The organism is Mongoliimonas terrestris (assembly GCF_001927285.1).
Lineage (GTDB): Bacteria > Pseudomonadota > Alphaproteobacteria > Rhizobiales > Pleomorphomonadaceae > Chthonobacter > Chthonobacter terrestris.
In genome coordinates, this window is sequence record NZ_MSIG01000001.1 from 173,014 (window position 1) to 227,759 (window position 54,746).

Here is a 54,746-nt window from a genome sequence, read left to right on the forward strand (position 1 = left end):
ATCTCCACCAGCATCTCCGGCTCCGCGAGGGCCGCCTGGACGGTGGTGCGGGCGGGCGGCTTGTCCGGGAAGAACTCGGCGAACACCGCGTTCATGGCGTCGAAGGTGCGGATGTCGGCGAGGTAGACGTTGCACTTCAGCACGTCGTCGAGGGTCGCGCCCGCCTCGGCCAGGATGGAGCGGATGTTGGAGAGCACCTGCCGCGTCTGGGCCGCCACGTCGCCGCCGCCGACGAGCCGCCCCTCGTGGTCCCAGGCCACCTGCCCGGCCGTGTAGACGAAGCCGGCCGCCGCCGCGCCGGGCGAATAGGGATAGGACGGCCGCGGCTGGAAGGAGAGGTTCGGCGGCACGAGTGTGGTCTTGGGCATGGACGGGCTCCTGAAGCGGCTCTGCCCCCGGCGTGTGCAAGCGCCATGCCGGCGCAGGCCGTGCAAGTCGTTTGCTTCAGAAGCATGTCCTCCGCCATCCGCCGCGGTGGACCGCGGACGCCGATGCCGCGGGACCTGCCTGCATCGAAGGCAGACCCATCAAAAAAGATGCATCGAACCTTAACACCCGAGCCGCCCTCCGACCCTCAACCCGGGATCCGCCCGCCCGCTCATCTGGCCTGCAACTTGCTTGCATGGTACGCAAGTCATTCATCGAACCGGCTGCGCTCCAGGCCGGCGGACGGAGGGTTGAGCGGATGCGGCTGTCGATCGACGTGGGCGGAACCTTCACGGATCTGGTGATGGACCGGAACGGCGTGCTCTCCATGCACAAGGCCACCACCACCTATCCGGACCCGGTGGACGGCATCCTGGACGCGGTGGCCGTGGCCGCCGGCGAGATGGGCACCAGCGTCGCCGCGCTTCTCGCCGAGACCGACCTCCTGTTCCACTCCACCACCCGGGCGATCAACGCCGTCGTCACCGGCCGCACCGCCCGCACCGCGCTCCTGGTGTCGAAGGGCCATCCGGACATCCTGGTGATCCGCGAGGGCGGCCGCACCGACCCGTTCAACTACCAGATCCCCTACCCGGCGCCCTACATCCCCCGCTCGCTCACCTACGAGGTCCCCGGCCGCATCTGGGCGGACGGCCGCGAGATGGCGCCGTTCGAGGAGGCGGAGGTCGTGGCGCACATCGCCGCCATGAAGGCGGCGGGCGTGGAGGCGGTCGCCGTCTCGCTGATCTGGTCGATCGTCAATCCCGCCCACGAGCAGGCGGTCGCGCGCCTCCTCGACGCCCACATGCCGGGCGTGCCCTACACCCTCGCCCACCAGCTGAACCCGACCGTGCGCGAATACCGGCGCACCTCCTCCACCGCCATCGACGCGTCGCTGAAGCCCATCATGCAGGGCTACATGCACACGCTGAAGACCCGCCTGACCGACGCGGGGCTGAAGGGCCGGATCTTCGCCGTCACCTCCCAGGGCGGGCTCGTCGACGTCGACGACCTCGCCGAGCGGCCGATCCTGGCGCTCAACTCCGGCCCGTCCATGGCCCCGGTCGCCGGCCGCTACTTCGCCGCCGAGGAAGGCTGGAGCGCCGCCATCGTCACCGACGCCGGCGGCACCACCTACGACGTCAGCCTCGTCAAGGACGGCGTGATCCCCTGGACGAGGGACACCTGGCTCGGCCCCATCTACCGCGGCCATCTCACCGGCTTTCCGTCCGTCGACGTGAAGAGCATCGGCGCCGGCGGCGGCTCCATCGCGCGGGTCGACGCCTCGGGCCTCCTCCACGTCGGACCGGAGAGCGCCGGCTCCACGCCGGGTCCGGTCTGCTACGGGCGCGGCGGCGTGAAGCCCACGGTCACCGACGCCGCGGTGGTGCTCGGCTACATCGATCCGGCCTTCTTCCTCGGCGGCCGGATGGAGCTTGCGATCGACGCGGCGCGCGCGGCCCTCAGCCGCGACGTGGCGGAGCCGCTCGGCCTCTCGCTCGCCGACGCCGCGCTGGCGGTGATCGATCTTGCCACCGAGCAGATGGTCAACGCCATCGAGGACATCACGGTCAAGCAGGGCATCGACCCGACCGGCACCGTTATCGTCGGCGGCGGCGGGGCGGCCGGCATCAACACGGTGCTGATCGCGAGGCGCCTGCGCTGCGACACGGTGATCGTCCCGGACGTCTGCGCGGCCCTCAGCGCCGCCGGCGCCATGATGTCGGAGCTCACCCGCGACTTCGCCCTGACGGCCTTCATGCCCACCCGCGCCTTCGACCGGGCGCGGGCGAAGGCCATCCTGGCAGAGCTTGCCGAAAAGGCCGAGGCCTTCTTCGCCGCCGCCGGCCCGGAGGCGTTCGACAAGCGCATCGATCTTTCCATCGAGGGCCGCTATCCGAGCCAGGTGTGGGAGATCGAGGTGCCGATCGCCGCCGCCGATCTCGACGCGCCCGACGTGGTGGCCCGGCTGGTCGCCGCCTTCCACGCCCGCCACCAGGACCTCTTCTCCTTCCGCGACGACGGCGACGACGTGGAGATCATGACCTGGCGCGCCGTCGCCCGCTGCCGGGTGGCGGAGGAGAGCCGCGCCCATCTGGCGCCCCGCCCCGGCCACGGCCCGGGCGTCACCCGCCGGACCATGACCTTCCGCGAGACCGGCCCGGTGGACGCCCACGCCCACCGCTGGGACGACCTGGCGCCGGGCGAGGCCGTCGCCGGCCCGGCGGTGATCGAATCCAGCTTCACGTCCGTCGTCATCAATCCCGGCGCGACGGCGGTCCGGACGCCGTCCGGCCAGCTCGTCATTTCGCTCTGAGACCCGTCAGCCGCGAGGAAATCCTGCCATGACCGACCTTTCGTCCCGCGCCCGGCCCGACGGCGTCCGCCTCGCCATCACGCAGAAGCGCTTCGAGGGCGTGACGCGCAAGATGGCCAACACGCTCCTGCGCACCGCCCGTTCCGGCGTGATCAACACCGCGCGCGACTTCTCCTGCGCGCTCGTCACCGCCGACTGCGAACTGCTGACCGCCGCGGACAGCTACCCCATCCACGTGATCGGCGGCGCCGACCTGATGGCCAGGGCCATGCTGGACATGCACCCGGACCTGAAGCCCGGCGACGCCTTCCTGCACAACTCGCCCTACCACGGCAACAGCCACGCCGCCGACCACACCATCCTGGTGCCGGTGTTCGACGACGACGGCCGGCACCGCTTCACGGTGCTGGCCAAGGCCCACCAGGCCGACTGCGGCAACTCGCTGCCGACCACCTACATGGGCAACGCCCGGGACGTCTACGAAGAGGGCGCGCTGATCTTCCCCGCCGTGAAGGTCCAGACCGGCTACAAGGACGTCCAGGACATCATCAACATGTGCCTGATGCGCATCCGCGTGCCGAACCAGTGGCGCGGCGACTATCTCGCCACCGTGGGCGCGGCCCGCATCGGCGAGCAGGAGATCGTCCGCATGGGCCGCGAGCTCGGCTGGGACGCCCTCAGCCAGCACGCGCTCGACTGGTTCGACCTCTGCGAACAGCAGATGATCGATTGCATCCGCACCATCAAGGCCGGCCGGGCGCGGGCGACCTCCATGCACGATCCCCTGCCCCGCACCCCGCCGGAGGGCATTCCGGCGACGGCCGACGTGACGGTGGACCCGCGGGCCGCCATCATCACGGTCGACATGACGGACAACATCGACTGCCTGCCGGTCGGCGTGAACCTCTCCCACGCCTGCGCCCGCACGGCGGCGCTCGTCGGCGTCTTCAACAGCCTGCCGACGCCCATGCAGCCGAACGCCGGCAGCCTCCGACGGATCGTCGTGCACCTGCGCGAGAACTGCGTCGTCGGCATCCCGCGCCATCCGACCTCCACATCGGTCGCCACCACCAACCTCGGCGACCGGGTGACCAACGCGGTGCAATGCGCCCTCGCGGCCATCGACCCGACCATCGGCATGGCCGAGGGCGGCGCCGCCATCCCGCCCTCCGCGGGCGTGATCTCCGGCGTCGACCCGCGCAACGGCCACGCCTTCGTCAACGAGGTGATCCTCGCCGGTGCCGGCGGCGCGGGCACGCCCACCCAGGACGGCTGGCTGTCGCTCTTCTCCATGGGCAACGCCGGCATGCCCTTCTACGACAGCGTCGAGGTGGACGAGATGCTGCACCCGATGATGATCGCCACTAGGCGCCTGGTGCCGGACGGCGAGGGCGCCGGCATGCATCGCGGCGCGCCCGGCATCCTCACCGAGTACCGGCCGGTCGACTGCGACTTCGAGCTCGGCTTCTGCAGCGACGGCACGGTGAACGCCGCCAAGGGCACCCGCGGCGGCCACGACGCCAAGCCCGCCCGGCAGTGGCTCGTCGCCGACGACGGCGCCATCACGCCGCTCGGCACCTCCGAGCAGGTGCTGGTGCGCCGCGACCAGACGGTCGTCTCCTACTCCACCGCCGGCGGCGGCTACGGCGATCCGGCGACCCGCGATCCGGAGCGGGTGGCCGGCGACGTGCGCGAGAAGTGGATCACGGCCGGCCGGGCGCGCGACGTCTACAAGGTGGCGGTCACGCCGGCCGGCGCCGTGGACTGGGCCGAGACGAACCGGCTCCGCGCCGCCGGCTGAACCGCCCTTTCCCTCTCACGCCCGCCACCGAGGCTTCCATGCTGGACCATCCGTCGACCGTGCCGGCCAACTCCGACAGCGCCCGCGACCGGGCCGCCCTGATCCACCCGATGACCGACCTGCAGCGCCACGACCGGGAAGGCCCGCTGCTGATCACCCGGGGCGACGGCGTCCATGTCATCGACGAGGACGGCAAGTCCTACATCGAGGGGGTGTCCGGCCTCTGGTCCGTCTCCCTCGGCTTCGGCCAGACGCGGCTGGCCGCGGTGGCCCACAGGCAGATGCTTGAGCTGCCGAGCTACCACCTCTTCCGCCACAAGAGCCATCCGAACGCGATCCGGCTCGCCGAGCGGCTGCTCGCCATGGCGCCGGTGCCCATGTCCAAGGTCTTCTTCGCCAATTCCGGCTCGGAGGCGAACGACACGGCCATCAAGCTCGCCTGGTACTACAACAACGCCCTCGGCCGGCCGGAGAAGAAGAAGATCATCGGCCGGATCGGCGGCTACCACGGCATCACCGTCGCCTCCGGCAGCCTCACCGGGCTTGCCCGCAACCACGCCGACTTCGACCTGCCGCTGCCGCGCTTCCTCCACACCGACTGCCCGAGCCACTGGAAATACGGCCTGCCCGGCGAGAGCGAGGCGGCCTTCGCGGCCCGGCTCGCCGCCAACCTGGAAGCCCTGATCCTGACCGAAGGCCCGGAGACCATCGCGGCCTTCTTCGCCGAACCGGTGATCGGATCCGGCGGCGTGATCGTGCCGCCGGCGGGCTATTTCGACCTGATCCAGCCGATCCTGAGGAAGTACGACATCCTCTTCGTCGTCGACGAGGTGATCTGCGGCTTCGGCCGGCTCGGCGAGATGTTCGGCGGGGAGGTCTATGGCCTGAAGCCCGACATGATCGCCATGGCCAAGGGCCTCTCGTCCGGCTACCTGCCCATCTCCGCCCTGATGATGAACGAGGCGATCTGGGAGGCCTGCTACGCCCAGTCCGGCAAGCTCGGCGTGTTCGGCCACGGCTTCACCTATTCGGGCCACCCGGTGGCGGCCGCCGTCGCCCTGGAGACGCTGGACCTCTACGAGGAATACGCCATCCTCGACCACGTGCGCGGCCTGGCGCCCCTTCTCCAGGCCGGCGTCCAGCGGTTCGCCGACCATCCCCTCGTCGGCGAGGCGCGCGGCATCGGCTTTCTCGGCGCCTGGGAGCTCGTCGCCGACAAGGCCGCGAAGACGCCCTTCGCCCCGCCCGGCCACGTGGGCCTTCTGGTCGAACGGCACTGCCAGGAGCGCGGCGTGATCCTCCGCGCGCTCGGCGACGTGCTGTCGACCGCCCCGCCGCTCGTCTCCACCGCCGCCGACATCGAGCGGATCATCGACGTGGTCGGCGAGGCCCTCGACGCGACGCTGGAGGACCTCTCAGGCTCAGCCCACAAGGTCTGAAAGACCCCGTCCCCCCGTCTCGAAAACCGATCCTCGCCCCGCCCCGCGACCGGAGACGGCCCTAGGGGCGGGCCGCGAGGAGGGACGCCGCCAGGGCGAGCATGACCACCCCGACCAGGCGGTCGAGCCATCGCCAAGCGGCCGGCCGGGCGAACAGCGGCCGGACGAGGCGCGCGCCGAAGCCGAGCGCCGCGAACCAGGAGACGCTCGCCGCGACGGCGCCGACGACGAAGATCGGGCGGACCGGAGCCGGCTGCGACGATCCGGCCGCCCCCATGAGGAGCACCGTGTCCAGGTAGACGTGCGGGTTGAGGAAGGTGAAGGCCGCCGCCGTCGCCAGGGCCCGGGGCAGCCCCACCGGGTCCGCGTCGCCGGCAAGCACGATCGTCGCGGGCGTCATCGACCGGCGCAGCGCCGCGAGGCCGTAGCAGCCGAGGAAGGCGGCCCCGCCGCAGGTGAGCCAGAGGGTCAGCTGCGGCGCGGCGGACAGGAGGGCGCCGAGGCCGCCGACCCCGGCGATGATCAGCACGGCGTCGGCCGCCCCGCAGAAGAGCACGACCGGGCCCACGTGTTCGCGCCGAAGCCCCTGGCGGAGCACGAAGAGGTTCTGGGCGCCGATCGCCATGATCAGCGCCGCCGAAAGGGCGAAGCCGGACAGGAAGGCGGAGAGGACGGCCGAAAGGTCGGGGCCGGGCGGGATGGGGGCGAACGGGCTCGTCATCCGCCGCTCTTGCCGCGTTCGTCGCTTTAAGGGAAACTCGTTTTTCTGTTCCAGATGAAGCCAGGCTTAATCGATGCTGGACTATCCGGCCCTCGGCGCGGTGGCGGCCATCGTCCGCGAGGGCAGTTTCGAACGGGCCGCCGGCGCCCTCGGCATCACGCCGTCCGCGATCTCGCAGCGGGTGCGCGGCCTGGAGGAGCGCCTCGGCGCGATCCTGATCATCCGCACCCAGCCCTGCCAGCCGACGGACCTCGGCCGGACGCTGCTCGCCCATCTGGACAAGGTTCGTCTGCTGGAAGCCGATCTCGCGCCGGCCCTCGGCATCGGTCCCGCGGGCGGCATGCCGACGCTGCGCATGGCCGTGAACGCCGACAGCCTCGCCACCTGGTTTCCGGCCGCCGCCGCGGGCTTCGGCCGTGACGGCGGCGTCTCGCTCGATCTCATCCTCGACGACGAGGGCCATACCGCCGACCGGCTGCGGAGCGGCGAGGTGCTGGCGGCCGTCACCGCCGACCCGGGTCCGGTGCCGGGCTGCCGGACGCTCCCGCTCGGCGCGCTCCGCTATGCGGCCTGCGCCAGCCCTGCCTTCGTCGCCCGCCATTTCCCGCACGGGATGGATGCCGCCGCGCTGGCGCTCGCACCCGTCCTTCGCTTCAATCATCAGGACCGGCTGCAGGCCCGCTTTGCCGCCATGGTCTGCGGGTCCGAGGCGCTCGGTCCCGTCCACGCGGTGCCGTCGACCCACGCCTTCCTGGATCTGGCGATCGCCGGCCTCGCCTGGGGCCTGCAGCCGGTCGACCTCGCCGCCCCGCATCTCGCCGCCGGACGGCTCGCCGAGATCGAACCAGGCCGTCTCCTCGACGTGGACCTCTTCTGGACCGTCTCGCGGCTTCCCTCCGCCGCCCTCACGGGCCTGACGAAACACGTGCGGGCCGCCGCGCGGGAACGCCTTCGCTAGGTCGAAAGCCCCCGAAGCGACCGAAGCACCCCCGCCCCGGCTCGGTGCGACCGCCCGCCCACCGCCCTCTCGCCCTAGCGGTCACCCGCCGTGATCGCCTTTGTACCAGTCGAGGATCTCCGACCCGGTCCAGTGCACCACGCCCTCGTGGCCGAGGATGTGGTCGTAGAGCATCTCCAGATACTTGATCCGGTGGGGCGCGCCGGTGAGGTAGGGGTGGATGGAGATCGCCATCACGCGCGGTTGCGTGGCGCCGTCGAGAAAGAGCCGGTCGAACTGGTCGACGCCGCGCCGATAGATCTCGTCCGACCGGTGCCCCTGGACGGCGGTCATCACCACGTCGTTGATCTCCACCGTGTAGGGCACCGAGACGATCGGCCCGGACGTGGTGGAAAGGGTCACCGGCTGGTCGTCCAGGCACCAGTCGCACACATATTCGATGCCGGCCTCCGCCAGATGGTCGAGCGTGTCCATCGTCTCGGTGAGCCCCGGCGACTCCCAGCCGCGCGGCGCCTTGCCGGTGAGCGCGCGGATCGCCTCGATGGTGTCGCGGATGGCGCCCGGCTGGTCCTCCACCCGGTGCATCGGCCGCTGCACGAAGCCGTGCCCGATGAAGTCCCAGCCCGCCGCGTGGGCGGCCTCGCAGGCCTCCGCGTACACCCGGCAGGCCGAGCCGTTGACGGCGAAGCTCGCCTTCAGGCCGCGGGCGCCGAGCACCTCCAGGAAGCGCCAGAAGCCCACCCGCATGCCGTACTCGTGCCAGGCCCAGTTCGGGATGTCCGGCAGGAGCGGCTGGCCCATGGGCGGCGGCAACACGGCCCGGGGCATCGGGCCGGCGGGCGACCAGGTCTCCACGTTGACGATGGTCCAGACCGCCACGCGGGCGTCGTTCGGCAGGCGGAGCGGCGGCCGCCGTGTGATCGGCACGAAGGGAAGGCGCCCCCGGATCCGCTCCGGGTCGATGTCGCTGTCCGCCATGGTCATTGCCTCTTCGGTGTCATGCCCGGCGCGTGACGCGCGGGCTTGCCTCAGCTGTACGCCGCGAACGCGTCCGCCACCGCCCGCCGGTCCGCGCCGCCGGCGAGAAGCACGGCGAGGAGCAGCCGCGCCTTGTGGGCGGAGAGGAGCCCGGCCGGAACCAGCCCCTTGGCGATCAGGTCCCTCTCCGACCCCGGGAAGCCGTAGGTGGTCCGGAACACGGGCCCGCCCGGCACGCGCGTCGCCAGCACCACCGGCATGCGCACGCTCAACGCCTCCAGCGGTTCGGCGAGCGCGGCCGGCACGTGGCCGGCGCCCATGGCCTCCAGCACGAGCCCCCGGTAGCCGAGGTCCGCCACCGCCCGGATCAGGCGGCCGTCGTCGCCGAGCGTCGCCTTGGCGATCGCCACGGGGGGCAGGTCCTTGGCGCCCGGCGCCGCCGGAAGAACCGGCGGCCGCCTCAGGGCGAAGGGGAGACGGGCCCTGCCCTCCATCACGTGGCCGAGCGGGCCGAAGCCCGGCGCGGCGAAGGCGGAGGCAAGGCCGGTGTGGGTCTTCTCCACCAGCCGCGCCGCATGGATCTCGTCGTTGAGCACCACCAGCACGCCCTGCCCGCGCGCTTCGGGCGCGGCGGCGACGATCGTCGCGGCGAGAAGGTTGGCGTGCCCGTCCGCCCCGGGGGCGGCGGCGCCGCGCATGGCGCCGGTCACCACCAGCGGCGCGTCGGCGGTCCAGCCGAGGTCGAGGAGGAAGCTCGTCTCGTCGATGGTGTCGGTGCCCTGCACCACGACGACGCCCGCCGCGCCCGCCTCCACCGCCGCGGCGGCGAGCGCCCGCACGTCGGCGATCTGCGCGAAGGTCAGCGAGGCGCCGGGAACCAGGAAGGGCGTCGCGACCACGATGGCGGCCACGTCGGCGAGCGCCGGCACGGCCGCCACCAGGTCGGCCCCGGTCAGCGACGGCGCGATCCCGCCGGCCGCCTGGGGCGCCATGGTGATCGTGCCGCCGAGAACGAGGATGTGGACGGTCGGTTGCATGCGGATCCCGCTCAGGTTCTGGACGGAGGGCGCGCCCGGCCGGTGCCGGCGCGGGGCGCGTCGGGTCAGCGGTTGTCGTCGGAGCGCCAGAAGATCAGCTTGCGGTCCAGCCATTCCAGGAGGAAGTAGCCGCCGGCGCCGATGAAGGCGAGCACCACCACGACGGCGAAGACGCGGTCGATGCGGAGCTGGTGATTGTAGAGCTCCACCAGATAGCCGAGGCCTTCGGACGCGCCCACGAACTCGCCGACGATCGCGCCGATCACCGCGAAGGTGAGCGCGGCCTTCACGCCGGCGAAGATGACCGGCAGGGCGTGCGGCAGCGACACCTTGCGGAAGGTCTGCATCGGCGTCGCCTTCAGCGAGCGCATCAGCTTGCGGGCGTCGTCCGGCACGCTTTCCAGGCCCACCATGGTGTTGATGAGGACCGGGAAGAAGGAGATGACCACCGCCATCACCACCTTGGAGCTCTGGCCGAACCCGAACCAGGCGATGAAGAGCGGCGCGAACACGATCTTGGGGATCGCCTGGAAGCCGACCACGAACGGATAGGCGATGCGCTTGGCGGTCGGCCACACGGCGAGCGCGATGCCGAGCATCAGGCCGATGGCGGTGCCGAGGACGAAGCCGACGAGGATTTCCGTCAGCGTCACGCTGAAGTGGCGCAGGAAGAAGTCCGTCTGCACCAGCGACCAGAGCGCGGCGGCCACCTGCGAAAAGGCCGGCAGGATGATGGGCGACACCAGCCCGGCCCGCGGCGCGATCTCCCAGGCGGCGAGGATGACGGCGACGATCGCCAGCGAATAGAGCCGGTAGCGCAGCCGCTCGGCCTGCTCCGGGTCCCGCACGGCCGCAGCGGGCGGGGCTTGATCAGTGATCGCCATGGGTGTTTCCCAGAATGCCACGGACCTTGAAGATGAGGTCCGAGAAGGATTGCTTCTGCATGGTGCCGATCGTGCGCGGACGCTCCAGGTCGATGTCCACGATGCCGGAGACCTTGCCGGGGCGCGGCGTCATCACGACCACCCGGTCCGACATGAAGACCGCCTCGGTGATGTTGTGCGTCACGAACAGCACCGTGATGCCGGCCGCCTGGGTGATGCGCATCAGCTCCAGGTTCATGGCCTCCCGAGTGAACTCGTCGAGCGCGCCGAACGGCTCGTCCATCAGGAGCACGTCCGGCTCGTAGGTCAGCACGCGGGCGAGCGCCACGCGCTGCTGCATGCCGCCGGAGAGCTGGCGCGGGTAGGCGTCCACGAAGGCGCCGAGGCCGACAGCCTCGATCACCGCGCGCGCCTTGTCGCGGATGTCGGCCTGCTTCAGGCCGAACACCTCCGCCGGCATCAGCACGTTCTTCTCCACGGTCCGCCACGGCAGGAGAACCGGCGTCTGGAACATGAAGCCGACCTGCCGCGAGGGCTCGGTCACCGGCTGGCCGTTCACGTGGGCCACGCCGCCCGTGGCCGGCAGGAGGCCGGCCACCATGTTGAGGAAGGTGGACTTGCCGCAGCCGCTCGGCCCCACGAAGGCGATGAACTCGCCCTTGCGGATCTCAAGGTCCACGTCCCTGAGGGCGACCACGTCGCCGCCCCCGAGCTTGAACGTCTTCGACAGGCCCTTCGCGGTGACGATGGGCGCGCCGAGACCGGCCGGCCGGGGCGACGCGCCCCGGTCTTCTCTCGGAACGGGAGCCGCCATGATCATTCGGCCACCACGGCGGCCTTGTCGAACCCGTTGGCCTTCTCGATCAGCGAGGAGTCGAGCGCCGCGCCGAGGTCGACGTCGGCCGCAAGGCCGCCCTCCTCCTCGGTACCCTGGCGCAGAAAGTCGTGGTAGGCCTGGAAACCGGCGGTGTAGTGGGTGCCGAGCGGCTGGTCGGCCAGCGCCTGCGGCGGCGTCTTCAGGATGTGCGCGGCCTCCCAGTTGGCCTTGGCGAGCGCCTCGTCCTCGAACTCCTCCGGCCGGATGGTCTTGGCCATCTCGAACGCCTTCTCGTCATGGGCGGCCGCATAGGCGACGCCCTTGGCGACGGCGCGGAGGAACCCCTCGTACTTGGCCGGGTCGGCCTGAAGCGCCTCGGCGGTCACCACCACGCCGTTGGCGGGGAAGTCCTGCGCCTGCTGGGGCAGGATGGTGGTCATCTCGATGCCGCGGGCCTGGATGGCCGCCAGGTCGAAGAGGCTCGACGAATAGGCGTCCACCTGGCCGGTCTGGAGCGCGTCCACCGTGAGAGCCGAGCCGTCGCCGACCGGCAGCAGCTGCACGTCCGAGCCCTCGGCGAGGCCGGCCTCGGCCAGCACCGCGCGCACCAGCGGCACCTCGCCGCCGGAGAGATCCGACACGCCCACCTTCTTGCCCTTGAGGTCGGCGATCGTCTTGATGCCGGACGAGCCGGTCGCCGCCAGGGTGAAGATGTTGGCGTACTGGTAGGAGTAGATCCACTTCAGCGCGTAGCCCTGGGCCACGGCGTTGAGGAAGGCGCTCGGCGCCGGCAGGGCCGCGTCGGCGTTGCCGGCGATCACCTGCTGGACGGCGGCGCTCGACCCGCCCGCGTCCTGGAACTCCACGTCCAGGCCTTCCGCCTCGAAATATCCGAGCTCATCGGCGATGTAGAACGGGTGATACTGGTTGACGCTCTCCACCGGGAACATGAACCGGAACGGCTTCAGCTCCTGGGCGAAGGCCATGCCCGACAGGAGCACCGAGGCGGTCGCCGCGGCGATGCCGATGGACCGCGAAAAGGCCTGAATTCGCTTCGTCATCTGTCTGTTCCCATCTCGTCTGGTGTGGCTGCCGGACCGCTTCTCCTCGGGATCGAGGGGCGCCGATCAATCTCGTTGTGCCTCCAGGACTAATATATTAGATTCTAGATATCAAGACGGGTTGGCGCGAATGTATGCGCGACCCATTCATGAGCAGATGGCACGGACGGCTCGCCGGGACAGGGGTCGGGCAGGGGCCGAAGCCGCGCGCAAGAGGCGGAGGGGAAGACGGCAATGGATCTGACGGAAGCGGAACGTTCGGCTGTCCGGTCGGTCAGCCGCAAGGACGCGGTCCTCGCGGTGCTGCGGGCGGGGATCATCGACGGCCGCCTTGGGCCGGGCGCGCGTCTCGACCAGAACGAGATCGCCCAGTCGCTCGGCGTCAGCCGCATGCCGGTGCGCGAGGCCCTGAAGCAGCTGGAGACCGAAGGCCTCGTGGTGGTCTACCCCTATCGGGGGGTGGAGGTCGCCCGGCTGGACCCGGAAGCCATCACGGAGCTTTTCGGCATCCGCATCGCGCTCGAACGGCTGGCCGTCTCCCGCGCGGCCGCCAACCTGACGGCGCCGCACCTGAAGGCCATGCAGGCGATCCTGAAGAAGATGGACCGCAGCGTGACCCTCGGCGGGGTCGACGATCCCTGGATGCGCCAGAACCGGGAGTTCCACACCATCATCAATGAGGCGAGCGACTGGCCGCGTCTCGTCGAGACCATCGACCAGTTCCGCAGCAACGTGGAGCGGTATGTGCGCTACTACCTGCGCACCCGCGGCCGCGAGCAGTCCCAGCTTGAGCACTGGCAGCTCTACGAGGCCTGCGCCAAGCGCGATCCTGCCGCCGCCGCCACCATCATCGAGCAGCACCTCCAGAACACCGCGGACGCGCTGATCGAAGCCATCCGCGCCGGCGAGGCCGCCCCCGCCCCCCGCGCCGGCGAAGCCGCGCCCGCCTCAAAGCCTCCGGCGGCAACGGACTGACCCGTCCGGCCGCCTCCCGTCCCCCCCTCAGCCAAAGGCCTGTCGTGACCTTCCAAGCAGCCGCTTCCCGCCCGCGCGCCCGTCGGATCGACATTCACGCCCACTATTATCCCGAGCGCTTCATCGATCTCATGGAAACGGAGGGCTGCCGCTGCGGCGCCTGCGTGCGCCGCGACGCCCGAGGCCCGGTGATCGACGCCGGGCCGCTGCACGCCGGCCCGCTCGCCCGCCGCTTCATCGACCTCGACCTCAGGATCGCCGACATGGACGCCCAGGGCGTCGACATGCAGGCGCTCTCGCTCACCCAGCCCATGGTCTACTGGGCCGACGCCCCCCTCGCCCGGCGCCTGTCGGCGGTGTTCAACGACGAACTCGTCGCCGCCCACGCGCGCCACCCGACCCGCCTCGTCGGCCTTGCCATGCTGCCCGTCCACCATGCCGACGAGGCCCTCGCCGAGCTGGAGCGCGTGCGGCAGGCGCCGGGCATCCGCGGCATCTACATGGGCACCGCGATCGGCGACATGGACCTTTCTGACGAGCGGCTCTTCCCGGTCTTCGCCGCCATCGAGGACAGCGGCCTGCCGATCTTCCTGCACCCCCTGAAGGTGCTCGGCATGGAGGACCGGCTGAAGCCCTATTTCCTGGCGAATCTCCTCGGCAATCCGTTCGACACCGCGGTCGCGGCCGCCAAACTGATGGCCGGGGGCGTGCTCGACCGGTTCCCCCGACTCTCCTTCGTGCTGCCCCACGGCGGCGGCGCCCTCCCCTTCCTGATCGGGCGCCTGCAGCACGGCTGGCGCGTCCGCCCGGAGCTCGCCCACATGGCGTCCGGGCCGGAGAGCTACCTGAAGCGCTTCTTCTACGACACCATCACCCACTCCGACGCGGCGCTCGCCTACCTGATCGACCTGGTCGGTCCGGACCGCGTGCTCCTCGGCAGCGACTACTGCTTCGACATGGGCCTGGAGCGCCCGGTCGAGGCGGTCGGCCGTCAGGAGACGCTGGCGCCCGACCAGCAGGAGCAGATCCTCGGCGGCAACGCGGCGGCGCTCCTCAGCCTGCCGGACTGAGCGGGACGGCGGGCCCTCGGGGCTCGTCGCCGACAGGCCGGCTACAGGCGGCTACAGGCGGGCTACAGGCCGCGACAAAGGCGGCTACAGGCCGGCTACAAGCCGGGCGACGTTGCCGCGACCAAGCGGCTTCATCCGCGTTGTAGTCGCCCCCTTGGCCGCAAAGCGGGGAGCCGGACCGGCCCGCCGCACGCCCTTGAAACGGCGCTTCTCCGCTTCGATGCGCTGGTATTTCCGGCCCGTTTTGCCCGTTGGCCTTGAGATCAACTCAAATGAAGCTATATAGGAGGTGTCGATCTTTGCAGATGGTGCTCGGATTTCGCGCAGATTTCATTCCGCGCAATAAAATCGAGCTCCCTGGAAAAATCGCGAGCCGCGTTCGCGACGCGTGGTGCGGCGCTCGGTTCTATTTTCTAAAGGTTCAAAATGACTACCGGAACAGTGAAGTGGTTTGATTCCACAAAGGGCTTCGGCTTCATCCAGCCGAACGACGGCGGCCCCGACGCCTTCGTGCACATCTCCGCCGTCGAACGGGCGGGCCTCGGCACCATCTCCGAGGGCCAGAAGGTCAACTACGACCTGGAGCGGGACGGCAAGTCCGGCAAGATGGCGGCCTGCAATCTCCAGGTGGTCTGACCGCCAGGTCCTTGCTGCCAAACGATTTTTCAACCGTGGCCTGACTCGGGACGTTCCCGGGTCGAGGCGCCGGACGAGCGGACCAGGGGCGACCTGGCAAGGGGCTGCCGGGCGATCTCGCCAGCCCCTTGCCGGGCGCCCCGCGCCTGCTCCTGCCGCCGGACAAGGCCACGACAAGGAGAAGGACAACGCCCATGACGATCGAGACCGAACCGTTCAGGGTAGGCCAGTCCGTCCGCATCCTGCCGGGTTTTCACCAGCGCAAGGCCGTATCCGATGTGTATCGGGTCGTTCGGTGCAATGAGCTCGACAGCAAGAACCCCAGCTATGTTCTTGTGAACGACGTAAACCACAGTCAGCGCCGCGAGTACCACGACCGGCTGGTCCCGATCACGGTGGGCGAAAACCTGACTACCGATGTATTCACGGTCAGGAGCGCCTGATGACACTTCGCGAAATGATCCCCGGCCTCAACGCCGAAGAGCTGAAGACCATTCGCATCAACGCGACCCGCATGAACACCTCCGGTACGCCGAAGCAGAAGGAACAGGCGCGAGACGCTCTGGTCCTCCTCGACGAGGAAGAGGCGCGCCGCCGCGAAGCCGCCCCGCCGCCGGCCCCGAAGGCATCGTCCAAGGCGAAGAGCGCCGATCCGTCCAAGAAGCCCCGGAAGGCGAAGGCGCCCGCCGCCGCATCCTGAAGCGGTCCTTGCGACAGGCGACGGACCCAATCTTTTCAACGTCTTGACGAACGCAAGGCGGGTCGATGGCCCGCCTTTTTGGTCGTGGCGGACCTGGCGACCGCCACCGCCAAGACGCAGCCGGACCGCCCGGCGCGCCGCTCAAAAAAACACCCAAGCTTGAACATGGACTCCGTAACGGCGGGGGCCGCTGGCGAGACTAACGGATGAACCGTCGCCGGCCGGGCACGGATCAGTCCTTCGATATGCGGCAAGGCCCCCGCCCGCCTGCCGCAGTTCGCCAGCTTGGAGCCTGTCCATGCCCACGCCCGTCATCGTCACCGGCGCCGCCGGCAATCTCGGCAGCGCCGTCGCGGCGCTCCTCGCCGCCCGCGGCCACCCGCTCGCGCTGGTCGATCGCGCCCGCGAGGGCCTGGAAGCGACCGCCGCGACGCTGCCCGCCGGCGCCGACCCGCTGCTCCTGCCGGAGGTGGATCTCACCGACGCCGCGGCCGCCAAGGCCATGGCGGAGGCGGTCTTTTCGCGCTTCGGGGCGATCGGCGGCCTCGTCAACACGGTCGGTGGCTTCCGCACCGGCCCGGTGATCGACGGCGCCCTGGAGCAGTGGAGCCTGATGATGCTCCTCAACGCCACCGTGCCGCTCAACACCAGCGTCGCCGTGCTGCCGGCCATGAAGGCGGCCGGCTTCGGGCGGATCGTCCACATCGCCGCCGCACCGGGCCTCAAGGCCGGCGCCAACCAGGCCGCCTACGCGGCCTCCAAGGCGGCCGTTCTTCGCCTCGTGGAAAGCATCGCGGAAGAGCACCGCAAGGACGGCATCACCGCCAACTGCATCCTACCGGGCACCATCGACACGCCGCAGAACCGGGCCGCCATGCCGAACGCCAAAACCGACGGCTGGGTGCAGCCGGCCGCCATCGCCCGGCTGATCGCCTTCCTGGTGTCGGACGAGGCGGGTGTCGTCACCGGCGGCGCCATCCCGGCCACCGGGCGCGGGTGACCGCGATGCTCCTCGACCTCTCCGATCCGGTGGCCGTCGGCCTCGCCCTCTGGGGCGGGATCGGCCTTCTGGTGGCGGCCGTCTTCCTCACCGTCGGCATCGACCGGGTGGAGCCGGCCGCCCGCGGCGCCTATGCGGTGCGGCCGCTCCTCGTGCCGGGGATCGTGCTCCTCTGGCCCGTGGTGCTCCTGCGCTGGCGGGCGCTGGAAAAGGCCGACCGGCCATGATGCGCCCGCACCGCCGCGCCCACGCGGCTCTCTGGACCGCCCTCGCGCTCCTCCTGCCGCTCGCCGTCCTGGCGAGCCTTCTCGCCGAACCGCGCCTTTCGGCGGACGCCCCGCCGGTCCGCCTCGATCCGCCCGCCGGGGGAGGCGCCGGATGAGCGTCGCCCTGAAGCCGGTCGGCTGGAACCGCAACAAGCTCGTCTACGATGCCGTGCTGATCATCGGCGCGGCGGTCTACATCCTGGCGTTTTTAAACCTCGCCCCCATGCTGTCGGAGGGCGCCGCGAAGGTGGACGCGCCGATCCAGCGCATGCGGGCGTTCGGCTCGCTCGCCTTCCTGATGCTCACGCTGGTGCTCGCCATCGGGCCGCTCGCCCGGCTCGACACGCGCTTCCTGCCGCTCCTCTACAATCGGCGCCATTTCGGCGTGATCACCGCCCTGGTGGCGACGACCCACGCGGTGGCGGTGCTCGACTGGTACTACGCCTTCTCGCCGACGCCGCAGCTCCTCGCCCTCTTCACCGCGAACACCAGCTTCGACCGGATCGCCGGCTTTCCGTTCGAGATCCTGGGCGTCGCCGCACTCCTTGTGCTCGCCGTGCTGGCGGCGACGAGCCACGACTTCTGGCTCTCCTTCCTGACGCCGCCGGTCTGGAAGGCGCTGCACATGAGCGTCTACGGCGCCTACGGGGCGGTGGTGCTCCACGTGGCGCTCGGGCCGATGGCCGGCGGGCGCGACCCGGTGCTCTCGGCTCTGGTCGCGGCGAGCGTCGCCACGCTGGCGACGCTCCATCTGGTGACGGGTCGGCGCGAACGGGCCGCGGACGCGGCGGCCAGCCCGCCGGCGGCCGAGGACGGCTGGATCGACGTCGGCGACGTCTCCGAGATCGCCGAGGCGCGCGCCATCGTGGGCGCCGCGCCGGGCGGCGAGCGGATCGCGGTGTTCCGCACCAAGGACCGGCTGGTGGCCATCTCCAACGTCTGCTCGCACCAGAACGGGCCGATCGGCGAGGGCAAGGTGGTGCGCGGCTTCATCACCTGCCCCTGGCACGGCTACCAGTATCGGCCGGAGGACGGCTGCTCGCCGCCGCCCTTCCGCGAACGCATCCATCGCTACCCGCTCCGCCTCAACGGCAGCCGGGTGGAGGTGGCGACAACGCCCGTTCCGCTCGGCACCCGCCTGGAGTCCTTCCGCATCCCCGGCGCAACCGCGCCCGCATCGCCCGTGCCGAGGACAGACCCGCCCGGCCCCAGGGCCGCGGCGCCGGGTCCCGCAGACGACAAGGTGGCGTCATGAGCCTCAAGCCCGCCGATCCCGGCTTTTTCGTCGGCTATTTCAAAAAGGTGCCGCCGGCCGTCCGGACCTTTTCGCTCGCACTCGCGGCCGCGCTGGTGGCGGCGCTCGGCGGCGCGGCCCTCGCGCTCGCCGTCTCGCCGGAGCATCCAGGATCCGGCGCCTATGTGAACGACCTCGGCGACGGGTCCCTCACCGGCATCCTGGAAACGTCGCCCTATCCGCTGCTGCGCGTGCCGGCGGCGGACGGGCGCCCGGCCCGGGCCGTGATGCTCGCGGGGCCGAGCAAGATCGGCGTCGGGCAGGCGGCCGCGGGCCTCGACGGCGCCACGGTGGACGCAGGCGGCGTCTTCGTCCGGCGCGGCGACCTCGACATGCTGCTGGTCGGCGGCCCGGTCGGCCTCCGCGCCAGCACGGCCGGGATGTCGCTACCGGCGCCCGCGGGGCCGGAACCACTCGGCCGCTGGCGGATCACCGGCGAGATCTGCGACGGCAAGTGCGCGGCCGGCGCCATGAAGCCCGGCACCGGCCTTGCCCACAAGGCCTGCGCCAACCTCTGCATCACCGGCGGGGTGCCGCCCGTGTTCGTCACCACCGCCCCGGTGGAGGGCGCCGGCTTCCTGCTGCTGGCGGACGCGGACGGTGGCCCGCTGCCCGCGCGGCACCTTCACCGCACCGGCGAGCGCATCGCCGTGGAGGGGGTGGTGGAGCGGCGCGACGACCTCCTGATCCTGAAGGTGGAGGTGGTCTTGCCATGACGGACGGGCATGCGCCGCACACTTTGTCGCGGAGAGCCCACGCCGGCGGTCTCGTCCTGGCCGCTCTCACGGCGCTCGCGGCCTGGACCGTATGGGTCGAAATGCCCGGCTGGATCGGCCGTCTGGGCTACGGCGACCTCCTGGTGCTGGCCCGCCTGGCGGGGCTTGCGGCGGTGTTCGCGCTGGCGACGGTTCTGGAAGGGCTGCTCGCGCGCATCGGGTCGGAGAAGTCCTGAGCGACCGCCGTCCGGTTGGATCCCAACCCGGAACGGCGGTCGGCCGCAAACCCGCGTGGAAGCATGAACGCGCCGGCTGGTGCCCTTTCGTCAGGCGGCTCTCACGGAGGCCAGGAAGCTCCCGACCTCGACCTTCAGGACCTCGGCCTGCCGCGACAGGGCCTCGGAAGACGACAGCACGCCGCGCGAGGCATCCGCGGTCGAGGATGTCGACCGGGAGACACCCCCGATGTTGCCCGACACCTCGGCGGTGCCGGCGGATGCCTGGCTGACGTTTTCGGCGATCTCCCGGGTCGCGGCGCCCTGCTGCTCGACGGCCGTGGCGATCGCGGTGGAGATGCCGTTCAGGTGACCGATCACGCCGCTGATCTCGGCGACCGAGGAGACCGCCTGGTCGGTCGCGCTCTGGATGCCGCCGATCTGCTCGGAGATCGTCCGGGTCGCCTTGGCCGTCTGGTCGGCCAACTGCTTGACTTCCGCGGCCACCACGGCGAAGCCGCGGCCCGCGTCTCCGGCGCGCGCGGCCTCGATGGTGGCGTTCAGCGCCAGAAGGTTGGTCTGGGCGGCGATGGTGTTGATGAGATCGACAACCTCGCCGATCCTCTGGGCGGATGCGGACAGGTCGCGGATCTGAACGGCCGTGCGGTCCGCATCGCCGACGGCGCGCTGGGCGACGTTCGACGCCTCGTGCACCTGCCGGGCGATCTCGGCGATCGAGGACGTGAGTTCCTCGGCGGCCGAGGCCACCGTCTGGACGTTGGCCGAGGCCTGCTCGGAGGCGGCCGCCACCGCCGACGACTGGGCGAGGGCAAGATCCGAACTGGTGGAAAGGGACTTGGCCGCGGACCGCAGGTCCCCCGACGCGCGCCCGACCTCCTCCACGACACCGCCCACGGCCTTCTCGAAGCCCGCCGCGATCCCCTCGAGCAGCCGTCCGCGTTCCATCTCCGAGGCGATCGCGTAGGCCTCCATGAGCACCTCGATGTCGAACCAGGCGGCCTTTCGAAGGGCGTCGAGGGTCGCACCGTGTGCCCGCACCGCCTTGCCCCCCAGACCGAAGCGCGACCGGGGCCGATGCGCGTCGAGCCTTCCGGTCGCCACGTCGAGCACCGCGTGGTGGCAAAGAACGACCGCATGGGCCGGGATCTTGCGCTCCACGAAGGAGGCGGCGAACCGGAGGGCGCTGTCGGCGAAATCGGCTCCGAAGTCGCCGGTGGCCGCCATCATCCAATGTCCGAAGCGGGCCTTGTGCATCGACGGATCGGCGAGCGCGCGCTCGATGTCCGGCCAGGCCGCGAAGTGGCTGCGGCTTTCCACCAGAATGGCGTCCAGCGCGTCCTGAAGGACAGGCCTCAGCGCGCGCAACGACGCAAGGTCCGCCGCCGAGAGTCCGAAGGCGTGGAGTTGGCGAGACACATCGAGCTTCTGCATATCAATCCTCTCAGCTGACATCGCCCCCGGACGATCCATCGCGCGGCCGATCCGCCATCGCACGGACCACAGCCGGGTCCGGCCACCGATGGACAGCGCCGATTTAGGTCTCGGATGCTTGATGTGCAGTTAACATACGAAGGAAAGCGGCAGTTCTCGCGCAAGTTTTGTCAGATATTTAACGAAGGGCGGCGGCGACATCCGCAACTGCCAACAGTGTTGGCTTTGTGCTAACTATGAAGCACGCACAACCCGTGCCCGGTATCCTTCCAAGGCTCGTACCTGAATGGCCTATCCCGTTCCATCGGACGAATATGAGCGCTTGGACGTCCTCGCGGCACTCGATCTGCTGGTGGGCGCTGCACCGGACCTGTGGAATCGGATCACGCGCATCGCGCAGCGCCGGTTCGCGGTTCCCTTCGCGGCCGTGACGCTCATGGCCCGCGACGAGCAGCACATCCGGTCGGCCTGCGGGTTCGCGCCCGGGCGCACGCCGAGGGACCAGTCGTTCTGCAGCTGGACCATCCTGCACGACGCCGTGTTCGTGGTTCCAGATGCCACGCGGCACGGCGACCTCTGCGGGAACCCGTTCGTGGTGGGCGAACCCGGCATCCGCTTCTATGCGGGCGCCCCGCTCGTGCTCGCCACCGGGGTCCGGCTCGGGGCTCTCTGCGTCATCGACACCCGGCCCCGCGCGTTTTCGCCGGCCGACGCGGCTGTCCTCCGGCACCTGGCGCGGATCGCGGCGGACGAGATCTGGCTCTCCAGCCTGGAGGGCGGCTTCGCCTTCGATCCGGATGGAAACGCGGCGCCGGCGCCTCTTTCCATGCGGCTTACCCCGACCCAGATCCGCGGAGGGCGGGGCATGCTGGGCTGGTCGGTGGAGGCGCTTGCATCGGCCGCGGGTGTATCGCCGGCGACCGTCAAGCGTGCCGAGACGGCGGACCGGCATTCCGGGGTCGGCGATCCCTATGTCCACGTGATGCGCCACGCCATGGAGGACGCCGGCCTGGAGTTCACCTTCACCCTCGGGGCGGCACCGGGCGTGCGTCCGCGGGTCGCCGCATCGACTCCGTCCGCCTAACGGATCCTCGCGGCGACGGCCGCTGCGCCGGGCCGGTCAACTGTCGAGGACGATGACCGCGTGCGAGGAGAAGGACACGTGGGTGGTGCTGCCGACGTCCGGCGGCGGGGCATCGGCGCGGTTGAAGATATCGAGCGACAGGGAAACGCCGGCGGCGGCCACCTTCAGCCGGATCACGGAGCCGAGGAAATAGACCTCCTGCACCTTCGCCTCGAGCACCACGTCGCCGCTCCGGGTGCCCATCGACACCGCTTCCGGGCGGAGCGCCAGCACGATCGGGTCGCCGGCCTTCCGGCCCGCCACCGCCCGCGGTTCCAGCGTGACCACGTCGCTCTCCACCCGCACGGTCCCGGCATCCGGATCGACGACGATCGCCGGGATGTTGTTGAGCTTGCCGACGAAGCCGGCGACGAACCGGGTGGTCGGCCGGTTGTAGATCTCGTGCGGCGTGTCGCACTGCTCGGCGATGCCGCCGTTCATGACGACGACCCGGTCGGAGATGGTCAGGGCCTCCTCCTGGTCGTGGGTCACGAAGATGGTGGTGATGTTCAACTCGCGCTGGATGGCGCGGATGTCGTCGCGCAGGCTGACGCGGATCTTGGCGTCGAGCGCGGACAACGGCTCATCGAGGAGGAGAACCTGCGGGCGCGCCGCGAGCGCCCGGGCGAGCGCGACCCGCTGCTGCTGGCCGCCCGAGAGCTGGTAGGGATAGCGGTCCGCCAGATGCCCGAGCTGGATCAGGTCGAGCATCTCCTTGACGCGGCTTGCGATCTCCGGCTTGGACGCGCCCGCGATCTTGAGGCCGAAGGCGACGTTGCCGAACACGCTCATGTTGGGAAAGAGCGCATAGGACTGGAACACCATGCCGATCTGGCGCTGGTTCGCCGGCAGATGGGTCACGTCGCGGCCGCCGATCTCGATGGCGCCGGAGGTCGGTCGCTCGAAGCCCGACACCATCCGGAGCACCGTCGTCTTGCCGCATCCCGACGGGCCCAGGAAGGAGACGAATTCGCCCTTGCGAACCGACAGGTCGAAACTCTTGACGACCACGTTGGCGCCGAACGCCTTGCTGACGGCGGACAGTTTCAGGAAGCTCATCGGGCTTCGTTCCTTGAGAGCGCCAAGGTGAGGCGAGGGAAGACGCGCTGGCCCGGCTTGCGCGTGGCGAAATACTGCATCAGCCCCATGCAGGCCCAGGTGAGCGCGAAGGTCATCACGGCGAGCGCGGCCGGCTCGTAGGCCCGGTCCTGGCCGATCTGGACCAGGTAGGGCCCGAAGGCCGGCCGGTTAAGGAGGCTCGCCAGCACGAACTCCCCGAGCGATATGGAGAAGGTCAGGAACGCGCCGGAGATGATGGACGACCGGACGTTCGGCAGGATGACCTCCATGATGGTGCGCGCCCTGGAGGCGCCGAGGCTCTCCGCCGCTTCCGTCAGCGTCACGATGTCGATCGACGCCATGCCGTTGTCGACGGCGCGATACATGTAGGGCAACGACAGGACGACGTAGCCGGACACGAGGAGAAAATTGGTCCCGCCGTCGGTGGTCGTCAGCGGCAGGATGGAACTCGACCCGAACATTCGGATGTGGCCGAAGACGAGGACCACCGGCGGAATGATGAGCGGGAGAAGGCTGACGAACTCGACCACCGGCCGGAGCTTCGGGAGCCGCAGCCGGACCCAGTAGGCCGTGGGCGCGACGAGGGCGGCGCCGACCACGATAGCCGCCAGGGAGGCGACGGCCGAATAGGCGAGCGTCGACAGGAAGACGTCGCTGGAGAACACCGACTCGTAGGCGGCAAGGCTCCACTCGCCGCGCTTCATTTGGAGCGAGAACTGGAAGGTGGCGTAGAGCGGCACCAGGAAGTAGAGCGCCGCCAGCACCACGATCAGCGTGGAGAGCCAGGGAAAGGGCTTCTTCATTTGTGCCACCGCTCGGCGCGCATGCGCAGGATCATGTAGAGCACGTTCGACACGACCATGATGGCGACCATGCCGAGGGCGAGGGCGTAGCCGAGGTTCGGGTTGTAGAGCACGTTGCCGCGGATCTGCTGGAAGAGGACGATCGGCACGACGGAGTAGTTCGATCCGGTCAGCGCATAGACCGTCGCGAGGGTGCCGAAGGCGTTGGCGAAGAGAAGAAGGAAGCAGCCGAGGACGGACGGGGTGATCAACGGCAGGGCGACCATGGTCCAGTACTGGCGCCTCGTGGCGCCGAGACTTTCGGCCGCCTCGCGCCACTCGCGCCGGATGCCGTCCATGGCCGGCGTGATCACCAGCAGCATCAAGGGCATCTGGAAATAGAGGTAGGTGAGCGCCAGGCCCCAGAAGGAGAAGAGATTGAAGCCGGTGGCGTAGAGGTTGAAGCCGAAGACCTCCCGCAGCACGATCGTCACGAGGCCGAGGCGGCCGAGGGTGGCGATGAAGGCGAAGGCGAGCGGCACCCCGGCGAAGTTGGACGCGACGCCGGAAAAGGTCAGGAACACGGGCCGGACCCAGGCGGGAAGCCCGCCGAGGATGATCGCATAGGCGAGAAGCAGGCCCGTGACCGTGCCGAGGGCGGCGGAGACGAGGCTGAGGCGGATCGACAGCGAGTAGGAGGCGACGATGTTCGGCGACGACAAGGCCAGGATGTTGTCGAGCGTGTAGCCGCCGTCGGCCGCTCTGAAAGCCCCGTCCGTCAGGGTGACGATGGGGGCGAGGAGAAAGAGCGCACAGAAGAGGAAGAAGGGCAGGACGCCCAGCCATTTCCAAAAGCCGGAGAAGCGGGCCAGTGGACGGCCGATGCCAGGATCCGACCGGCCGACCGGCGCCGAAGCCGTGTCCAGTGCGCTCATCTGCGAAGGTCTCGCTCGTTCATCATGCCCGAAGCCGTCGCCGGCCGGCGACGGCTTCGAAGGATCGGCGGGTGGGAAGGGCCGGCCGGCCGCGGACGGCCGGCCTTGGATCCGACCTTACTCGGCGCCCATCTCCGTCGCCCAGGTCTCGGCGACCACGGCCTTGGCGGCCGACTGCTCGTCAAGGGTCGGGAAGACGGCCTTGGCGTAGGCTTCCGGCGACGGCATCTTGTCGAGGAGATCCTGCGGGATCACGCCGCGGGCGGCGAGATCGTTGAAGCGGATCGGGTGGCAGTAGCCCTTCAGCCAGCCGAGCTGACCTTCGTCGGAGTAGAGGTATTCCATCCACAGCTTGGCGGCGTTCGGATGGGGCGCGTAGGCCGAGATCGCCTGCACGTAGACGCCCGCGATCACCGCGTCGGACGGGATGATGACCTCGACCGGCGGGTTGCCGGCGAGCTTGTCGCGCATCGCGAGCACGTTGTAGTCCCAGTCCATGAGGACCGGCGTCGCGCCCTGGGCCATGTTCTGGGCCGAGCCGTTCACCGCGACGAGGTTGCCGCTCGCCTTCAGGTCCTTGAAGAAGGCGGTGCCGGCGGTCGCCGCGTCGGCGCCGCCCTTGCCGACGGCCGCAAGGCCGGCCGCATAGACGGTCATCATCGACGAGTTGCCGGTGCGCGGGTCGCCCGGCATGGCGACGGCGTTCACATAGGCCGGCTTGGCGAGGTCGGCGAAGGTCGCCGGCATCTCGGTCACCAGGTCCTTGTTCACGCCGATGGCGAGCACGCCGTAGTAGTCGCCGTACCAGTAGCCGTCCGCGTCCTTGGCGTCCGCCGGGATGCTGTCCCAGGTCGAAACCTTGTAGGGCTGGATCAGGCCTTCGGCCTTGGCGGCCGGGCCGAACGACAGGCCGACGTCGATCACGTCCGGCGCCTGCGGGCCGGTGTTGCCCTTGTTGGCCTTGATGGCCTCCAGCTCGTCCGCCGAGCCGGCGTTCGGGTCGAGTTCGTTGACGGTGATCTCAGGATACTTCGCCTTGAAGCCCGCGATCACGTCGCCATAGGCGCACCAGTCGTGCGGCAGGGCGATCGTGGTGAGCATGCCCTCGGCCTTGGCGGCCGCCACCAGTTCGGCGCTCGGCTCCGCCTTGGCGGCCGGCGCGATCAGGTTGGCGAGAATGGTGGTGGTGACGAGCACCGTCTTAAGCTTCGACATTGGGAACCCCCGAGTTGCAGCGGGGGGTGTAGGTGGCCAAGATCACAGCCTCGTGAAGCTTTCACGACCGATCGGCAACGCCCCGGACCCGCCGGCGTCCCGGTCAAGGGCGACCGGGGCTGGATCCGACGAAGCCGGAACGAATACTTAGCCGACCGGCAAACTATCTCTTGCCACCGCGTCGTGGTGCTGATAGTTAGAGTTATGGCTAAGCATGACGCCGATCTTTCCCTGCTCTTCCACGCCCTGGCGGACCCGACCCGGCGGTCCATCCTCACGCGGCTCGCCAAGGGACCCGCGCCGGTGACGGAACTGGCAGGCCCGACGGGCCTGCGCCTACCGACGGTGATGCGGCACCTGTCGGTGCTGGAGGAGGCCGGGCTGATCGCCACGTCGAAGGATGGCCGGGTGCGCACCTGCGCCCTCGTGCCCGAGGCGCTGACCGCGCCTCGCACCTGGCTCGACGAGCAGCGGGCCCTCTGGGAAGCCCGGCTCGACCGCCTGGACGACTATGTGATGACCTTGATGAAGGAACGCGAGACATGATGCCCGACCTCGATCCGGACACGGACCTCAGCTTCACCCGCACGCTGGCCGCGCCGCGCCGGCTGATCTGGGAGTGCTGGACCCAGCCGAAGCACATCCCGCACTTCTTCATTCCGGCGCCGCACAAGGTGACGGCGGTGGATCTCGACGTGAGGGTCGGCGGCCGGTTCAACACCGTCTTCGAGGTGGAGGGAGCCCTGATGGACAACAAGGGCGTCTACTTGGAGGTCGTCCCGGAGCACAAGCTCGTCTTCACCGACGCCTACACCGAGGGGTGGAAGCCGGCGCCGGAGCCCTTCATGACGGCCATCCTGCTCCTTGCCGACGCCCCCGGAGGCGGCACCACCTACACGGCGATCGCCCGCCACCGGAGCCCCGACAGCCGGAAGGCCCACGAGGCCATGGGCTTCATGGAGGGCTGGGGAACGGTCGCCACCCAACTGGAGCGCTATGCGCAAGGCCTGGCCCCATGAGCGACCGGTACGCGACATTGACCTTCGAGCGGACCGTGGCGGCGCCGGTCCGGGCGCTGTGGCAGGCCTGGACGGCGCCGGCCGCCCGCGCGGTCTGGGCAGCACCCTCCCCGGCGGTGACGGTCGACTTCGTGGAGGCCGACACAAGGGTGGGCGGCCGCGAAGTGTCGCTCTGCAAAGTGGCCGGAGAGCCGGACGTCCGCTGCGAGGTCGCCTGGCTGGTGCTGCAGCCGGAGACCTGCAGCGTGAATGCCGAGGTGATCTCCATCGGCGGCGAAACGCAGTCCGCGGCCCTGATCACCGCCGCCTTCCATGCTCACGACGGGGGGAGCCGCGTGGTCGCGACCGTGCAGCTGTCGTCCCTGGCGAACGACATGGCGGCGGGCTATCGCGAGGGCTTCGGCGCCGGCATGGACAATCTGGCAGACGTGGCCGGACGGACCATGGTGCTCCAACGGGTCATCCGGGCGCCGCGTGCCATGGTCTGGCAGGCCTGGCTCGATCCGGAAACGCTGCCGCGGTGGTGGGGACCGGACGGGTTCTCCTGCCGGACAAAGCGGATCGACCTTCGGACCGGCGGCGACTGGGTCTTCGACATGATCGGCCCCGATGGCACGGTCTACCCGAACCATCACCGCTATGCGGAGGTGCGGCCGACGGACCGGATCGCCTACACCCTGCTCTGGGGCGAGGACGGGCCGAAGCACGCCGACGCCTGGGCCTCCTTCGTGGAGGAGGAAGGGGCCACCGTGGTGACGCTCGGCATGGTCTTCAGCACCGCCGCGGAGTTCCAGACGGCCATCGGCTTCGGCGCGGAGGCGCTGGGGCTGCAGACGCTGGGCAAGCTGGCGCGCGCCGTCGGGGCGGACTGATCCCAAGCTCATTCAGTCCCGACCTGTCGGGACTGAATGAGCGCAGGCAAGCCCGAACGGGCGGCGGCCTGCCAGGCCGCAACACTCATGGCCGCAACACTCGTGAAGGTCGGACGAGGCCGACCTTCAGAAGCCGGGCATGATCCCTCAGACCGCCGAGTAGCCGCCGTCGACCACGATGGTCTGGCCGGTCACATAGGCCGCCTCGGGACCGGCCAGGAAGAGGACGGCCCCGGCGACGTCCTCCGGTACGCCCTGGCGGCGGAGCGGGATGGAGGCCTCCAGGTCGTGGCGCGCCGCTTCCGGATCGGCCTGGTGCTGCCAGAACGCATCGTTGAACGGCGTCTCGATCCAGCCGGGGGCGACCGCGTTGACGGTGGTGCCGTCCGGGCCGAGCTCGTCCGCAAGCGCGCGGACAAGGTTGAGGAGACCCGCCTTGGAGGCGTGGTAGGCCGGCATGCCGGCGTGTCCGCGCAGGCCTCCCGTAGACGAGGTGACGATGATCCGGCCGCGGCCGGACCGGGCGAGGTGCGGCGCGGCCGCCTGGGCGAGCAGGAAAGGCGCGCGCAGGTTGACCGCCAGGGTCAAGTCGAAATCCTGAGGGGTCCAGTCCGCGAGCCGGCGGGCGAGCAGCACCCCGGCGTTGGCGAAGACCACGTCGAGGCCGCCGAACAGGCGGGCCGCGGTGTCCACGACGGCGCGCGGCGCTGCCGCGTCGGAGAGGTCGGCGGTGACGGTCTCCAGCCGGCCGGGGCCGCCCTCGGCGCGGAGCGCCGCGAGGCCGGCTTCGTTGCGGTCCGCGATGAGGACGGCGTCGCCGCGGGCGCGGAAGGCCCGCGCGGTGGCGGCGCCGATGCCGGTGGCGCCTCCCGCGATCAGCACGCGCAGCATGGACGGCCTCAGGGTCGGAGGTTGGACGGGGGCGCGCTGGCGTCGCCGACGGCCGTGGCGGGACCGCGCCGGCGGGACGCGGTCGGCAGCCTCCAGCCGCCGAAGCGCCGCGCCGCCCAGAGCTTCCAGGCATAGGCGGTGGCGTTGTCCGGCCACTGGGTGACGATCTTGCCGGACGCGGTCTTGAAGTAGTTGCGGCCCTCCACGAAGGCGGTCCCGGTCATCTGGGCCTGAAGCCAGGCGTTGTAGCGGGCCGAGGCCTCCGCGCTCACCTCCACGGTCCGTTCGCCGCGTCGGGCGAGCCGGCGGAGTTCGCCCGCGGCGAAGCGGGCCTGGCGCTCCAGGTTCGACACGATGAAGCCGCCGTTGGTGTTGGGGCCATAGAGCATGAAGAAGTTCGGAAAGCCCGGGACCATCACGCCGAGGAAGGCCTCCGGTTCGCCCTTCCAGACATCCGAGAGGCTGCGGCCATGCCGGCCGACCGTGGGCAGGGACACCAGATAGTCGGTCACCGCGTAGCCGGTGGCGAGCACGATGGCGTCGAACCGGCGATGGACGCCGTCCACGTCCACCAGCCCGTCCGCCTCGGCCCGGGCGACCGCCTTCGGCACGAGGGTGACGTTCGCCCGCTTGAGGGCCGGGTAGAAGTCGCTGGACATGACCGCGCGCTTGCCGGCGAACGGGTAGTCGGGCGTCACCGCGGCCTTCAGGTCCGCCCGATCGGCGAACACGGCGTCGATATAGGCGAGCGCGGCGTCGCGCGCCTCGCTGTTCGGCCGGGCGCCCGGGCGGAAGAAGGCGCCGCGCCACTCGCGCACCTCCTGGGCCGTGTAGAGCTTCAGGCGGAGGAGCTTGCGACGCAGCCAGCTTCTGGAGAGCAGTGCCCGCTCCGCGGTGCTGAAGTCGCGATCGCGCTTGGGCAGCAGCCAGCCGGGCTGGCGCTGGAAAAGCGTCAGGTGGGAGACCGCCGGCGCGATGGCGGGCACCACCTGGGCGGCGCTGGAGCCCGTGCCGACGACGGCCACGTGCTTTCCCGAAAGGTCGACGGCGGGATCCCAGGCGGCCGTGTGGAGAACGGGCCCTTGGAAATCGTCGAGTCCCGGCCAGTCCGGATATTTCGGGCGGGTGAACATGCCGACGGCGGAGACGACGGCGTTGTAGAGTTCCGCCTCGCCCTTGTCGGTGGTGACGAGCCAGCGCTCCACGTCCGGCTGCCAGACGGCCGAAGTGACGGCCGTCTTGAGCCGCAGGTTCGGGCGTAGCCCGAACCGGTCGACCACCGCCTCCAGATAGCCCTGGAGTTCGCGCCAGCCTACGTGGGTGCGCGACCAGTCGTGCGGCGCGAACGAGTAGCTGTAGATGTGCGAGGCCGCGTCCGTGGCGGCGCCCGGGTAGCGGTTGGACCACCAGGTGCCGCCGACGCCCTCCGCCGCGTCGAAGATGCGGATATCGGAAAAGCCGGCGCGCTTCAGGAAGAAGGCCGCGGCGATGCCGCCGAAGCCGGCTCCGATCACGGCGATCCGGAAAGGCGTCTTGGATGGGTTCATGGCTGGTCCTTGTCGCTGGGAGGCGTCTGCGCACGGGAGCGGCCGAAGGCGGCGCGGGCCGCGGCGGCGGTCGTCAAGGCATCCGGAAGGGGTGGAACGCCCGCCGGAACATACGGCCGGATGGGGACACGCATGACGGCGGTGCCGGGCGATCGGGCCGTCACGTCACCCCCTCCTCGACCAGATGGCTGAGGAAGCGGCGGGTCCGCTCCTCCTTCGGGTTGCCGAACACATCCTCCGGCGGGCCCTCCTCCACGACCCGGCCGTCCGCCATGAAGACGACGCGGTCGGCGACCTCGCGGGCGAAGCGGACCTCGTGGGTCACCACGATCATGGTCATGCCGTCGTTGGCCAGGTGCCGCATCACTTGGAGCACCTCGCCCACCAGTTCCGGATCGAGCGCCGAGGTGGGCTCGTCGAAGAGCATCAGCGTCGGGTCGATGGCGAGCGCGCGGGCGATGGCGACCCGCTGCTGCTGGCCGCCGGAGAGGTTGTGCGGCATGTGATGCACATGGCTCGCCAGCCCGACGGACTCCAGGAGCGCCTCGGCCCGGGCGCGGGCGTCGGCGGCCCGCACCTTGAACACGTGCTCCGGGGCGATCGACACATTGTCGAGGACGGGAAGGTGCTCGAAGAGGTTGAAGTGCTGGAACACCATCCCGATGCGGGCGTCGGCGCGCGCCCTGGCGAGGTCCCGCACGGGCTTCAGCACGCCGTCGACCTTGCGATAGCCCACATAGGCGCCGTCGACCGTGATCTCGCCGCCGTCGATCGGCTCCAGATGGTTGACGAGGCGCAAGAGCGTGCTCTTGCCGGAGCCGCTCGGCCCCATGAGCACCACGACCTCGCCCTTGCGGACTTCAAGGTCGACGCTCTTCAGCACCTCCCGGTCGCCGTAGCATTTGCGCACGCCCTTGATGGTGACGAAGGCACCGTCCCCCGCCGGCACGCGCACACGGGGCGCGGCGCGCCTGGCAGGAAGGGGCGCCGGCGGGGCAACGGGCGGGTGTACCACCGGCGTACCGCCGCCGCCGCGGACGGGCAGGAAGCGGCGCCAGGCCGACGGCGGGCGCGGCGCGCGATGGTCCGTCTGGAACTTCGCCTCGAGCCGGCTCTGGCCGTAGGCCATCAAGGTCGTGACGGCGAGGTAGAGCGCGCCGGCGGCGCAGAACACCTCGAAGAAGAGGAAGTTCTGGGCGACGATCATCTGGCTGCGCAGCATCAACTCGTCGACCGCGATGACCGAGGCGAGCGAGGTGAACTTCAGCATCGAAATGGTGTTGTTGCCAAGCGACGGCAGGATGGCGCGGAGCGCCTGGGGCAGCACGATCCGCCGCAGGGTCAGGAGGCTGCCCATGCCGAGCGACTGGGCGGCAACGACCTGGCTCCGGTTCACCGAGCGGATGCCGCCGCGGATGATCTCTCCGGAGAAGGCCGCCTCGTTGATCGTGAAGCCGATGATGGCGGTCGCCACCGGACCGATGGTGATGCCGATCGCCGGCAGGGCCGTGTAGAGGAAGACCAACTGCAGAAGGAGAGGCGTTCCGCGGATGAACCAGATGTAGAGGGTCGCCGGCGTCCGCACCATCAGGGACTGGCTTTCCCGCATGAGGGCGAGCGCCAGTCCGAAGGCGAGCGCGAGCACCATGGCCACCGCCGTGATCTGCAGGGAGACGGCCATGCCCTGCAAGAGGTAGGGCATGGTGAGGTAGGTGAAGAAGTCCGCCATGGGAAAAGGCCTTTCTGTCCCGCCCTCACCCGGGGCGGGAGTCCGCCCGGAGCGAGGGCGGATGTCCGCCCCCGACGCCAAGCGGGATTGGGCGCTTGCGGGGCGACCCGTCGCGGGCCGCCGTCACTCGGTCTTGATCGCGGGCTCGATCAGCTGGGACGGGTCGAAGCCCCACGTCTCCAGGGCCGCCGGAATCGCGCCGGAGCGATGCTGCCGGGCAAGGCTCGCGTGCAGTCCGTCGCGCAGCTCCGTGTCGGACTTGGCGATGCCGAAGCCGAACACGAAATCCGTCGCGAGGCCGAAACCGACCTGCACCTTGTCGGGCGTCTGGGCGGCCAGGTAGGACGCCACACCCGCGTCGGTGAGGACGACGTCGGCCCGCTTCTGGGCAAGGGCCGCGTAGGCGCGATCGATGCTCTGGAAGACCAGCGCCTCGATCGGCGCCTTGCCCTCCGCCTCGCAGGCGGCGCTCTGCTTGGCGAGCATCTCGTTCTCCACCGTCCCGATCACCTGCGCGGAGATCGTGCCGCAGAGATCCTCCATGCGGGTAAGGCCCTTCGGGTTGCCCGCCTGGACGATGGAGGCTTCGCCCGCCTTCATGTATTCGACGAAGTCCACCTGCTTGGCGCGCTCCGACGACGAGTACATGCCCGCCGCGATGATGTGGATGCGCCCCGATTGCAGCGCCGGGATCAGCCCGGCGAAGTCGAGCTTCGAATAGCTGAAGGTGAAGCCCAGGCATTCACCCGCGGCTTTCAGCAGATCGGGCTCGATCCCGATGATGTTGGCCGGGTCGTTCGGATCCGTCGCGCTGTAGTTCGCCGGAGCCGGAGAAATGCCGACGACAATTTCGCGTCCGTTCAGGCCCGGATAGGTTTCCTGGAGCGCTGCGCAATCCTTCGCTGCCGTTCCATCCTGTGCGAAGGCCGGAAAAACAGGCGTTCCGGCAAGGACAGAGAGAATCAACGATGCGGCCACGGGGCGGCTTTTGCGGTTATTCATGGGAGTCCCCTCTGGATAGGGTCTGCGGGGCGCTTTGTTCTCGCCTCTGATGGATCGATGTGACCACCAGCGCCCCCGAGGGTCAAGTTGACGCCCCCCGGCCCGGCAGAGGGTCCTGCCGGTCGTTTCCACCGTGTCTCCGCGCCGCCGCGACAGGCCGTCTCAGAGGTCGATCGGAACCGCCAGTCCGACCTTCACGCGGTCCATCACGACGAACGTGTGGAACCGCCGCACGTTCGGGTTCTCAAAGAAGAAGCGTCGGGTGAAGGCTTCATACTCCCGCATCGACTTCGCCGTCACGATGACGATGAAGTCCGTATCGCCGGTCACGTAGAAACACATCATGACTTCCGGCGTCGATTTCATCTGTCGCTTGAATTCATCCATGAGTTCCGGCCGTTCACGCTCGAGCGTGATCTCGACGATCATTGTCAGCGGCCGACCCACCGCGTCCGGCGATACTGTCGAGACCTCACTCTCGATGACGCCGGTATCGCGCAGCCGCTTCAACCGGCGAAGGCAGGCGGAGGGAGACAGACCGACCCGTTCGGCAAGCGCTTCGGCACTTATGCGGTTGTCGGTCTGGACGGCGCGCAGCAGCTTGGCATCGAAGGCATCGAGCGACATGGCGATCTCTCCTCGATCGAATCCGGCATGAACCCCCCTCACAAAGCAGGATTCCTGCATCGGAAGGCTGAAGATAGCTGAGATTTGGTGCGCTCCACGGCTTACCGTCCAAGTGGCCGGCGGAAGAGCCCATCCGTCGCATCTCATCGCACGACGCATGGTCGGGGTTCCGATGCCCTCACGGACCTCGGGCGTGACCAATCCTCCAGCTGACGGCGCCGATGCCCTCGCGGATCTCGACGCCGACCGGGTCACACATGATGAAGCTGCCGTCCATTGAAGCCCTGCATGTCCACAACCGGAGCGCCACCCGCGACCGGCCCTATGGGGACGCCGAACGCAGCGTCCTCTCCCTGGCCGGGTTCCGGACGGCCCGCGCGGAGATCGCGTCCTGGCCGGGCTATCGGCCGACGCCCCTCCTGCCCCTGCCGAGCCTTGCCCGCGCGCTCGACGTGGGCGCCATCCTCTACAAGGACGAAGCGCATCGCCTCGGCATGGAGAGCTTCAAGGCGCTCGGCGGTGCCTATGCGGTGCTCGCCGTGATCAAGCGGCGCCTCGCGGCCGGCGGGACGGAACCCACCACCTGCAGCCTTCTCGACGGCAGCCGGCACGGGCAGGCGGCCTCGGTGACCGTCGCGGCCGCCACGGACGGCAACCACGGGCGGTCCGTCGCCTGGGGCGCGCAGATGTTCGGCGCCACGGCCGTCATCTACCTGCATCAGAACGTCAGTCCGGATCGGGAGCGGGCGATCGCGCGGTACGGCGCCCGGATCGTGCGGGTGGAGGGCGGCTACGACGCCTCGGTGCGCCAGTGCGCCGCCGACGCGGAAGCCAACGGCTGGGAGCTCGTTGCCGACACCTCGGCCGATCCTGCGGCCGCCATCCCGGCCCTCGTCATGCAGGGCTACACCCTGATCGCCGAGGAGATCATCGACAGCGCCGCCCGACCGACGCACGTGTTCGTGCAGGCCGGCGTCGGCGGCCTCGCCGCCGCCATGGCGGCCCATTTCTGGGAGCGCCTCGGCCCCGACCGTCCCCGCATCGTCGTGGTGGAGCCGATCAAGGCGGATTGCGTGTTCCGCACGGTCGCCGCCGGACGGCCGGATCCGGTACCGGGCGACACGGACACCTTCATGGCCTGCCTTGCCGCCGGCGAGATCTCGGCTCCGGCCTGGGTCATCCTGCGCCACGCCGCCGACGACGTGCTGGCGCTTCCCGAGGAAGCGGCCCCGGCCGCCATGCGCCTGCTCGCCGAGGGCCGCGGCGGCGATCCGGTGGTGGTGTCGGGCGAATCCGGCTGCGCGGCCATCGCCGGCCTCCTCGCCGCCTGCCAGTCGGCGGACCTTCGGACGCACCTCGGGCTCGACGCGAACGCCGTCGTGGTGGCCATCGGCAGCGAAGGCGCCACCGACCCGGCCACCTACGAACGGGTCGTCGGCCGACCCGCCCACCTCGTCGCGGGAGCAGCGGAATGACATCAGGACTGCTTGAGGGCCGACGGGCCCTGGTCACCGGCGCGGCCCAAGGCATCGGGCTGGCGGTCGCCCGCGCGTTCGCCGCCGAGGGGGCGAGCGTCGTGCTCGTCGACCGGGAGGGCGAGACGCTTGCCGCGGCCGCAGCCGGACTGGAGCGGGACGCGCCCGGCCGCATCGCCCATCGCGTGCTCGACGTCACCGACGAGGCAGGAACGGACGCCGCCTTCGCGGCGGCGGCGGACCGCTTCGGGCCCGTCGACGTCGCCGTCGCCAATGCCGGCGTCCTGGTCCTGAAGCCGGTGGTCGACATGGGCCTTGCCGAGTGGCGGCGCGCCATCGACGTCAACCTGACCGGCGCTTTCCTGACGTCGCGCGCCTTCGCCCGGCAGGCGATCGGCGCGGGCGTCACCGACGGGCGGCTGATCCTCACCTCCTCGCTGTTCGGCGTGCGCGGCGGCCGGGACAACGGCGCCTATTCGGCCTCGAAGTTCGGCATGATCGGGCTGGCGCAGTCGATGGCGGCGGAACTCGGACCGGCGGGCATTCTGGTCAACTGCGTCTGCCCCGGACAGGTGGAAAGCGCCATGCTGGACAGCCTGTTCGAATCCCGGGCGATCGACCGCGGCACCACCGCGGCGGCCCTGAAGAGCATCTTCGTGGAACGCATCCCCGTTGGCCGGCTAGGCCCCACGGCGGAGATCGCCGATGCCTATGTCTACCTGGCGTCGCGGCTCGGCCGCTATGTCACCGGCCAATCGATCGTCGTCGACGGCGGCTGGCAGGTCGGATGAGCGCCGCCGCGCAAGCCCGCGCCTACGCGGAGGAGAACCGCGCGGCGCTCGTCGCCCTCTGCGGCCGGCTCGTCGCCGCGCCGAGCGCGCAGCCCGAAGGTGACACCCGCGCCCCGGCGGCCGTCATCGCCGCCATGCTCGCCGAGAGCGGACTGCGGCCGGAACTCCGCTTCGTGCGGCCGGAGAAGCCGAACGTGGTCTGTACCGTGGAGGGTGCGGAGCCCGGACCGCATCTCATCCTCAACGGTCACCTGGACACGCTCCCGCCCGGAGACCCGGCTGCCTGGACGGTGCCGCTCCTTCAGATGGGACGGCACGAAGGCCGCCTGACCGGGCTCGGCATCGGCAACATGAAGGCCGGCACGGCGGCGCTCGCCCTCGCCTTCCGCTTTCTCGCCGAGCGGCGGGATCGCCTGAAGGGGCGCGTGACGTTCACGGCGGTCGCCGACGAGGTCGTCTTCGGCCCGGACGGGGCCGACTTCCTGCTGAAGGACGACCCCGGCCTTGCGGGAGACATGCTGATCAACGCGGAGGGCCCCGGCGCGATGGACCTCGCCATCGCCGAGAAGGGTCTGCTCTGGGTGGAGCTCGGCGCCGAGGCGCCGCCCGCGCAGGGCATGCTGGCGGCCCGCGGCGCGTCCGCTGCCGTGCGGCTCGCCGCGGCCATCGGGGCGATCGACGCCTGGAACGACGAGAGACTGCCGCCGCCCGCCGGGCTCGCCGACCTCCACGCGGGTGAACACGGGCTTCGGTTGAGCGTCAACGTCGGCGTCCTCGGCGGCGGGTTGCTGCCGAGCCAGGCGATGACGCGGGCGTTCGCCAAGATCGACCTGCGTCTGCCGCCGGGCCTTGCGGTCGATGCGGTCGAGGCAAGGCTCAAGGCGCTGGCCGCAGGCATCGGCGGCATGTCGGTGACCCGCCTGAAAGGATGGGATCCGAGCTGGACGCCCGGCGACCACCCGCTGGCGGCGGCGATGTCGGCCGCGGCTGAGGCAGTGCGTGGACGACCGCCCCGGCCGGTCGTCCGGCTTCCGGCGAGCGACGCCGCCCGCTGGCGGCGCCTCGGCGTACCGGCCGTCTGCTTCGGACCGCAGCCGATGCTGGCGAGCGGCGTCGACGACTGGGTGTTCGAACAGGACGTGGTGGACTGCGCCGCCATCTACGGCGCCGCGGCGGCGCGCCTCCTCGGCTGGGGAGACGGCCCATGAGCGCGCCCGGCTTTCCACGGATCGCGGACGGCTACGCCTCGCCGATCCGGCCCGTGATGGGCGGGTATCTCGGGGCCGTCTCGGCCGCCCATCCGCTTGCCGCGGCGGCCGGGCAGGAGATGCTGCTGAAGGGCGGCACCGCCGTGGACGCCGCCATCGCGGCGCACGCGGTGCTCGCCGTCGTCATGCCGGACGCCTGCGGCCTCGGCGGCGATCTCCTCGCCCTCGTCCGCGAGCCGCGCGGCACGGTCACGGCCGTCAACGGATGCGGGGCGGCGCCGCTCGGGCTGACGGAGGTCACCACCACCGGCGGGGCGAGCGTGACCGTGCCGGGCGCGGTCGCCGCGTGGGAAAGCCTGGCGTCCGGCTGGGGACGCCTGCCGCTCGACCGGGTGCTGGCGCCGGCGATCCGCGCGGCGCGGGGCGGCATCCCGGTCTCGGCGGGACTGGCGCGGGCGGTCGCCGATCAGCGGGCACGGCTGGAGGCGGGGCGGGCTGCCGGCTGGACGGTGGTCACCACCCCGGCCGGCGGCAAGCTGGTGCAGGAGCCTCTCGCCCGCATCCTCGACCGCATCGCCAAGGAGGGCGCCAGGGCGCTCTACCGGGGCGCGATGGCGGACGCCGTGGCGCGGGCCGTTTCCGCATGCGGCGGCACGCTCGACGAAGCGGATCTGGCGGCGCACCAGACCCTGGTCGGCCCGCCGGTCGCGGTCGGCTATCGGGGGATCCCGGTTCATGTGCAACCGCCGCCGTCCCAGGGCGTCCTCCTCGCCCTCTGCCTCACGGCGCTTGACCGGCTGGACGGTCTCGACGCGGACAACCGCGAGCACGCCCTCGTCGAACTGACCGAGGCGTCCTTCGCCCACCGGGACCGTGCCGGCGAGGGCGCGTCGCTTCTCCGCACGCCGATCACCATCGATCTGGCGCGCGCGTCGGGCCGCGGCGGGCCGCGCGCCTACCTGCACACCGCCGGCGTCGCCACGGCGGACGCCGACGGGATGGTGGTCTCGTCGCTCTCCAGCGTGTTCGACGACTTCGGATCGGGCGTCTTCGTGCCGGAGGGCGGCTTCGTGCTCGCCAACCGGGCCGGCGGGTTCACCGACGGGGCGAACGCGCCGGCGCCCGGCCGGCGGCCGGTGCACACCCTGGCACCGATCCTGGTGGAGACCCCGCGCGGACCGCTCGCCTTCGCCACGCCGGGGGCGGACGGCCAGGTGCAGACGCTGCTCCAGGTGCTCTCGGCCATGGTGGACGAGGGCCGGGACCTTGCGTCCGCCGTCGCCGCCCCCCGCTGGCGCAGCGAGGAGGGGCGGCTTCTGGTGGAGGACGGGCACCCGGCGATCCGCACGCTGGAGGCGTTCGGCCATGCGGTTCACCGCATGAAGGCCGGTCACGTCAAGTTCGGCGCCGTGACGGCCGCTGGCGTGGTCGACGGGCAGCCGATCTGCGTCGCCGACTGGCGCCGTGAGACCACGTCCGGCGTGGCATGACGCCGACGCCGGACGGCAGGGTGTAGGCTCCGAACCGGGAGCCGAGGGTTTCCCGTCAGTGCTTGTGGCCGGAGTGGCTGGGCTCCTTGGCGCCCAGGGCCTCCACCGCCCATTCCACGTCGACGGTGCCGGCCTTCTCGAACATCAGCGTGCCCGCGACCGTCTCGCCCTCCGCGAGCGGCTGCGTCAGTCCCATGAACATGACGTGGTAGGAGCCGGGCTTCAGGACGACCGCATCGCCGGCCGGGATATCGAGCCCGTCGGGAAGGGCGCGCATCTTCATCACGTCGCCCTCCATGGCCATCTCGTGGATCTCCACGCTTTTGGAGAAGGGCGCGCTGCCGCCGACCAGGCGGTCCGGTTCGCTGCCTGCGTTGCGGATGACCACGAAGCCGCCGGCCACCTTGGCGCCGTCCGGGGTCGCGCAGATCCACGGCTGCTCGAGGCTGAGATCGGCCGCGGTCGTGGCGGTGGCGGACGAGAAAAGGGCCGCCATCGAGAGGCAGGCGGCGGCGATCAGGCGGATGCGTGGCCGGGGCGCGCGGCGGGTGGTCTGAAAGGTCATGGGGTCAACTCCATCGATCGGATTCGCGCGAAGCGGCGCGGGTCGGGTGTCCTTTGGAAACGGCAGGCGGGCTCGTCGAGCCCGGATGCGGTCAGGACAGGATCGGTGGAGCGCGGGGGGACTGCGGCGTCGCGCCGGGCGGCGCGCGCGTCAGGCGGGGAGCGGCCGGCGAACCGAAGGTCGCCGAGCGGGCGACCGGAGCCGGGGCAAGGTCCAGGGTGCCGAGGGCCGGCCGACCGACGCTGGCCGGCGCCTGGCAGAGGATGCAGCACGGATCGTCGTGGTCGGTCCCGTCGTGCGGAGCGGGCCGATCGGGCGCGTGCGCGGTGACGGTGCAGATCACGAGCTCGAGATCGGCAGGCCGCTGGACGGCCTGGACCGGCACGAGGCCCGCGAGCAGGAGCGCGTAGACGACGAGGATCGTCGTCCACACCCGTCCGATACGCCTGCCGACCGCCTTCGTCATCACGACCTCGCCGGCCGTCTCCTAGCATGGTCCGGCCGGGCCGGAAAGACGAGCGCCGCCGCCCGGGGTGTTCCCCGGACGGGAGCGGTCAGCGGTACCAGAGCGCCAGCGACGGGAAGGCGATGACGAGCGCCAGGGCGAGGATCTGCAACCCGATGAAAGGAAGCAGGGAGCGGAAGATCGTCCCGAGCGAAATGTCCGGCGGCGCGACGCTCTTCAGGTAGAAGGCGGCCGGACCGAACGGCGGCGATAGGAAGGAGACCTGCATGTTGAGCGAGAACAGGACGCCGAACCAGATCGGGTCGTAGCCGAGCGAGACGACGATCGGGACGAAGATCGGGATGGTCAGGAGGGCGATGCCCACCCAGTCGAGGAACATGCCAAGGACGGCGAGGATCAGCATCATGACGAGGATGATGACGATCGGCGTGTCGGAGACGCCGAGCAGCAGCCCCTTGATGAACTCGATCCCGCCCATCAGGTTGTAGACGCCGATGAGCGCCGTCGCGCCGACACCGATCCACACGATCATGCCGCAGGTCCGGAGCGTCTGGAGCGCCGCATCCATCATCATGCGCCAGGTGAACTCACCGCGAAGAATGGTCGACAGCACCACGCCTACCACGCCGATCGCCGAGGCCTCCGTCACCGAGGCGATGCCGCCGTAGATGGACCCGAGCACGAAGACCACCACGAGGAGCGGCAGGACGAGGCCCTTGAGGAGACGCAGCTTCTCCTTGGTGTCCACCCGTTCGGTCTCGTTCGGCACCGGCACCTTCTCGGGAGAAACGACCCCGAGGATCAGCACGTAGGCCACATAGAGCCCGGCGAGCAGCAGGCCCGGCACGAAGGAGGCGGTGAAGAGTTCGCCGATCGAGACGTTGGCCGACAGGCCGTAGATGATCAGCACGATGGAGGGCGGGATCATGGTGCCGAGCGCGCCGCCGGCGCACACGATGCCGATGGCGAGCCGCCGGTCGTAGCCGAGGCGCAGCATCTGCGGCAGGGCGAGCAGGCCGAGAAGCACGATCTCGCCGCCGATGATGCCCGACATGGCCGCCAGCACCACGGCGACCAGCAGGGTCTGCACCCCGACGCCGCCGCGGATGCGGCCGGCGAACAGCCGCATGGCGTCGAAGAGATCGCGCGCGATGCCGGAGCGGTCGAGCACCGAGGCCATCAGCACGAACATCGGCACGGAGACGAAGACGTACTGGGTGAGGAAGGAGTAGATGCGCGTGGTGACGATCGGCACCGCCATCGGGCCGAACCAGCCGAGCGCGAAGACGAGCGCCACCAGGATGGTCACGAAGGCGAGTTGCATGCCGGTGACGAGCAGGGCGAGCAGCAGCCCGAACATGGCGAGGCTGCCGCCGGCGATGCCGAGCGCCTGGAGATCAAGCATCGTCGAACCGACCTTCCCCGGGGACGCCGTGATGGGTGTCGAGGCTCGGATCGCGCCGGATGTGCCCGACCGCCTGCAGCAGGAACTGCAGGCACATGACGCAGAGGAGGATGAACAGTGTCGCCTTGACGATCGCCGGGGTCGGCGGGTTCCAGGCGCTGCCGCTGGTTTCCAGGCGGAACTGGCCGCCCGGCATGAAGAAGGCCTTGGAGGCAAGGCTCCAGGCCGCCCAGGCCATCAGCGCGCACGAGGCGGCGCCGACAAGGCAGATCACGATGTCGAGCCGCCGCCGCATGTGCGGCGACACCTGGTCGTAGACCAGCACCACGCGGATGTGCCGGTCGGTCGCCAGACAATAGGCTCCGCCGAAGGCAAAGCAGAGCGCCGTCACGGCGATGGTCGTCTCATGCACCCAGATCGTGGGCGCGTTGAAGACGTAGCGCATGACGACTTCATAGAAGCTGAACGCCGTCACCAACAGGAAGGCGACCGCGAAGATCGGCGCCAGCGGCATCAAGGCCGCCGACAACGGGTCCTGCGGCACGTCCGCCACCTCCTGCCGCGGCTGGGTCTCCAGGCTCATCGGCATCTCCCTTCCGCCGGCGGCCGGGCCCATCGCCCGGCCGGTCATCCTGTCGTCACGGACATGCGGATCAGAGACGCCCTTCCTCCTTCAGGTAGGCGGTGAGGCGGTCGAACACCTTGCGGGCGTTCTCGGAGCGCTCGGCGAACACCTGCCACTGGTCCTGCGCGATCTGGCGGAACTTCTTCTTCTCCTCCTCCGACCAGCTGTGGATGGTGACGTCGCCGCGGGCGCGCAGCTTCTCGGCGACGGCTTCGTCCCGCTCGGTGATGCGCTTGGCGAGATCGTCCGCGTAATAGGTCACGGACTCGGTCATGATCTGCTTCAGGTCATCGGGCATCGCGTCCCACTTGGCCTTGTTCATGGATACCTCGTTGAGCGGCAGCGAGTGAAAGCCCGGCCAGATCGGGTGCTTGGCAACGTCGTGGAGGCCCATCGAGTCGTTGGTGGCCAAGGTCGTGGCGTCGGCGGCGCTGATGACGCCCTTGTCGAGCGAGGTGAAGACCTCCGACTGGGGCAGGTTGACCGGCGACGCGCCGGCGGCCGCGAAGGCCGACTGCACCATGCCTTCCGGCGCCCGCATCTTCACGCCCTTCAGGTCGTCGACGCTGTCGATCGGCACCTTGGAGGGGATCGCCTCGGCAGTCTGGGCGGCCGCGCCCAGGAACTGCACGCCGTAGGGGTTCAGGATCTCGTTGTAGAGATCCTTGCCGCCGCCGTCGTTGAAGAAGCCGCGCAATTCCTCGGCCGACGAATAGGCGCCGACCGGGTTGCCGATCAGCGCGAAGGCCGCGTCCTTGCCGGTGAAGTAGGAGCTGTCCGTGATATGGCCGTCGAGAATGCCGGCGCCGACGGCGTCCAGCGTCTCGTTGTATTCCACGATCGAGCCGACCGGCAGCATCTCCACCGTGATGCGGCCGCCGGACACCTCGGCGAGATGCTTGGCCCAATCCTGCTGCACCTCGAAGGCGGCAGTTCCAGAATTGTCGCTGCTTTGGAACTTGAGCTGGTAGGTCTCTTGAGCGAAGGCGGCCGTCGACCAGAAGCCGGCAACAACCGTTGCAGCGAGAATCTGCTTCAGCGTCATGTCTTTCCTCCCGATTGTTATTGGTAAATTAGGCAAAACGCCGCAGTATTGTCCGAACACCCCATCCGCTCGTCACAGTTCGACTTTCGGGCACGATGCCGTTCAGATCAATCATGCATCTTTTGCCATAGCATTGACCACGACGTGTCCGTCCGGCGTGCACACGAAGCGACCTCGCCCTCGAAGCGACGGGCCTCCCGTTGAGCGCCATCAGCCCGGGTTTGCGCCGACACCGGATCGCCGGGCGGGGCGCCTGATCCCGATGGGCAGGCCGTCAGGCTGGCGCGCCCAGACCGCAAGCCACCAATCCTGGGCAGTTGATCTCGGAGAGATCACATTCAACTATCATATTACTATGTAATATCTGCCTCAATTCTCAAGATCATCCTGCATTTTCATTCGTGCAAGTGAATTTTAAACCGATCTTTTACGATCATAACCGCACCATCGACAGGGATCGCGTCACGATTTGACAGACAAAACAGAAACAAGCAGGCGGGGGAACGCGCAATGCTGTCGGTTCGGAACATTCTTGTTGCGGGCAACCTGTCGGTGGCCGTGGTCCTCACGGTGCTCCTGGGCATGACGGTCGCCGCCGAATGGCGAATGCTCACGGGCGCGCGGCAGGCGGCGGAACGGGTGGAGATCGTGGCGGCCCTGTCGGTCGCCACCATCGAACTGTCCCTGGAGCGATCGCTGAGCCAGGTGGCGCTGAGCCTGGACGAGCCTCTGTCGCCCGCACTCGCGCGGCGTCTCGACGCCCAGCGCGCGACATCGAAGGCCTTGTTCGACACGGTGATGGCGCGCCTCGGCGAGACGTCCGGCTGGTGGGAGGCCGCAGCCTTCGAAAGCCGGATACGAACGGACCTCGATCGCATCGACGCGTTCCGACGCACCGTCGACGACCTCGCCGGACGTGCACTGGCCGAGCGCGACCCGACCCTTGTCGACGCGATCCCCGTCGGCATCAAGGAGACGATCACGTCTCTCTATGGTCTGCTGGACTCCGTGCGGAGCCAAGGGGCGGAAAGCCCGAGTGACCTCGTCCTCCTCGACCGGATCATCGACAGCGCCTGGGTGGTGCGCGAGTATGGCGGCCGGGAGCGGACGGTGTTCGCCATCGCGGCGGCCCGGAAGGAGGCCATCGCACTCGCCGACATCGCCGCCATGAACGAGAACCACGGAATCGCCCGCCGCGCCTTCGATGTCGCCTATCGGCTGAGGACGAGCGCGGACGTGAGCCCGGCCCTCGGTGCGGCCATCGATCGCTTCGCGGTGGACTACTTCGAGACCTACGGCGCGATCCGCGCCGCGATGCTGGCGAGCGCCGTCACCGGCCGCTACCCGATGGACTTCGAGACCTTCTTCGCCGCTTCGGAGACGGCCATGAAAGCGGCCGTCGATCTTCTCTTGATCGCGGTGGACGTCAGCAAGGCGCGAACGGCGGCCCTCACGAAATCGGCGATCCAGACGCTTGCGATCGAGGCGGGTGTGGCCTTCCTAGTCGCCTTCGCGACCGGCTTCACCATCTGGTACGCGGTCGCACGGGTCGCCCGCCCGCTGTCGGGCCTGACCGCGGCCCTGAACCGGATCGGATCCGGCGACCTGGCCGTTGCGGTGGAGGGGACCGGCCGCACCGACGAGATCGGACAGATCGCCCGCTCGCTGACGATGTTCACCGAGACCTTGGCCGAGACCGCCCGGATCCGGGCGGCCCAGGTGGAAGCCGAGCGCACGAACGCCGAGGGCATGCTCGCCGCCCGCCTGCAGATCGCCGACGAATTCGAACGCAAGATGGGGGCCTTGGCGCTCCGCTTCCAGGACTCCTCGTCGGAGGTCGCCGCGGCGGCCCGGAGTCTGGCCGAAACGGCCGAGGAGACCGCGCGGCAGACCCAGACCGTCGCGGGCGCCTCGGAGCTGGCGATGACGAGCGTGCGGACGGCCGCCGGTGGCACGGAAAGCCTGGCGGACTCGATCCGCGAGATCGAGCAGCAGGTGAACCGCTCCACCACGGTCGCCCGCGCGGCCGTCGAGGACGGGAACGCCGCAACCCTCAGCATGAAGGGCCTGAGCGCGGCCGCGGACCAGATCGGCGAGGTCTTGGAACTGATCGCGACCATCGCCGAGCAGACCAACCTTCTGGCCCTCAACGCGACCATCGAGGCGGCCCGAGCCGGCGAGGCGGGCCGCGGCTTCGCGGTGGTCGCCTCCGAGGTCAAGCAACTGGCCGTGCAGACAGCCCGGGCCACACATGAGATCGGCCGGAAGATCACCGACATCCAGGCGCAGACCATCACGTCCGTGGCGGCCATCAGCCGGATCACCGAGACCGTCGGCACCATCCGCGACGTGACGAACTCGATCGCGAGCGCGGTGGAGGAGCAGTCGGCGGCGACCGCGGAGATCGCCGCGAATGCGCAGCGGGCCGCCGAGGGTGCGACGATGGCCGCCGACGGCATCGCCCATGTGGGAGCGGCCGCCGGATCGGCCGGCGCCGCATCGTCCCAACTGATGACCCTGGCATCGGGCCTGTCCGGACAGTCCGAAGACCTGTCGGTCGAGGTCCATCGGCTCGTCGCCAGCCTGCGGGCACGCTGACCGGGACCGGGGCCGGCCCCGGCTCGACAAGGTCCGGATGGCCTGGAAATGGACGGCCTCAGGCGCCCAATCCCGCCTTCCGGCCGACCAGGAAGGACCGCACCGCCGGGTCCGCCGTCAGCGCAATGGCGCGGTTGTAGGCCGCCGCGGAGCCGGTGCGGTCGCCGGCAAGGCGCAGCGCATGGGCCCGCACCGCCCAGAAGGGCTGATAGCCGGCCGCATGGGCCGGGTCGATGGCATCGAGCGCAGCAAGCGACGCGGCCGTGTCGCCGGCCTCCGCGAGCGCCGCGGCAAGTCCCACCTTGGCGCCGGTCGTGGGGTGGAGCGCCACCAGGCCGCGATAGAGCCCGGCGATGGCGGTCCAGTTCGTCGGCCGGGCATGCCGGCGGTCCATGTGGGCGGCCTGGATCGCCGCCTCGAGCTGGTACCGGCCGAGCGACGGGGCAGCGGCGGCGCGTGCCATCGCAAGGTCCGCCTCGGCAACCAAGCCGGCGTTCCAGCGCACCGCATCCTGCTCGGCGAGCGGGACGAAGCGGCCGGCCGCGTCGGTCCGCGCCGGGCGTCGGGCCTCGCCATAGAGAAGCAACGCCAGGAGCCCCTGGGCCTCCGCCGCGCGCGGCATCTGGGCCGCAAGCAGGCGCGCCAGCCACACCGCCTCGCGGGCGAGCGAGGACGCCTTTGCGTCTCCCGCGCCGTCCCCGTCGGCACCCACCGTGTAGGCGGCGTAGACGGCGTCCAGCACGTGGGCGAGGCGCGGCGCGAGATCGTCCGCGGCCGGCAGGGCGAAGCCGATGCGGGCGGCCTCGATCTTGGCGCGGGCGCGCGTCAGCCGTTGGCCGAGCGTGCCCGGTGGGACCAGGAAGGCCCCGGCCATCCGCCGGGCATCGAGCCCCAGCACCAGCTGCAACATGAGCGGCGTGCGCATCCGCGCGTCGATGGCCGGATGGGCACACACGAACATCAGGCTCAGGATCCTGTCCGGCGTCGCGGCCTCGCCCATGTCGGCGCGCTCCTCTTCCAGGAGAACGAGGTGGTCCACGGCGGCCGTGGCCACCCGGGCCCGACGGCCGGCATCCGCCGCAAGGTTTCGGGCGACGGCGGCGAGCCAGGCCTCGGGACGCTCCGGCACGCCGCGCAGCGGCCATGTCTCAAGCGCCCGGACGAGCGCCTCCGACAGCGCGTCCGCCGCGGCGGAGACGCTGCCGGTGCGGGCCGCGAGCGTGGCGACGAGCCGCCCGTAGGCGAGGCGCGCCACCCGCTCGATCTCCGCCTCGGCGCTCACGCGGGGTCGCGCGCCACCACGGGACGGATCTCCACCGCCCCGGAGGCGGCGGCGGGGTTCAGCGCCGCGAAGGCGAGCGCCGCGTCGAGATCCGGCACGTCGATAATGTAGTAGCCGCCCAGCTGCTCCTTGCTGGCCGCGTAGGGCCCGTCCTGGATGTCCCGCGCCTCGTCGCGGACCCGCAGCGTCGTGGCCGCATGCGGCGGGTGGAGGGCATTGCCGCCGACGAGCACGCCGGCCTCCACCAGCGCCCGCGTGTAGGCTCCCCAGAGCTCCCCCTCGGCGGCGGCCCGGACGGCATCCCCGTCGGGGTATTCGGTGGCGGGCGTGTAGTTCAGGATCATGTACTGCATGGTCGCACTCCTCAGCGGGCCACGACGGCCGGAAGCAAAGCGGTGGGCACCTTGTCGGCGGTGCACATGTCGTTGTCGGCGGGCCGCACGCCGAAATGCAGGCCCTCGGCGGAGAGGGCGAGAAGATCGTGATCCTCTCCGCAGACCGCCACCGGACGCCAGGCCGCGCACCCGGCGACGGAGATGTCCGCCTCCAGGTTCGGCGTCAGCCCGCAGTCGGCCATTCCCATGGCGGCCACGATCTCCGGCGCGCCGGTCAGTAGGGTGACATGCTTCCAGTCCTCGTCGAAGACCGTATGGAAGGCGCCCGGCACGGTCGCGGACGGAGCCTCGACCCGGTAGGCGCCGCCCGTGCGGAACTGAAAGGTGCGCAGGGTCATGGCCGGGTCGAGCGCGTGGACGAACGTGAGGCTCCACCGGCCGTCGCGGAACACGAACTCGCGGGTGCCGAAGCCGCCGTACCATTCCTCCACGGCGGGGCTCGCATAGGTCCCGTGCAGGGCCTGGAGGGTGGCGCGATCGGCGGAATCCGCCGCCGCCGGGGTCGCCGCAAGGCCCGCGGCAAGGCAGAGAACGAAAAGACGAGGGGACATGAGGTTGGATCCTCCGGTATCCGGCGCCCCCACCGGGCGCCGACATCCCGTTGACGGCTGACGACCGCCCGATTTCTACAGACCCGCGCGCCGACCCATCCTTTTTCATCCCGCGACGCCGGATCCGACCGGCGCGCGCGGCGCGTCCAGGCCGCTCGCGCGCTACCGTCATTTCGACCGAAAGGGCGGTCGCCAGGAGAGTGCCTGCGGGCCAGAGCGGGAACAACATGGCGCCCCGACCGTTCGAGAGCCCGTCAGCAGTGTCGAGGAACAGACGATGCGCGTTCGAAATGGTCTGGATGCATCGGTTTTCATGTGCTTTTCTCACCTTCGGTGGAATTTCGTCTTCCAGAGACCGCACCACATTTTCAGCCGCATCGAAAAGGAAGCGACCGTCTATTTCCTGGAGGAGCCGATCTACGACGGAGACGCGGCGGCGCCGCGGATCGACGTCACCACGCCGCTGGAGCATGTCACGGTCGTCACCCCGGTGCTGCCGCAGGGCGCCTCCACCGGCCTCGCCCTTGAGGCGCAGCGCCTGATCCTCTCCGATCTCCTGGCGCGGCATGCCGGCGCGCCGATCGTCTTTTGGTACTACACGCCGATGGCGCTGCTCTTCAGCGCGCACCATCCGTGCGATCTCTGCGTCTACGACTGCATGGACGAGCTTCGCGCCTTCCGGGGCGCGTCCGAGCAGCTGGAGCCGCTGGAGGACGCACTGCTCCGACGCGCCGACGTGGTCTTCACCGGCGGTCGCAGCCTCTTCGAGGCCAAGCGGCGCCTCCACCCGAACGTCCACCTGTTTCCAAGCAGCGTCGACGCCGGGCACTTCGCGGCGGCACGGCCGGGCGCGGCGGGTGGCCCCCTCGCCGATCCGCCGGACCAGCGTGCCATTCCCCGCCCGCGCGTCGGCTTCTTCGGCGTGCTCGACGAGCGGTTGGACACCGACCTCGTGGCGGACCTGGCGCGGCGGCGCGCGGACCTTCAGTTCGTCATGCTGGGTCCGGTGGCGAAGATCGATCCGGCGGACCTGCCGCAGGCGGACAACATCCATTGGCTCGGCATCAAACGCTATGCGGACCTGCCGGCCTACATGGCCCATTGGGACGCCGGCTTCATGCCGTTCGCCCGCAACGACGCGACCCGCTTCATCAGCCCGACCAAGACACCGGAATTCCTGGCGGCCGGTCTGCCGGTCGTCTCCACGCCGATCCGGGACGTGGTCTCGCCCTATGGCGACGAGAACCTGGTGGCGATCGCCGCGACGGCGGAAGCGTTCGCGGCAGCGCTCGACCGGGTGCTGGCAGAGCCCCGGGCGGTCCGGCAGGCCCGGGCGGACGCCTTCCTGGCGGGCCTGTCATGGGACCGGACCTGGGCCGAGATGCGGCGCCGGCTCCTCTCTGTCCAGCCGCTGACGGACGCGGCCGACGGGTTCCTCGAAACGCCGGTCGGGTCGCCGGCCGTGCCGATCGGCTCGTAGCGGCGCCAAGACGCCGTCGACCGGCCGCGTCGGCGGAAACAGCCCCGTCAGGGCAGGCGCGCCACGGCGGCCGCAAGATCGGTCCGCAGGCCCGCAAGCACGACGGTCAGTCCGTCCGGTCCGGCCGTGACGTCGGTCGACGACACCACGACCCCCGCCCGTGTGTCGAACAGCCGGACCCGATAGCGGCCCGGCTCCAAGGTCGGCACGAGCACCTGCGCCTCGATCGGCGGGGCGGCGGCGTCAAGCCGTCCGTCCGGGCCGATGGTGTCGCGGCGGATGGCCCAGACCACGGCCTGATGCCGGTCCCCGGTGGCGAAGGCCGCGACCGCACCCGTGTCCGGCTCGGGGCGATGCACCACCACGCGGCGGAACTGCTGCCAGTCCACCAGGGCGCAGAAGGCGGACAGCACCGCCTGGGCTTGCCGCATGCCGTCGGTCAGGCGATGGGGGTGCCGGTTCGGCCAACGCATGCCGCCGCCCGCCCCGCCGGCCGCCAGGTGCGCCCATTGCATGTGGCGGAAATACTCGTCGTCGAAGGGCTCGGGCAGCGCCTTCTTCTTGTCCTTGAAGCGGTGGATCGGCCCGTGCTCGGTGTCGAGGAACGGCCGGTCAGGCGGCACCTTGCCCACGCAGTCGGCGGTGATCGAGCCCATGTCGAGCGCCGGTGCCACCGTGTCGCGCGGGTCGTCGATGGTGCCTTCCCGGTAGATGTGGATGGTCGAAAAATCGAGATCGGGATGGCGGAAGATGGGATCCTCCAGCGGCATGTGCGGCCGCCACCAGAGCTCCGGCCCGAACAGCGACACGGTCTGCGGGTGGCTGCGGCCGTAGAGGTCCAGCTCTAGCCGGCGCACATGACCGGAAAGATCGGCGATGAAGGCGGGGAAGACGTCGGCGCTCTCCTCCGCCATGGCCGGGTGGATCTCGTTCCAGAGATCCCAGCCGAAGATCGCCCCGCTGCCGCCCCACCGGCGGACGGCGAAGGAGAGCCGGTTCTTGATCGCCGCGCGTGCGCCGGGATCGACGAGGAGACGGTGCGGCGAGCGGAGAGGGCCGCCGTTCTCCACGTTGTAGGCATGGTGACGCCAGCGGATCCAGGTCCAGAAGGTGTCGAACGGTGTGAGGAGGAGCCGGAGTCCGGTGGATTCGGCAAGGCCGACCAGGTCGTCCCAGAAACGGACGACATGCGGGTTGAACCGCCCGACCGGGCTTTCCAGGAGGCGATGGCGGGCGTGTGCGCATTCCAGCATCATCCGCACCACGGTCACCCCATGGTGCCGCAACGCGCAAAGGTTCGCGGCCGCGCTCTCCACATCCCGCCGCCGGTAGAGGCCGGAGAGATCCACCCAGCTGAGGGCGTCGTTGTGGCCGATCGGGACGAAGGGAGCACCGTCTTCGGTTTCGAACGCGGGCACACCCGGCACCACGCGCACCCACGGCAACCCTGTCGATGTCATCCGGCATCCCCCGCGCGCCACGCGCGCGGTGTCCAACCGCCAAGGCGGTCCGGGTGTTCCGGCGGCTGCCCGGGGAGGGCCGATCAGGCGGGTGCCTTGCTCGTGCGGCGAGAGCGTTTTCTTGCCGAGCTGACAGGCCCGCCCGGTCGGACGGCCCTAGCGGGCGTCGGCGGAGATCGCCTCGGCCAGTTCGTCCGCGTCGACCTGGAACACCTGCCGCGTCCCGGTCTTCACCGTGACGGCCGGCACATGGATCATGGTGGCGACCCGCTGCCAGGCGAGGAAGCTGATGCCCTCGATCTCGGCCTCGTCGATCACCACCCGATAGGTTCCGGCGGCCTGGCGCTCCTCCAGGCCGGACAGCAGGAAGGGTCGGCGGAAGGTGACCAGGCTTTCGGTGGTGCGCACGGCCATGGCGGACTACTTCTTGGCCTTCTTGGCGGCAGATGCGGCGGCGGCGTTGATGCCCTGCACCAGGCCGACCGGCGCAGCGACGGTCTCCTTCTTGGACTTCGGCTTGCGGGTTTCTTTATTGCCGCGCTTCTGTTCCTTGGCCATGATCATCTCCACCCGTCTCTGCCTCGGCCATCCACATAAACGCGTCAAGACGCAACGCTGAACTCGCGTTTACGACTTGTCGATTTCTGGATTTTCCGGAAAGCACAAGACTGATAGATGATGACGCGGTAGACAGTTTTCAAGCCTATTCTGATCCTATTCGTGCTTTTATTGAAGCCGGGCGGACAAAATCATCCATGACGACTGGAGTCCGCGCTACGAGCGGCACGGCGGCGTCCCTGTCCGGTCCGCCGCCGCGGGCTCTAGCTGACCTTGCGCAGAAGCACCGGGAACTCGGTCTGGACCTGCCGGAAGCGCACGCCGAAATGCGTATCGCCGACCCAGATGCATTCGGCGGAAATCTCCCGGCCGTCGAACACGAGGGCGAGGGCCGTCCCGGCCTGGACACCCGGAACCTTGGCGACCGCGGCCCCGCCGAGGCTCACATCCTTCACCGACGTGGCGATCCGCCGGCCGCCGATCACCAGCTCCACCGGGTCGCCCACCTGGTGCCGCACGTGGGACCGCCGCTCCTTCATGTCATGTGAGATGGTGCCGAGGAAGCGATCCGTCCCCTTGGAGAAGGTGCCGAGCACGTCGAACAGCGACCGCGACGCGTCGCTCACCCGACGCACCTCCACGCCGGCGCCCCGGACGATCTCGGTCAGGCGGGCGCTGGTCTCGCGCACGCCGTCGGTGCTGTGCGACGCCTTCTCGGCGTTCTCGGCGATCTGGGCGGTGGCCTGCTCCTGCTGCGCGATCACCGCGGCGATCTCGCTGTTGAGCGCACTGACGGATTCGACCTCGCTCACGATCCGACCGATGGAGTCCACCACCGCACCGGTACAGCCGTTGATCTGCTGGAGGAGGTGGTCCACCTCCGCTGTCGCCCGTGCGGTCTCGCCCGCGAGCGCCTTCACCTCGGCGGCGACGACGGCGAAACCGCGTCCCGCGTCGCCGGCCCGCGAAGCCTCGATGGTGGCGTTCAGACTGAGAAGGTTGGTTTGCGAAGCGATGCCGCCGATCGCCTCCAGGATGGTCTTGATCTGACCGGCGACGGTGGTCAGCGCCTGCACGTCGCGCTCCGCGGCGGCCGCGCGGTCCGCCGCGGCCTTTGTGATGCGCCGCGCCTCCTCGGTCTGGCGGGCCACCTGCCGGGTCGAGGTGGAGAGGTGGCCGACCTCGGCGGCGACGGCCCGCACGGTCTCGGCGGCCGTGATCGACGCGGCCAGTCCGTTCTGCGCCTCCACCTCGGACGCGTTCACCGTCTGGCCGAACGCCTTCGCGCACCCGCCGACCACATGGGCCTCCCTGTCGAGCACCGTCTTCATGGCGTCGGCGTCCCCGAGAAAATTGATGGCCAGCTGCTCCAGTGTTCCCTTGCGGGCCTCGGCCTCCCGCCGCCCTTCCTCCACCGCATCGAGGAGACCGGCTCTCTCCCGGGCGTTGGCGGCGAACACCGTCATGGCGGCGGCAAGGTCGCGCATCTCGGCCGTGCGGCCGACCGGCGGAACGCTGCCGAGGGCCTCGCCGGCCGCAAGCCGCCGCATGGTGGCGGCCACACGGGTGATCGGGCCGATCACGGCCGTCTCCGCCAGGATCACCGTGCCCACCACCAGGGCGACGATCACGGCGGCAAGGGCCGCCAGCAGGGACAGCGCCCACGGGATGGTGCTCATGGCCTGCGCTTCCGTCTCCGCGTACCAGGTGCTCGCCAACGCCACCACCTGGTCGACCGCGGCCCGGTGGGTGGCGTAGTGCGCGCTCATCTCCGCATAGGCGGCGTCGGCCGCCGCCCGGTCGTTCGCCTGCAGCGCCGGGAAGAAGCGCTCGAACGCGAGGGTAAAGAAGCGATCCGCCGGTTCGTGGGCGTCGGCGAGCAGGGTCGCCTTCAGCGTCGGCGTCAAGGTCGCCTCCTGCCAGACGGCCCGGCGTTCGTCGTAGAGCGCCTTCAGATCCGCCACCCTGTCCTGCCGGACGGCCGCGGACGCGGGGTCGAGCATGGCCTGGCTCGCCTCCAGATAGGGCTCGATGATGTAGAGCGGCGGCGGCAGGACATCGGCGATGACGTCCTTTCCGGCGATCAGGTTGCCGTAGATGGGTCCGCCGATCCGCACGTCCTGGATCAGACCATGGCCGAAAGCGATGGCCACCGCCATGACGGCGACAACCACGAAGCCGACCAACCGGGAGTAGACAACAATTCGCCCGCCCATTGCATTTCCTCATATTAATTTTTTACATGAGGTGCATGAACGACCTAAGAATAAGTAAATACTACCAACATGCAATCCGCATATATGCATGTGACTGCAGTCTTTCACGAAGGGCGGATCGATCACGGCCACTTGGGACCACGTCCGTCGCCTGACGAGGGCGCGGAAGGCGTTCGTCGGACCGGTTCGCTCCTTTTCAAGCGGATCGGCGCGGGCGATTGCGTTGTGCGTCTGCCACCCGCCGGCGGAAGGCTCGATGATCCGGGGCGGCTTGTCGGCTGACGCCCCTGGAGGCCTTCGTCCGCGCGTTTATCGGCAATGGGATAGGACAAACGGCATCGGCAGTATTAAAACCGTCAAGCTGCGGCCATACCTAGAGGGGCGTCGCAGCTCAGCATGTGGGGGAGACCGTGATGTCGGATGTGATCGTCAAGACGCCGCTTCAGTACCTGGACCGGGCCATGGCGGGCCTCAGGGATCTCGGTCTCGTTCCGGAGAGGACAGAGGAGACGCCGATCGTCGGCCTCCTGGAGAAGATCACCGATATCGCGCCGGACAAGATCGCCGTGATCACCCGCACCCTGACGCAGATGAGCGTCTTCAACGAGGTGGTCCGCGAGCAGATCTCCGAAATGTCGGTCGGCCAGCGTTACGAGGAGATCACGCAGGCGTTCAACTCCATCCGCGACGATGCCAAGGGCATGGTCGACCAGCTGGACGACGGCAAGATCGACCTCTTCGAGCGCGCCACCAACACCTGGATGAAGATCTCGCGCGGCGACATCGCCCACCGGTTCGACGGCATCAAGGACACGTATCTTGCCGTCGCCAAGGACACCAAGGCCAACATCGAGCGCGAGCACGTCATCCTGGAGGCCTACCGGGACTTTCGCGGCGCCCTGAAGCAGGCGGAGGTCGCCGGCCTGGAGATCCTCGGGGCGGCGGAGAAGAAGCTGGAGGCCGCCAAGGTCGAACTCGGCAAGGCGTCCGATGCCGTCACCGCCTATGCGGGCAGCGTCGCCGCGGAGCGCGCCCACCTGGAGCTGGTGCGCGACGAGGTGCTGCGCAAGCTGCAGACCGAGGAGGGCCGCTACCAGGTCGCTAAGGATCTCGCCGACAACCTGACCATCGGCTACAACACCTCCGAAGTCATCATGGCTCGCCTGATGCAGACGACCAGCGCCAAGGAGCGCGTCTACCAGCAGGCCGTGTCCTTCTTCTCCACCAACGAGAGCGTTCTCACCGCCCTCAAGGCCTCGTTCACCGGCCTCTTCGGCCTGCACGAGTCCACCCAGACGCTCAATGAGATGAAGGAGGGCGTCTCCAAGTCGATCGAGGTCCTGGCCGAGATCGGCGGCAAGGTGCAGGAGGAGGCGCTGAAGGCCGGCTATGGCCCGACCATCCGCGCCGACGCCGTGAAGAAGCTCGTCGACAGCGTCGTCACCTTCCAGGAGCGGTCCACCGAGATCATCGCCGAGATGCGCGAGCTCGCCACCAAGAACTCCGACGAGATCCGCTACGCCGTGGAGGACGGCAAGCGCCGCATGGCCC

The 54,746-nt window shown here is 69.9% G+C and carries 55 protein-coding genes (2 of these 55 only partly in view); 26 read left to right on the plus strand and 29 right to left on the minus strand.

Going from position 1 to position 54,746, the window contains the following annotated elements; all coding sequences use genetic code 11:
* Positions 1-368: the 5' portion of a RidA family protein gene (locus BUQ68_RS00640; RefSeq protein ID WP_075214003.1), read on the minus strand. Its footprint begins 28 nt before the window's first position; only the first 368 of its 396 coding nucleotides appear in the window; its start codon is at positions 366-368; its stop codon lies beyond the left edge, outside the window.
* A gap of 317 nt (positions 369-685) precedes the next feature.
* On the opposite strand from BUQ68_RS00640, the gene BUQ68_RS00645 reads away from it, so the two are divergent.
* From BUQ68_RS00645 to BUQ68_RS00655, 3 genes are read left to right on the plus strand one after another with little or no spacing between them, the layout of a single operon-like run.
* Positions 686-2,743, plus strand: coding sequence for a hydantoinase/oxoprolinase family protein (locus tag BUQ68_RS00645; RefSeq protein WP_075214004.1), 2,058 nt, complete (start codon positions 686-688; stop codon positions 2,741-2,743).
* 28 nt (positions 2,744-2,771) lie between these two features.
* Positions 2,772-4,544: a hydantoinase B/oxoprolinase family protein gene (locus BUQ68_RS00650; RefSeq protein WP_075214005.1), complete on the plus strand. Its 1,773-nt coding sequence runs from the start codon at positions 2,772-2,774 to the stop codon at positions 4,542-4,544.
* Positions 4,545-4,582: 38 nt separating this feature from the next.
* On the plus strand, positions 4,583-5,983 hold the full coding sequence (locus BUQ68_RS00655) for an aminotransferase (RefSeq protein ID WP_075214006.1): 1,401 nt from the start codon (positions 4,583-4,585) through the stop codon (positions 5,981-5,983).
* A 61-nt stretch (positions 5,984-6,044) separates the two neighbouring features.
* On the opposite strand, the gene BUQ68_RS00660 is transcribed toward BUQ68_RS00655, so the two are convergent.
* Positions 6,045-6,704, minus strand: coding sequence for a LysE/ArgO family amino acid transporter (locus BUQ68_RS00660; RefSeq protein ID WP_075214007.1), 660 nt, complete (start codon positions 6,702-6,704; stop codon positions 6,045-6,047).
* A 73-nt stretch (positions 6,705-6,777) separates the two neighbouring features.
* Here BUQ68_RS00660 and BUQ68_RS00665 point away from each other — a divergent pair, with 73 nt between their 5' ends.
* On the plus strand, positions 6,778-7,662 hold the full coding sequence (locus tag BUQ68_RS00665; RefSeq protein ID WP_075214008.1) for a LysR family transcriptional regulator ArgP: 885 nt from the start codon (positions 6,778-6,780) through the stop codon (positions 7,660-7,662).
* Positions 7,663-7,743: 81 nt separating this feature from the next.
* Here BUQ68_RS00665 and BUQ68_RS00670 read toward each other — a convergent pair whose 3' ends face one another.
* From BUQ68_RS00670 to BUQ68_RS00690, 5 genes are all read right to left on the minus strand, one after another.
* A complete protein-coding gene (locus BUQ68_RS00670) occupies positions 7,744-8,640 on the minus strand; it encodes a polysaccharide deacetylase family protein (RefSeq protein ID WP_075214330.1) in 897 nt (298 codons plus the stop codon).
* Between the two features lie 50 nt (positions 8,641-8,690).
* Positions 8,691-9,677, minus strand: a complete 987-nt coding sequence (locus tag BUQ68_RS00675) for an asparaginase (RefSeq protein ID WP_075214009.1) — start codon at positions 9,675-9,677, stop codon at positions 8,691-8,693.
* A 65-nt stretch (positions 9,678-9,742) separates the two neighbouring features.
* Positions 9,743-10,561, minus strand: a complete 819-nt coding sequence (locus tag BUQ68_RS00680) for an ABC transporter permease (protein ID WP_075214010.1) — start codon at positions 10,559-10,561, stop codon at positions 9,743-9,745.
* Positions 10,548-11,375 carry an ABC transporter ATP-binding protein gene (locus BUQ68_RS00685; protein ID WP_210215569.1) on the minus strand — a complete coding sequence of 276 codons (828 nt, stop codon included), beginning with the start codon at positions 11,373-11,375 and terminating at the stop codon, positions 10,548-10,550. The genes BUQ68_RS00680 and BUQ68_RS00685 overlap by 14 nt, the downstream gene beginning before the upstream one ends.
* 2 nt (positions 11,376-11,377) lie before the next feature.
* The gene (locus tag BUQ68_RS00690) at positions 11,378-12,439 is read right to left on the minus strand and encodes an ABC transporter substrate-binding protein (RefSeq protein ID WP_075214011.1); all 1,062 of its coding nucleotides are present in this window, start codon (positions 12,437-12,439) and stop codon (positions 11,378-11,380) included.
* Between the two features lie 234 nt (positions 12,440-12,673).
* Between BUQ68_RS00690 and BUQ68_RS00695 the strand changes: the two genes are divergently transcribed.
* The 11 genes from BUQ68_RS00695 to BUQ68_RS00740 all read left to right on the plus strand — a co-directional run bounded on the left by BUQ68_RS00695 (position 12,674) and on the right by BUQ68_RS00740 (position 19,332).
* Complete coding sequence (locus BUQ68_RS00695) at positions 12,674-13,414, plus strand: GntR family transcriptional regulator (protein ID WP_075214012.1); 741 nt, start codon at positions 12,674-12,676, stop codon at positions 13,412-13,414.
* A gap of 44 nt (positions 13,415-13,458) precedes the next feature.
* On the plus strand, positions 13,459-14,484 hold the full coding sequence (locus tag BUQ68_RS00700) for an amidohydrolase family protein (protein WP_075214013.1): 1,026 nt from the start codon (positions 13,459-13,461) through the stop codon (positions 14,482-14,484).
* Positions 14,485-14,910: 426 nt separating this feature from the next.
* The gene (locus BUQ68_RS00705; RefSeq protein ID WP_075214014.1) at positions 14,911-15,120 is read left to right on the plus strand and encodes a cold-shock protein; all 210 of its coding nucleotides are present in this window, start codon (positions 14,911-14,913) and stop codon (positions 15,118-15,120) included.
* Between the two features lie 194 nt (positions 15,121-15,314).
* Complete coding sequence (locus BUQ68_RS00710; RefSeq protein WP_075214015.1) at positions 15,315-15,563, plus strand: hypothetical protein; 249 nt, start codon at positions 15,315-15,317, stop codon at positions 15,561-15,563.
* Positions 15,563-15,820: a hypothetical protein gene (locus BUQ68_RS00715; RefSeq protein WP_075214016.1), complete on the plus strand. Its 258-nt coding sequence runs from the start codon at positions 15,563-15,565 to the stop codon at positions 15,818-15,820. The genes BUQ68_RS00710 and BUQ68_RS00715 overlap by 1 nt, the downstream gene beginning before the upstream one ends.
* Positions 15,821-16,118: 298 nt before the next feature.
* Positions 16,119-16,820, plus strand: coding sequence for an SDR family NAD(P)-dependent oxidoreductase (locus tag BUQ68_RS00720; protein WP_075214017.1), 702 nt, complete (start codon positions 16,119-16,121; stop codon positions 16,818-16,820).
* 5 nt (positions 16,821-16,825) lie between these two features.
* Entirely contained in the window at positions 16,826-17,047 is a 222-nt protein-coding gene (locus tag BUQ68_RS00725) for a hypothetical protein (protein WP_075214018.1), read from the plus strand.
* Entirely contained in the window at positions 17,044-17,202 is a 159-nt protein-coding gene (locus BUQ68_RS23530; protein WP_175577701.1) for a hypothetical protein, read from the plus strand. The genes BUQ68_RS00725 and BUQ68_RS23530 overlap by 4 nt, the downstream gene beginning before the upstream one ends.
* Entirely contained in the window at positions 17,199-18,341 is a 1,143-nt protein-coding gene (locus BUQ68_RS00730) for a Rieske (2Fe-2S) protein (protein ID WP_075214019.1), read from the plus strand. The genes BUQ68_RS23530 and BUQ68_RS00730 overlap by 4 nt, the downstream gene beginning before the upstream one ends.
* Positions 18,338-19,096 (plus strand): hypothetical protein, encoded by a 759-nt coding sequence (locus BUQ68_RS00735; protein ID WP_075214020.1) that lies wholly within the window; start codon positions 18,338-18,340, stop codon positions 19,094-19,096. Before BUQ68_RS00730 ends, BUQ68_RS00735 begins: the two co-directional genes overlap by 4 nt.
* On the plus strand, positions 19,093-19,332 hold the full coding sequence (locus BUQ68_RS00740) for a hypothetical protein (RefSeq protein ID WP_075214021.1): 240 nt from the start codon (positions 19,093-19,095) through the stop codon (positions 19,330-19,332). The genes BUQ68_RS00735 and BUQ68_RS00740 overlap by 4 nt, the downstream gene beginning before the upstream one ends.
* 90 nt (positions 19,333-19,422) lie before the next feature.
* On the opposite strand, the gene BUQ68_RS00745 is transcribed toward BUQ68_RS00740, so the two are convergent.
* Positions 19,423-20,763 carry a globin-coupled sensor protein gene (locus BUQ68_RS00745; protein WP_175577702.1) on the minus strand — a complete coding sequence of 447 codons (1,341 nt, stop codon included), beginning with the start codon at positions 20,761-20,763 and terminating at the stop codon, positions 19,423-19,425.
* Between the two features lie 322 nt (positions 20,764-21,085).
* Between BUQ68_RS00745 and BUQ68_RS00750 the strand changes: the two genes are divergently transcribed.
* On the plus strand, positions 21,086-21,847 hold the full coding sequence (locus BUQ68_RS00750) for a GAF domain-containing protein (protein ID WP_075214023.1): 762 nt from the start codon (positions 21,086-21,088) through the stop codon (positions 21,845-21,847).
* 36 nt (positions 21,848-21,883) lie between these two features.
* Here the strand turns inward: BUQ68_RS00750 and BUQ68_RS00755 are convergent, their stop codons facing one another.
* The 4 genes from BUQ68_RS00755 to BUQ68_RS00770 form a co-directional block, all read right to left on the minus strand.
* The gene (locus BUQ68_RS00755) at positions 21,884-22,945 is read right to left on the minus strand and encodes an ABC transporter ATP-binding protein (RefSeq protein WP_075214024.1); all 1,062 of its coding nucleotides are present in this window, start codon (positions 22,943-22,945) and stop codon (positions 21,884-21,886) included.
* Positions 22,942-23,778, minus strand: a complete 837-nt coding sequence (locus tag BUQ68_RS00760) for an ABC transporter permease (protein ID WP_245293125.1) — start codon at positions 23,776-23,778, stop codon at positions 22,942-22,944. Before BUQ68_RS00760 ends, BUQ68_RS00755 begins: the two co-directional genes overlap by 4 nt.
* Positions 23,766-24,674 carry an ABC transporter permease gene (locus tag BUQ68_RS00765; protein ID WP_425349485.1) on the minus strand — a complete coding sequence of 303 codons (909 nt, stop codon included), beginning with the start codon at positions 24,672-24,674 and terminating at the stop codon, positions 23,766-23,768. The genes BUQ68_RS00760 and BUQ68_RS00765 overlap by 13 nt, the downstream gene beginning before the upstream one ends.
* 126 nt (positions 24,675-24,800) lie before the next feature.
* Positions 24,801-25,898 carry an ABC transporter substrate-binding protein gene (locus BUQ68_RS00770; protein WP_075214027.1) on the minus strand — a complete coding sequence of 366 codons (1,098 nt, stop codon included), beginning with the start codon at positions 25,896-25,898 and terminating at the stop codon, positions 24,801-24,803.
* 204 nt (positions 25,899-26,102) lie between these two features.
* On the opposite strand from BUQ68_RS00770, the gene BUQ68_RS00775 reads away from it, so the two are divergent.
* From BUQ68_RS00775 to BUQ68_RS00785, 3 genes are read left to right on the plus strand one after another with little or no spacing between them, the layout of a single operon-like run.
* A complete protein-coding gene (locus tag BUQ68_RS00775) occupies positions 26,103-26,444 on the plus strand; it encodes an ArsR/SmtB family transcription factor (protein ID WP_175577703.1) in 342 nt (113 codons plus the stop codon).
* Positions 26,441-26,917: an SRPBCC family protein gene (locus tag BUQ68_RS00780; protein ID WP_075214028.1), complete on the plus strand. Its 477-nt coding sequence runs from the start codon at positions 26,441-26,443 to the stop codon at positions 26,915-26,917. Before BUQ68_RS00775 ends, BUQ68_RS00780 begins: the two co-directional genes overlap by 4 nt.
* On the plus strand, positions 26,914-27,789 hold the full coding sequence (locus BUQ68_RS00785; protein ID WP_075214029.1) for an SRPBCC family protein: 876 nt from the start codon (positions 26,914-26,916) through the stop codon (positions 27,787-27,789). The genes BUQ68_RS00780 and BUQ68_RS00785 overlap by 4 nt, the downstream gene beginning before the upstream one ends.
* Before the next feature lie 147 nt (positions 27,790-27,936).
* On the opposite strand, the gene BUQ68_RS00790 is transcribed toward BUQ68_RS00785, so the two are convergent.
* The 5 genes from BUQ68_RS00790 to BUQ68_RS00810 all read right to left on the minus strand — a co-directional run bounded on the left by BUQ68_RS00790 (position 27,937) and on the right by BUQ68_RS00810 (position 33,585).
* Positions 27,937-28,680: an SDR family NAD(P)-dependent oxidoreductase gene (locus BUQ68_RS00790; protein WP_075214030.1), complete on the minus strand. Its 744-nt coding sequence runs from the start codon at positions 28,678-28,680 to the stop codon at positions 27,937-27,939.
* An 8-nt stretch (positions 28,681-28,688) separates the two neighbouring features.
* Positions 28,689-30,227, minus strand: a complete 1,539-nt coding sequence (locus BUQ68_RS00795) for a flavin-containing monooxygenase (RefSeq protein WP_083656054.1) — start codon at positions 30,225-30,227, stop codon at positions 28,689-28,691.
* Between the two features lie 160 nt (positions 30,228-30,387).
* Positions 30,388-31,956: an amino acid ABC transporter permease/ATP-binding protein gene (locus BUQ68_RS24400; RefSeq protein ID WP_075214031.1), complete on the minus strand. Its 1,569-nt coding sequence runs from the start codon at positions 31,954-31,956 to the stop codon at positions 30,388-30,390.
* 123 nt (positions 31,957-32,079) lie between these two features.
* A complete protein-coding gene (locus BUQ68_RS00805) occupies positions 32,080-33,090 on the minus strand; it encodes an ABC transporter substrate-binding protein (protein ID WP_139315116.1) in 1,011 nt (336 codons plus the stop codon).
* Between the two features lie 30 nt (positions 33,091-33,120).
* Positions 33,121-33,585 (minus strand): Lrp/AsnC family transcriptional regulator, encoded by a 465-nt coding sequence (locus BUQ68_RS00810; RefSeq protein WP_075214033.1) that lies wholly within the window; start codon positions 33,583-33,585, stop codon positions 33,121-33,123.
* A gap of 257 nt (positions 33,586-33,842) precedes the next feature.
* Between BUQ68_RS00810 and BUQ68_RS00815 the strand changes: the two genes are divergently transcribed.
* From BUQ68_RS00815 to BUQ68_RS00830, 4 genes are read left to right on the plus strand one after another with little or no spacing between them, the layout of a single operon-like run.
* Positions 33,843-35,060 (plus strand): diaminopropionate ammonia-lyase, encoded by a 1,218-nt coding sequence (locus BUQ68_RS00815; protein WP_075214034.1) that lies wholly within the window; start codon positions 33,843-33,845, stop codon positions 35,058-35,060.
* A complete protein-coding gene (locus tag BUQ68_RS00820; protein WP_075214035.1) occupies positions 35,057-35,851 on the plus strand; it encodes an SDR family NAD(P)-dependent oxidoreductase in 795 nt (264 codons plus the stop codon). The genes BUQ68_RS00815 and BUQ68_RS00820 overlap by 4 nt, the downstream gene beginning before the upstream one ends.
* Positions 35,848-37,059: a M20/M25/M40 family metallo-hydrolase gene (locus tag BUQ68_RS00825; protein ID WP_075214036.1), complete on the plus strand. Its 1,212-nt coding sequence runs from the start codon at positions 35,848-35,850 to the stop codon at positions 37,057-37,059. Before BUQ68_RS00820 ends, BUQ68_RS00825 begins: the two co-directional genes overlap by 4 nt.
* Positions 37,056-38,549 carry a gamma-glutamyltransferase gene (locus BUQ68_RS00830; protein ID WP_075214037.1) on the plus strand — a complete coding sequence of 498 codons (1,494 nt, stop codon included), beginning with the start codon at positions 37,056-37,058 and terminating at the stop codon, positions 38,547-38,549. Before BUQ68_RS00825 ends, BUQ68_RS00830 begins: the two co-directional genes overlap by 4 nt.
* Before the next feature lie 55 nt (positions 38,550-38,604).
* Here BUQ68_RS00830 and BUQ68_RS00835 read toward each other — a convergent pair whose 3' ends face one another.
* The 5 genes from BUQ68_RS00835 to BUQ68_RS00855 form a co-directional block, all read right to left on the minus strand.
* Positions 38,605-39,114 (minus strand): copper chaperone PCu(A)C, encoded by a 510-nt coding sequence (locus BUQ68_RS00835; RefSeq protein WP_075214038.1) that lies wholly within the window; start codon positions 39,112-39,114, stop codon positions 38,605-38,607.
* 91 nt (positions 39,115-39,205) lie between these two features.
* Positions 39,206-39,580, minus strand: a complete 375-nt coding sequence (locus BUQ68_RS00840; protein ID WP_075214039.1) for a DUF2946 family protein — start codon at positions 39,578-39,580, stop codon at positions 39,206-39,208.
* Positions 39,581-39,668: 88 nt separating this feature from the next.
* The gene (locus BUQ68_RS00845) at positions 39,669-40,985 is read right to left on the minus strand and encodes a TRAP transporter large permease (protein WP_075214040.1); all 1,317 of its coding nucleotides are present in this window, start codon (positions 40,983-40,985) and stop codon (positions 39,669-39,671) included.
* The gene (locus BUQ68_RS00850) at positions 40,978-41,568 is read right to left on the minus strand and encodes a TRAP transporter small permease subunit (RefSeq protein ID WP_075214333.1); all 591 of its coding nucleotides are present in this window, start codon (positions 41,566-41,568) and stop codon (positions 40,978-40,980) included. The genes BUQ68_RS00845 and BUQ68_RS00850 overlap by 8 nt, the downstream gene beginning before the upstream one ends.
* Positions 41,569-41,638: 70 nt before the next feature.
* The gene (locus BUQ68_RS00855) at positions 41,639-42,655 is read right to left on the minus strand and encodes a TRAP transporter substrate-binding protein (protein ID WP_075214041.1); all 1,017 of its coding nucleotides are present in this window, start codon (positions 42,653-42,655) and stop codon (positions 41,639-41,641) included.
* Between the two features lie 510 nt (positions 42,656-43,165).
* On the opposite strand from BUQ68_RS00855, the gene BUQ68_RS00860 reads away from it, so the two are divergent.
* Entirely contained in the window at positions 43,166-45,253 is a 2,088-nt protein-coding gene (locus BUQ68_RS00860; RefSeq protein ID WP_075214042.1) for a methyl-accepting chemotaxis protein, read from the plus strand.
* 58 nt (positions 45,254-45,311) lie between these two features.
* Here BUQ68_RS00860 and BUQ68_RS00865 read toward each other — a convergent pair whose 3' ends face one another.
* Genes BUQ68_RS00865 through BUQ68_RS00875 form a run of 3 tightly spaced genes read right to left on the minus strand, consistent with a single transcriptional unit; the run spans position 45,312 to position 47,481 of the window.
* A complete protein-coding gene (locus BUQ68_RS00865) occupies positions 45,312-46,535 on the minus strand; it encodes an RNA polymerase sigma factor (protein ID WP_075214043.1) in 1,224 nt (407 codons plus the stop codon).
* Positions 46,532-46,888, minus strand: a complete 357-nt coding sequence (locus BUQ68_RS00870) for a YciI family protein (RefSeq protein WP_075214044.1) — start codon at positions 46,886-46,888, stop codon at positions 46,532-46,534. The genes BUQ68_RS00865 and BUQ68_RS00870 overlap by 4 nt, the downstream gene beginning before the upstream one ends.
* A gap of 11 nt (positions 46,889-46,899) precedes the next feature.
* Positions 46,900-47,481, minus strand: a complete 582-nt coding sequence (locus BUQ68_RS00875; protein ID WP_075214045.1) for a hypothetical protein — start codon at positions 47,479-47,481, stop codon at positions 46,900-46,902.
* Positions 47,482-47,794: 313 nt separating this feature from the next.
* Between BUQ68_RS00875 and BUQ68_RS00880 the strand changes: the two genes are divergently transcribed.
* The gene (locus tag BUQ68_RS00880; RefSeq protein WP_075214046.1) at positions 47,795-48,961 is read left to right on the plus strand and encodes a glycosyltransferase; all 1,167 of its coding nucleotides are present in this window, start codon (positions 47,795-47,797) and stop codon (positions 48,959-48,961) included.
* Between the two features lie 47 nt (positions 48,962-49,008).
* Here the strand turns inward: BUQ68_RS00880 and BUQ68_RS00885 are convergent, their stop codons facing one another.
* From BUQ68_RS00885 to BUQ68_RS00895, 4 genes are all read right to left on the minus strand, one after another.
* Entirely contained in the window at positions 49,009-50,421 is a 1,413-nt protein-coding gene (locus BUQ68_RS00885) for a glycoside hydrolase 5 family protein (protein ID WP_075214047.1), read from the minus strand.
* A 156-nt stretch (positions 50,422-50,577) separates the two neighbouring features.
* Positions 50,578-50,835 carry a hypothetical protein gene (locus BUQ68_RS00890; protein ID WP_075214048.1) on the minus strand — a complete coding sequence of 86 codons (258 nt, stop codon included), beginning with the start codon at positions 50,833-50,835 and terminating at the stop codon, positions 50,578-50,580.
* A gap of 6 nt (positions 50,836-50,841) precedes the next feature.
* Positions 50,842-50,985: a hypothetical protein gene (locus tag BUQ68_RS23535; RefSeq protein ID WP_175577693.1), complete on the minus strand. Its 144-nt coding sequence runs from the start codon at positions 50,983-50,985 to the stop codon at positions 50,842-50,844.
* A 257-nt stretch (positions 50,986-51,242) separates the two neighbouring features.
* The gene (locus BUQ68_RS00895) at positions 51,243-53,195 is read right to left on the minus strand and encodes a methyl-accepting chemotaxis protein (protein ID WP_075214049.1); all 1,953 of its coding nucleotides are present in this window, start codon (positions 53,193-53,195) and stop codon (positions 51,243-51,245) included.
* A 413-nt stretch (positions 53,196-53,608) separates the two neighbouring features.
* Between BUQ68_RS00895 and BUQ68_RS00900 the strand changes: the two genes are divergently transcribed.
* A protein-coding gene (locus tag BUQ68_RS00900) for a cell surface protein (protein ID WP_075214050.1) crosses the window boundary here: on the plus strand, positions 53,609-54,746 show its 5' portion. 41 nt of this gene lie beyond the right edge of the window; only the first 1,138 of its 1,179 coding nucleotides appear in the window; it begins with the start codon at positions 53,609-53,611; the stop codon falls past the right edge of the window.

What these genes read in the sequence shown, in the direction of transcription:
- BUQ68_RS00645 (WP_075214004.1), top strand. Translation starts at nt 686, where the DNA reads ATGCGGCTGTCGATCGACGTGGGCGGAACCTTCACGGATCTGGTGATG.
- BUQ68_RS00650 (WP_075214005.1), top strand. Translation starts at nt 2,772, where the DNA reads ATGACCGACCTTTCGTCCCGCGCCCGGCCCGACGGCGTCCGCCTCGCC.
- BUQ68_RS00655 (WP_075214006.1), top strand. Translation starts at nt 4,583, where the DNA reads ATGCTGGACCATCCGTCGACCGTGCCGGCCAACTCCGACAGCGCCCGC.
- BUQ68_RS00660 (WP_075214007.1), bottom strand. Translation starts at nt 6,704, where the DNA reads ATGACGAGCCCGTTCGCCCCCATCCCGCCCGGCCCCGACCTTTCGGCC.
- BUQ68_RS00665 (WP_075214008.1), top strand. Translation starts at nt 6,778, where the DNA reads ATGCTGGACTATCCGGCCCTCGGCGCGGTGGCGGCCATCGTCCGCGAG.
- BUQ68_RS00670 (WP_075214330.1), bottom strand. Translation starts at nt 8,640, where the DNA reads ATGGCGGACAGCGACATCGACCCGGAGCGGATCCGGGGGCGCCTTCCC.
- BUQ68_RS00675 (WP_075214009.1), bottom strand. Translation starts at nt 9,677, where the DNA reads ATGCAACCGACCGTCCACATCCTCGTTCTCGGCGGCACGATCACCATG.
- BUQ68_RS00680 (WP_075214010.1), bottom strand. Translation starts at nt 10,561, where the DNA reads ATGGCGATCACTGATCAAGCCCCGCCCGCTGCGGCCGTGCGGGACCCG.
- BUQ68_RS00685 (WP_210215569.1), bottom strand. Translation starts at nt 11,375, where the DNA reads ATGGCGGCTCCCGTTCCGAGAGAAGACCGGGGCGCGTCGCCCCGGCCG.
- BUQ68_RS00690 (WP_075214011.1), bottom strand. Translation starts at nt 12,439, where the DNA reads ATGACGAAGCGAATTCAGGCCTTTTCGCGGTCCATCGGCATCGCCGCG.
- BUQ68_RS00695 (WP_075214012.1), top strand. Translation starts at nt 12,674, where the DNA reads ATGGATCTGACGGAAGCGGAACGTTCGGCTGTCCGGTCGGTCAGCCGC.
- BUQ68_RS00705 (WP_075214014.1), top strand. Translation starts at nt 14,911, where the DNA reads ATGACTACCGGAACAGTGAAGTGGTTTGATTCCACAAAGGGCTTCGGC.
- BUQ68_RS00710 (WP_075214015.1), top strand. Translation starts at nt 15,315, where the DNA reads ATGACGATCGAGACCGAACCGTTCAGGGTAGGCCAGTCCGTCCGCATC.
- BUQ68_RS00715 (WP_075214016.1), top strand. Translation starts at nt 15,563, where the DNA reads ATGACACTTCGCGAAATGATCCCCGGCCTCAACGCCGAAGAGCTGAAG.
- BUQ68_RS00720 (WP_075214017.1), top strand. Translation starts at nt 16,119, where the DNA reads ATGCCCACGCCCGTCATCGTCACCGGCGCCGCCGGCAATCTCGGCAGC.
- BUQ68_RS00725 (WP_075214018.1), top strand. Translation starts at nt 16,826, where the DNA reads ATGCTCCTCGACCTCTCCGATCCGGTGGCCGTCGGCCTCGCCCTCTGG.
- BUQ68_RS23530 (WP_175577701.1), top strand. Translation starts at nt 17,044, where the DNA reads ATGATGCGCCCGCACCGCCGCGCCCACGCGGCTCTCTGGACCGCCCTC.
- BUQ68_RS00730 (WP_075214019.1), top strand. Translation starts at nt 17,199, where the DNA reads ATGAGCGTCGCCCTGAAGCCGGTCGGCTGGAACCGCAACAAGCTCGTC.
- BUQ68_RS00735 (WP_075214020.1), top strand. Translation starts at nt 18,338, where the DNA reads ATGAGCCTCAAGCCCGCCGATCCCGGCTTTTTCGTCGGCTATTTCAAA.
- BUQ68_RS00740 (WP_075214021.1), top strand. Translation starts at nt 19,093, where the DNA reads ATGACGGACGGGCATGCGCCGCACACTTTGTCGCGGAGAGCCCACGCC.
- BUQ68_RS00745 (WP_175577702.1), bottom strand. Translation starts at nt 20,763, where the DNA reads ATGCAGAAGCTCGATGTGTCTCGCCAACTCCACGCCTTCGGACTCTCG.
- BUQ68_RS00755 (WP_075214024.1), bottom strand. Translation starts at nt 22,945, where the DNA reads ATGAGCTTCCTGAAACTGTCCGCCGTCAGCAAGGCGTTCGGCGCCAAC.
- BUQ68_RS00770 (WP_075214027.1), bottom strand. Translation starts at nt 25,898, where the DNA reads ATGTCGAAGCTTAAGACGGTGCTCGTCACCACCACCATTCTCGCCAAC.
- BUQ68_RS00775 (WP_175577703.1), top strand. Translation starts at nt 26,103, where the DNA reads ATGGCTAAGCATGACGCCGATCTTTCCCTGCTCTTCCACGCCCTGGCG.
- BUQ68_RS00780 (WP_075214028.1), top strand. Translation starts at nt 26,441, where the DNA reads ATGATGCCCGACCTCGATCCGGACACGGACCTCAGCTTCACCCGCACG.
- BUQ68_RS00785 (WP_075214029.1), top strand. Translation starts at nt 26,914, where the DNA reads ATGAGCGACCGGTACGCGACATTGACCTTCGAGCGGACCGTGGCGGCG.
- BUQ68_RS00790 (WP_075214030.1), bottom strand. Translation starts at nt 28,680, where the DNA reads ATGCTGCGCGTGCTGATCGCGGGAGGCGCCACCGGCATCGGCGCCGCC.
- BUQ68_RS00795 (WP_083656054.1), bottom strand. Translation starts at nt 30,227, where the DNA reads ATGAACCCATCCAAGACGCCTTTCCGGATCGCCGTGATCGGAGCCGGC.
- BUQ68_RS24400 (WP_075214031.1), bottom strand. Translation starts at nt 31,956, where the DNA reads ATGGCGGACTTCTTCACCTACCTCACCATGCCCTACCTCTTGCAGGGC.
- BUQ68_RS00810 (WP_075214033.1), bottom strand. Translation starts at nt 33,585, where the DNA reads ATGTCGCTCGATGCCTTCGATGCCAAGCTGCTGCGCGCCGTCCAGACC.
- BUQ68_RS00815 (WP_075214034.1), top strand. Translation starts at nt 33,843, where the DNA reads ATGATGAAGCTGCCGTCCATTGAAGCCCTGCATGTCCACAACCGGAGC.
- BUQ68_RS00820 (WP_075214035.1), top strand. Translation starts at nt 35,057, where the DNA reads ATGACATCAGGACTGCTTGAGGGCCGACGGGCCCTGGTCACCGGCGCG.
- BUQ68_RS00825 (WP_075214036.1), top strand. Translation starts at nt 35,848, where the DNA reads ATGAGCGCCGCCGCGCAAGCCCGCGCCTACGCGGAGGAGAACCGCGCG.
- BUQ68_RS00830 (WP_075214037.1), top strand. Translation starts at nt 37,056, where the DNA reads ATGAGCGCGCCCGGCTTTCCACGGATCGCGGACGGCTACGCCTCGCCG.
- BUQ68_RS00835 (WP_075214038.1), bottom strand. Translation starts at nt 39,114, where the DNA reads ATGACCTTTCAGACCACCCGCCGCGCGCCCCGGCCACGCATCCGCCTG.
- BUQ68_RS00840 (WP_075214039.1), bottom strand. Translation starts at nt 39,580, where the DNA reads ATGACGAAGGCGGTCGGCAGGCGTATCGGACGGGTGTGGACGACGATC.
- BUQ68_RS00845 (WP_075214040.1), bottom strand. Translation starts at nt 40,985, where the DNA reads ATGCTTGATCTCCAGGCGCTCGGCATCGCCGGCGGCAGCCTCGCCATG.
- BUQ68_RS00850 (WP_075214333.1), bottom strand. Translation starts at nt 41,568, where the DNA reads ATGAGCCTGGAGACCCAGCCGCGGCAGGAGGTGGCGGACGTGCCGCAG.
- BUQ68_RS00855 (WP_075214041.1), bottom strand. Translation starts at nt 42,655, where the DNA reads ATGACGCTGAAGCAGATTCTCGCTGCAACGGTTGTTGCCGGCTTCTGG.
- BUQ68_RS00860 (WP_075214042.1), top strand. Translation starts at nt 43,166, where the DNA reads ATGCTGTCGGTTCGGAACATTCTTGTTGCGGGCAACCTGTCGGTGGCC.
- BUQ68_RS00870 (WP_075214044.1), bottom strand. Translation starts at nt 46,888, where the DNA reads ATGCAGTACATGATCCTGAACTACACGCCCGCCACCGAATACCCCGAC.
- BUQ68_RS00875 (WP_075214045.1), bottom strand. Translation starts at nt 47,481, where the DNA reads ATGTCCCCTCGTCTTTTCGTTCTCTGCCTTGCCGCGGGCCTTGCGGCG.
- BUQ68_RS00880 (WP_075214046.1), top strand. Translation starts at nt 47,795, where the DNA reads ATGTGCTTTTCTCACCTTCGGTGGAATTTCGTCTTCCAGAGACCGCAC.
- BUQ68_RS00885 (WP_075214047.1), bottom strand. Translation starts at nt 50,421, where the DNA reads ATGACATCGACAGGGTTGCCGTGGGTGCGCGTGGTGCCGGGTGTGCCC.
- BUQ68_RS00890 (WP_075214048.1), bottom strand. Translation starts at nt 50,835, where the DNA reads ATGGCCGTGCGCACCACCGAAAGCCTGGTCACCTTCCGCCGACCCTTC.
- BUQ68_RS23535 (WP_175577693.1), bottom strand. Translation starts at nt 50,985, where the DNA reads ATGATCATGGCCAAGGAACAGAAGCGCGGCAATAAAGAAACCCGCAAG.
- BUQ68_RS00895 (WP_075214049.1), bottom strand. Translation starts at nt 53,195, where the DNA reads ATGGGCGGGCGAATTGTTGTCTACTCCCGGTTGGTCGGCTTCGTGGTT.